This is a genomic window from Methylocystis sp. Sn-Cys, assembly GCF_016745395.1.
Classification (GTDB): Bacteria; Pseudomonadota; Alphaproteobacteria; order Rhizobiales; family Beijerinckiaceae; genus Methylocystis; species Methylocystis iwaonis.
Genome location: NZ_JAERVJ010000003.1, coordinates 370630 through 428300, shown reverse-complemented (window position 1 = coordinate 428300; position 57671 = coordinate 370630). Strand labels below are relative to the sequence as shown.

General features: G+C 64.8%; 49 protein-coding genes and 1 tRNA gene (2 of these 50 only partly in view). 27 read left to right on the top strand and 23 right to left on the bottom strand.

Annotation, left to right across the window (positions count from 1 at the left end; translation table 11 throughout):
- The 3 genes from JJT62_RS09110 to JJT62_RS09100 all read left to right on the top strand — a co-directional run.
- Positions 1-735, top strand: the 3' end of a protein-coding gene (locus JJT62_RS09110) for a primosomal protein N' (protein WP_202072392.1). 1509 nt of this gene lie to the left of the window's left edge; only the last 735 of its 2244 coding nucleotides appear in the window; the start codon falls outside the window, past its left edge; it ends in the stop codon at positions 733-735.
- Positions 736-1039: 304 nt separating this feature from the next.
- Complete coding sequence (locus JJT62_RS09105; protein WP_202072391.1) at positions 1040-1345, top strand: hypothetical protein; 306 nt, start codon at positions 1040-1042, stop codon at positions 1343-1345.
- Positions 1346-1555: 210 nt separating this feature from the next.
- Positions 1556-2056 (top strand): hypothetical protein, encoded by a 501-nt coding sequence (locus tag JJT62_RS09100; RefSeq protein ID WP_202072390.1) that lies wholly within the window; start codon positions 1556-1558, stop codon positions 2054-2056.
- 171 nt (positions 2057-2227) lie between these two features.
- Here JJT62_RS09100 and hrcA read toward each other — a convergent pair whose 3' ends face one another.
- The 4 genes from hrcA to JJT62_RS09080 all read right to left on the bottom strand — a co-directional run bounded on the left by hrcA (position 2228) and on the right by JJT62_RS09080 (position 7031).
- On the bottom strand, positions 2228-3313 hold the full coding sequence (gene hrcA / locus JJT62_RS09095; protein WP_202072389.1) for a heat-inducible transcriptional repressor HrcA: 1086 nt from the start codon (positions 3311-3313) through the stop codon (positions 2228-2230).
- A gap of 291 nt (positions 3314-3604) precedes the next feature.
- A complete protein-coding gene (locus JJT62_RS09090; protein WP_202072388.1) occupies positions 3605-4393 on the bottom strand; it encodes an outer membrane protein in 789 nt (262 codons plus the stop codon).
- A 161-nt stretch (positions 4394-4554) separates the two neighbouring features.
- Complete coding sequence (locus tag JJT62_RS09085; RefSeq protein ID WP_202072387.1) at positions 4555-5796, bottom strand: glycosyltransferase; 1242 nt, start codon at positions 5794-5796, stop codon at positions 4555-4557.
- Positions 5793-7031, bottom strand: a complete 1239-nt coding sequence (locus tag JJT62_RS09080; protein WP_210340606.1) for a glycosyltransferase — start codon at positions 7029-7031, stop codon at positions 5793-5795. Before JJT62_RS09080 ends, JJT62_RS09085 begins: the two co-directional genes overlap by 4 nt.
- 48 nt (positions 7032-7079) lie before the next feature.
- Here JJT62_RS09080 and JJT62_RS09075 point away from each other — a divergent pair, with 48 nt between their 5' ends.
- Complete coding sequence (locus JJT62_RS09075; RefSeq protein WP_202072386.1) at positions 7080-7973, top strand: hypothetical protein; 894 nt, start codon at positions 7080-7082, stop codon at positions 7971-7973.
- Between the two features lie 142 nt (positions 7974-8115).
- Complete coding sequence (locus tag JJT62_RS09070; RefSeq protein WP_202072385.1) at positions 8116-9279, top strand: LptF/LptG family permease; 1164 nt, start codon at positions 8116-8118, stop codon at positions 9277-9279.
- On the opposite strand, the gene JJT62_RS09065 is transcribed toward JJT62_RS09070, so the two are convergent.
- Complete coding sequence (locus tag JJT62_RS09065) at positions 9258-10019, bottom strand: ABC transporter ATP-binding protein (RefSeq protein ID WP_202072384.1); 762 nt, start codon at positions 10017-10019, stop codon at positions 9258-9260. The genes JJT62_RS09070 and JJT62_RS09065 overlap by 22 nt on opposite strands.
- Complete coding sequence (locus JJT62_RS09060; protein ID WP_202072383.1) at positions 10009-10833, bottom strand: ABC transporter permease; 825 nt, start codon at positions 10831-10833, stop codon at positions 10009-10011. The genes JJT62_RS09065 and JJT62_RS09060 overlap by 11 nt, the downstream gene beginning before the upstream one ends.
- A gap of 137 nt (positions 10834-10970) precedes the next feature.
- On the opposite strand from JJT62_RS09060, the gene JJT62_RS09055 reads away from it, so the two are divergent.
- The gene (locus JJT62_RS09055; RefSeq protein ID WP_202072382.1) at positions 10971-12452 is read left to right on the top strand and encodes an FAD-dependent oxidoreductase; all 1482 of its coding nucleotides are present in this window, start codon (positions 10971-10973) and stop codon (positions 12450-12452) included.
- A 215-nt stretch (positions 12453-12667) separates the two neighbouring features.
- On the opposite strand, the gene glmS is transcribed toward JJT62_RS09055, so the two are convergent.
- The 4 genes from glmS to glmU form a co-directional block, all read right to left on the bottom strand.
- The gene (glmS, locus tag JJT62_RS09050; protein WP_202072381.1) at positions 12668-14497 is read right to left on the bottom strand and encodes a glutamine--fructose-6-phosphate transaminase (isomerizing); all 1830 of its coding nucleotides are present in this window, start codon (positions 14495-14497) and stop codon (positions 12668-12670) included.
- Between the two features lie 87 nt (positions 14498-14584).
- Positions 14585-14986, bottom strand: coding sequence for a type II toxin-antitoxin system VapC family toxin (locus JJT62_RS09045; RefSeq protein ID WP_202072380.1), 402 nt, complete (start codon positions 14984-14986; stop codon positions 14585-14587).
- The gene (locus JJT62_RS09040; protein WP_202072379.1) at positions 14983-15252 is read right to left on the bottom strand and encodes a hypothetical protein; all 270 of its coding nucleotides are present in this window, start codon (positions 15250-15252) and stop codon (positions 14983-14985) included. Before JJT62_RS09040 ends, JJT62_RS09045 begins: the two co-directional genes overlap by 4 nt.
- A gap of 36 nt (positions 15253-15288) precedes the next feature.
- Positions 15289-16656 (bottom strand): bifunctional UDP-N-acetylglucosamine diphosphorylase/glucosamine-1-phosphate N-acetyltransferase GlmU, encoded by a 1368-nt coding sequence (glmU, locus tag JJT62_RS09035; RefSeq protein WP_202072378.1) that lies wholly within the window; start codon positions 16654-16656, stop codon positions 15289-15291.
- Positions 16657-16883: 227 nt separating this feature from the next.
- Between glmU and JJT62_RS09030 the strand changes: the two genes are divergently transcribed.
- The 6 genes from JJT62_RS09030 (at position 16884) to fae (ending at position 23265) form a co-directional block, all read left to right on the top strand.
- Positions 16884-18422 (top strand): glucan biosynthesis protein, encoded by a 1539-nt coding sequence (locus tag JJT62_RS09030; RefSeq protein ID WP_202072377.1) that lies wholly within the window; start codon positions 16884-16886, stop codon positions 18420-18422.
- Positions 18410-20611 carry a glucans biosynthesis glucosyltransferase MdoH gene (gene mdoH, locus JJT62_RS09025; protein ID WP_202072376.1) on the top strand — a complete coding sequence of 734 codons (2202 nt, stop codon included), beginning with the start codon at positions 18410-18412 and terminating at the stop codon, positions 20609-20611. The genes JJT62_RS09030 and mdoH overlap by 13 nt, the downstream gene beginning before the upstream one ends.
- Before the next feature lie 92 nt (positions 20612-20703).
- Positions 20704-21042: a DUF952 domain-containing protein gene (locus JJT62_RS09020; RefSeq protein ID WP_370568507.1), complete on the top strand. Its 339-nt coding sequence runs from the start codon at positions 20704-20706 to the stop codon at positions 21040-21042.
- The gene (locus JJT62_RS09015; protein ID WP_202072374.1) at positions 21039-22121 is read left to right on the top strand and encodes a quinone-dependent dihydroorotate dehydrogenase; all 1083 of its coding nucleotides are present in this window, start codon (positions 21039-21041) and stop codon (positions 22119-22121) included. Before JJT62_RS09020 ends, JJT62_RS09015 begins: the two co-directional genes overlap by 4 nt.
- A gap of 115 nt (positions 22122-22236) precedes the next feature.
- A complete protein-coding gene (locus JJT62_RS09010) occupies positions 22237-22632 on the top strand; it encodes a hypothetical protein (RefSeq protein WP_202072373.1) in 396 nt (131 codons plus the stop codon).
- A 90-nt stretch (positions 22633-22722) separates the two neighbouring features.
- Complete coding sequence (gene fae, locus JJT62_RS09005; RefSeq protein ID WP_202072372.1) at positions 22723-23265, top strand: formaldehyde-activating enzyme; 543 nt, start codon at positions 22723-22725, stop codon at positions 23263-23265.
- A gap of 273 nt (positions 23266-23538) precedes the next feature.
- Here the strand turns inward: fae and dinB are convergent, their stop codons facing one another.
- Positions 23539-24660, bottom strand: coding sequence for a DNA polymerase IV (gene dinB, locus JJT62_RS09000; RefSeq protein WP_202072371.1), 1122 nt, complete (start codon positions 24658-24660; stop codon positions 23539-23541).
- 78 nt (positions 24661-24738) lie between these two features.
- Here dinB and JJT62_RS08995 point away from each other — a divergent pair, with 78 nt between their 5' ends.
- Positions 24739-25830 (top strand): AI-2E family transporter, encoded by a 1092-nt coding sequence (locus tag JJT62_RS08995; RefSeq protein WP_202072370.1) that lies wholly within the window; start codon positions 24739-24741, stop codon positions 25828-25830.
- Between the two features lie 68 nt (positions 25831-25898).
- Here the strand turns inward: JJT62_RS08995 and JJT62_RS08990 are convergent, their stop codons facing one another.
- Entirely contained in the window at positions 25899-26831 is a 933-nt protein-coding gene (locus JJT62_RS08990; protein WP_202072369.1) for an IS110 family transposase, read from the bottom strand.
- Between the two features lie 351 nt (positions 26832-27182).
- Here JJT62_RS08990 and JJT62_RS08985 point away from each other — a divergent pair, with 351 nt between their 5' ends.
- The 5 genes from JJT62_RS08985 to JJT62_RS08965 all read left to right on the top strand — a co-directional run bounded on the left by JJT62_RS08985 (position 27183) and on the right by JJT62_RS08965 (position 32990).
- The gene (locus tag JJT62_RS08985; protein WP_246744790.1) at positions 27183-28934 is read left to right on the top strand and encodes a c-type cytochrome; all 1752 of its coding nucleotides are present in this window, start codon (positions 27183-27185) and stop codon (positions 28932-28934) included.
- A gap of 521 nt (positions 28935-29455) precedes the next feature.
- The gene (locus JJT62_RS08980; protein WP_202072367.1) at positions 29456-30346 is read left to right on the top strand and encodes a helix-turn-helix transcriptional regulator; all 891 of its coding nucleotides are present in this window, start codon (positions 29456-29458) and stop codon (positions 30344-30346) included.
- Positions 30347-30433: 87 nt separating this feature from the next.
- Complete coding sequence (locus tag JJT62_RS08975) at positions 30434-31243, top strand: hypothetical protein (protein ID WP_202072366.1); 810 nt, start codon at positions 30434-30436, stop codon at positions 31241-31243.
- Between the two features lie 108 nt (positions 31244-31351).
- Positions 31352-32137 (top strand): cyclase family protein, encoded by a 786-nt coding sequence (locus tag JJT62_RS08970; RefSeq protein WP_202072365.1) that lies wholly within the window; start codon positions 31352-31354, stop codon positions 32135-32137.
- A gap of 58 nt (positions 32138-32195) precedes the next feature.
- Positions 32196-32990 (top strand): TOBE domain-containing protein, encoded by a 795-nt coding sequence (locus JJT62_RS08965; RefSeq protein ID WP_202072364.1) that lies wholly within the window; start codon positions 32196-32198, stop codon positions 32988-32990.
- Between the two features lie 359 nt (positions 32991-33349).
- Here the strand turns inward: JJT62_RS08965 and JJT62_RS19125 are convergent, their stop codons facing one another.
- Positions 33350-34105, bottom strand: a complete 756-nt coding sequence (locus tag JJT62_RS19125) for a helix-turn-helix domain-containing protein (RefSeq protein WP_246744789.1) — start codon at positions 34103-34105, stop codon at positions 33350-33352.
- A 744-nt stretch (positions 34106-34849) separates the two neighbouring features.
- Here JJT62_RS19125 and amoC point away from each other — a divergent pair.
- The 5 genes from amoC (at position 34850) to JJT62_RS08935 (ending at position 39148) form a co-directional block, all read left to right on the top strand.
- Positions 34850-35620 carry a bacterial ammonia monooxygenase, subunit AmoC gene (gene amoC / locus JJT62_RS08955; protein ID WP_202072363.1) on the top strand — a complete coding sequence of 257 codons (771 nt, stop codon included), beginning with the start codon at positions 34850-34852 and terminating at the stop codon, positions 35618-35620.
- A 214-nt stretch (positions 35621-35834) separates the two neighbouring features.
- Positions 35835-36605 carry a bacterial ammonia monooxygenase, subunit AmoA gene (gene amoA / locus JJT62_RS08950; RefSeq protein WP_202072362.1) on the top strand — a complete coding sequence of 257 codons (771 nt, stop codon included), beginning with the start codon at positions 35835-35837 and terminating at the stop codon, positions 36603-36605.
- Positions 36606-36674: 69 nt separating this feature from the next.
- On the top strand, positions 36675-37961 hold the full coding sequence (gene amoB / locus JJT62_RS08945; protein WP_202072361.1) for a bacterial ammonia monooxygenase, subunit AmoB: 1287 nt from the start codon (positions 36675-36677) through the stop codon (positions 37959-37961).
- 241 nt (positions 37962-38202) lie between these two features.
- Complete coding sequence (locus tag JJT62_RS08940; RefSeq protein WP_202072360.1) at positions 38203-38898, top strand: hypothetical protein; 696 nt, start codon at positions 38203-38205, stop codon at positions 38896-38898.
- A gap of 176 nt (positions 38899-39074) precedes the next feature.
- Positions 39075-39148, top strand: a tRNA-Gln gene (locus JJT62_RS08935).
- A gap of 116 nt (positions 39149-39264) precedes the next feature.
- On the opposite strand, the gene arsA is transcribed toward JJT62_RS08935, so the two are convergent.
- The 6 genes from arsA to JJT62_RS08905 all read right to left on the bottom strand — a co-directional run bounded on the left by arsA (position 39265) and on the right by JJT62_RS08905 (position 43111).
- On the bottom strand, positions 39265-41025 hold the full coding sequence (gene arsA / locus JJT62_RS08930; protein ID WP_202072359.1) for an arsenical pump-driving ATPase: 1761 nt from the start codon (positions 41023-41025) through the stop codon (positions 39265-39267).
- A 9-nt stretch (positions 41026-41034) separates the two neighbouring features.
- Positions 41035-41394 carry an arsenite efflux transporter metallochaperone ArsD gene (gene arsD, locus JJT62_RS08925; RefSeq protein ID WP_202072358.1) on the bottom strand — a complete coding sequence of 120 codons (360 nt, stop codon included), beginning with the start codon at positions 41392-41394 and terminating at the stop codon, positions 41035-41037.
- Positions 41395-41404: 10 nt separating this feature from the next.
- Positions 41405-41827: an arsenate reductase (glutaredoxin) gene (arsC, locus tag JJT62_RS08920; protein WP_202072357.1), complete on the bottom strand. Its 423-nt coding sequence runs from the start codon at positions 41825-41827 to the stop codon at positions 41405-41407.
- Between the two features lie 2 nt (positions 41828-41829).
- Entirely contained in the window at positions 41830-42336 is a 507-nt protein-coding gene (locus tag JJT62_RS08915) for an ArsI/CadI family heavy metal resistance metalloenzyme (RefSeq protein ID WP_202072356.1), read from the bottom strand.
- Between the two features lie 13 nt (positions 42337-42349).
- Positions 42350-42664 carry a helix-turn-helix transcriptional regulator gene (locus JJT62_RS08910; RefSeq protein WP_202072355.1) on the bottom strand — a complete coding sequence of 105 codons (315 nt, stop codon included), beginning with the start codon at positions 42662-42664 and terminating at the stop codon, positions 42350-42352.
- 105 nt (positions 42665-42769) lie between these two features.
- Positions 42770-43111, bottom strand: coding sequence for a hypothetical protein (locus JJT62_RS08905; protein WP_202072354.1), 342 nt, complete (start codon positions 43109-43111; stop codon positions 42770-42772).
- A 121-nt stretch (positions 43112-43232) separates the two neighbouring features.
- Here JJT62_RS08905 and JJT62_RS08900 point away from each other — a divergent pair, with 121 nt between their 5' ends.
- Positions 43233-43829 carry a hypothetical protein gene (locus JJT62_RS08900; protein WP_246744788.1) on the top strand — a complete coding sequence of 199 codons (597 nt, stop codon included), beginning with the start codon at positions 43233-43235 and terminating at the stop codon, positions 43827-43829.
- Positions 43830-43905: 76 nt separating this feature from the next.
- Here JJT62_RS08900 and JJT62_RS08895 read toward each other — a convergent pair whose 3' ends face one another.
- Positions 43906-44307 carry an Hpt domain-containing protein gene (locus tag JJT62_RS08895; RefSeq protein WP_246744787.1) on the bottom strand — a complete coding sequence of 134 codons (402 nt, stop codon included), beginning with the start codon at positions 44305-44307 and terminating at the stop codon, positions 43906-43908.
- Positions 44308-44587: 280 nt separating this feature from the next.
- On the opposite strand from JJT62_RS08895, the gene JJT62_RS08890 reads away from it, so the two are divergent.
- The gene (locus tag JJT62_RS08890) at positions 44588-51583 is read left to right on the top strand and encodes an apolipoprotein acyltransferase (protein WP_202072352.1); all 6996 of its coding nucleotides are present in this window, start codon (positions 44588-44590) and stop codon (positions 51581-51583) included.
- Between the two features lie 263 nt (positions 51584-51846).
- Here the strand turns inward: JJT62_RS08890 and JJT62_RS08885 are convergent, their stop codons facing one another.
- A complete protein-coding gene (locus JJT62_RS08885; RefSeq protein ID WP_202072351.1) occupies positions 51847-53367 on the bottom strand; it encodes an FAD-dependent oxidoreductase in 1521 nt (506 codons plus the stop codon).
- Between the two features lie 341 nt (positions 53368-53708).
- On the opposite strand from JJT62_RS08885, the gene JJT62_RS08880 reads away from it, so the two are divergent.
- Positions 53709-55202, top strand: coding sequence for an outer membrane beta-barrel protein (locus JJT62_RS08880; protein ID WP_202072350.1), 1494 nt, complete (start codon positions 53709-53711; stop codon positions 55200-55202).
- A 414-nt stretch (positions 55203-55616) separates the two neighbouring features.
- Here the strand turns inward: JJT62_RS08880 and JJT62_RS08875 are convergent, their stop codons facing one another.
- Both JJT62_RS08875 and JJT62_RS08870 read right to left on the bottom strand, forming a co-directional pair.
- Positions 55617-56600: a hypothetical protein gene (locus JJT62_RS08875; protein WP_202072349.1), complete on the bottom strand. Its 984-nt coding sequence runs from the start codon at positions 56598-56600 to the stop codon at positions 55617-55619.
- A gap of 20 nt (positions 56601-56620) precedes the next feature.
- Positions 56621-57295, bottom strand: a complete 675-nt coding sequence (locus JJT62_RS08870) for an aldolase (RefSeq protein ID WP_202072348.1) — start codon at positions 57293-57295, stop codon at positions 56621-56623.
- A 108-nt stretch (positions 57296-57403) separates the two neighbouring features.
- Here JJT62_RS08870 and JJT62_RS08865 point away from each other — a divergent pair, with 108 nt between their 5' ends.
- Positions 57404-57671: the 5' end (the start) of a DUF2336 domain-containing protein gene (locus JJT62_RS08865; RefSeq protein WP_202072347.1), read on the top strand. Its footprint extends 989 nt past the window's final position; 268 of the gene's 1257 nt are visible here — the first part of the coding sequence; it begins with the start codon at positions 57404-57406; its stop codon lies off the right edge, out of view.

The following is a 57671-nucleotide window of genomic DNA, read 5'->3' as shown; positions in this document are numbered from 1 at the left end:
CTCTTTCCCGACGCGCGCATTCTCGTGCTCTCGTCCGACTTTCCCGGCGGCGCCGAGAGGCTGCGACGCGAGCTCGACGAAATCGCCAAAGGCGCCTTCGACATCGTCATTGGCACGCAGCTCGTCGCCAAAGGCCACAACTTTCCGCATCTGACATTGGTCGGAGTCGTCGACGCCGACTTGGGGCTCGGCAGCGGCGATCCGCGCGCGGCCGAACGCACTTTTCAATTGCTCAACCAAGTCACCGGCCGCGCCGGACGCGGCGATAAGCCGGGACGCGCGCTCATTCAAACATTCCAGCCCGAGCATCCGGTCATCGCCGCGCTGCTCTCTGGCGACGCGGAAAAATTCTACGCGCAGGAAATCGCGTTGCGTGAACGCGCCGGACTGCCGCCCTTCGGGCGCCTTGCGGCGCTTATCGTTTCGGGCAAGGACGCGGCCACGGCGGAAGCGCATGCGCGCGCCTTGGCGCGCGCCGCGCATGAATTGCCGACGTCTCCGCGCTATCGCGTCGCCGCGCTCGGCGGATTGCCCGAGGCCGAAGAGATCATGATGCTCGGTCCGGCCGAGGCGCCGATCGCGCTCATTCGCGGCCGCTTTCGCTACCGTCTGCTCGTGAAGGCGCCGCGTAGCGCCGACGTGCAGTGCTTCCTGCGCGATCTCATTGCGGCGGCGCCGAAGGAACGTGGCGGCGTGCGTGTGCAGATCGACGTCGATCCGCAGAGTTTTCTCTGAAGATTGCCGAGTAGGAATCGCCCCCTCCCTGTCCCTCCCCCGCCATAGGGCGTCTGCAAGACGCCCGTCTCTCGACGGGCTTTGGCAGGAGAGGGGACGCTCGCGATCAGCGTTGTCGATGCAGGCTACGCTCTACTCCCTCTCCCGCCATAGGGCGTCGAAAGACGCCCGTCTTTCGACGGGCTTTGGCGGGGGAGGGTTGGGGAGGGGGCCAGCCGTTGAAACTACGTACCCCGGCGACAGATAGCACTGACCACAAAGCGCTTATGCGCGCTTTGCTCTTTCCTGCATGGAAGGATGAGAGATGAAAATCAGGTCAGTCTTCTTCGCTACGCTCGTGGCGGGCGGCGTCGTCGCCGTTGCGCCGCTCGCTTCCGCCATGACTCTGGCGCCGCTAAAGGCCCCGGGCGTCACTCCGCAAAACGTGCACTCCGTCATGATCTGCGAACATGGCCGCTGCTTCTGGACTCGCAATCACTGGGGTTACGGAGGCGACCACTGGGGCTACGGCGGCGGATGGCGCGGCGATCACTGGGGTTACGGCGGCGGATGGCGCCGTGATCACTGGCGCAATCGCGACTACGACTGGGATCGCGACGATTGGCGCTGAGCGCGGAAATGCGCGTGACACATGGCTCGCGGCGCAACCGCGAGCCTTTTTATTTTGGATCGCGCGCCTTCGGGCGCGCAACTGTGAAGCGAGCCGGAAGGCTCGCGGTCCTCCCAGCGCGCGTTGAAAGCGCGGAGGCGCGCGACAGATAGCAGGCGCCTCTTCGCATGAGGAGGAAATGGCCTGCCTTCAGCAGGAAAGGACGAATCTATGAAGACGCTTCTCTTGCTCGCTTCCATGGCCGCCGGCGCAGTCGCGCTTGCGGCGCCAGCCTCCAAGGCCATGCCGCTCGCGCCCGCCGGTCAGGATGGCGGCGTTGTGCAAGCGCATGGCGTTCGCATCTGCGACGACGACGGCGATTGCTGGTGGTCCTACCGGCGCCACAGCGGCGGATACTGGGATGACGATCACGACCATGGCTGGCGGCACGGCTATCGCCATCACGATGGAGATTATGATTACCGCCGTTACCGTCGCGATTACGATCGGGACGAACGTGACGAGCGCAGCGAATATCGCGATCGTGACCGGTATGGCCGCTGGGATGACGAGCGCGGCGGGATCGACCGCGATAAACACCATGAGCGTCAAGGCATGGAGAAGAATCGCGAACGGGAGCAAAGCGCTCGTGACGAAGGCAAAGAGCAAGGCAGGGAATATCGCTCCGAGCAAGGGATGAAGGAGCATGGCGGACAGTCGAAGAAGGACTGATGCCATTCCGTCTGAACAGCTCGCATCGGCGCGTGTCATTCCCGGCGCCGGTTTTACTCAGAGCCCGTCAGTGCGAGCGAAGCGAAGCAATCCAGGGCGGCGATGCGGCCCTGGATTGCTTCGTCGGCTCCGCCTCCTCGCAATGACGGCGGTGACACCGAAATGCGCGTGTTACGCGCCGCCGACGACGCGCGCGACGATCTTCGCGGTGTAATCGACCATCGGCACGATGCGCGCGTAATTCAGGCGCGTCGGGCCGATGACGCCGAGCGCGCCGATGATGCGCCGCTCGCTGTCGCGCAAAGGCGCGGCGATCATCGACGAGCCGGAGAGCGAAAACAGCTTGTTCTCGGAGCCGATGAAAATCCGCACGCCCTCGCCTTGCTCGGCGCGCTCCAGAAGATCGATCACGCCGGTCTTTGTTTCGAGATCGGCAAATAGCAGGCGCACGCGCTCGAGATCGGCGGCGGCGGTCAAATCTTCGAGAAGATGCGCCTGGCCGCGCACGATGAGCTGGCGATTGTCGCTCGGCGCGCCGCCCCAGCTCGCAAGCCCCTGCTGAACGAGCCGCGCGGTCAATTCGTCGAGTTCCATCTGCGCGGCGCGGCGCGAGGCTTCTATCCCGTCGCGCGCCTCCGCCAGCGTGCGGCCGATAATGCGCGCGTTGAGATAATTCGCCGCTTCGATCAAAGCCGAAGCTGGCAGATCGCGCGAAACGGGAATGACGCGATTCTCGACGGTACCGTCGTCGGCGACGAGAATGGCGAGCGCGCGCTCCGGCTCCAGCCGCACGAAATCGATCTGCTTGAGGCGCACATTCTCCTTGCTCGCGACGACGACTCCGGCGACGCGCGCCAGGCCCGACAGCAGACCCGTCGCCTCCGCCAGCACGCCTTCGAGATCGTGATCCTTGGATGCGGCCTCGACCTCCGCCGCGATGCGGGCGCGCTCGGCTTCTTCGAGATCGCCGATCTGCAAGAGCGAATCGACGAAAAAGCGCAGACCGAGCTCGGTCGGCATGCGTCCGGCGCTGGTATGCGGCGCATAGATGAGACCAAGCTCCTCGAGGTCCTGCATCACATTGCGAACCGAGGCCGGCGACAAGGTCATGGGTAGAAGGCGCGAGATCTGCCGTGAGCCGACAGGTTCACCCGTGGCCAGATAGCTGTCGACGAGCTGCCGAAAGATTTCCCGCGAACGGTCGGTGAGCAACGACAGGCCCGATGCGGAGGGAACAATCGGCGATGGTCGGATCATGGGCATAAGAATAACGCATCGGCGCGCGGCGTCGAGAATCAAAAAAGCCCGGCCGCCTGGGCCGGGCTCTGGCTGCTGACAAAGTAGTGGTAACGCCCCTCGCGCTTCGAGACGCCTGCCGCGCAGGCTCCTCAGCATGAGGAGCTTCTGCTACTGCGCCAAACACTTAGGCCTCATCCTGAGGAGCGAGCGACGCTCGCGTCTCGAAGGACGAGGCCGCCTCGGAGGTTTGTCAACAAACTGAGCCCGGCCGCCTGGGCCGGGCTTCTCCTCGAAGCGGTCGTGGAGGGATTAAATCCCCAGATCGGGCATGCCGATCAGAGCGCCCAGGTTCTTGACGCGGTAATTGACGCCGATGCGCGCGATATGCGTGTCGAAGCCATTGCCGGTGAAGGTGCGGTAGGCGTTGGGGTAGCCCAGGCCCGAGCCATGCGTGCCCTGCAGGCTCGAATAGAGATATTCGGCCTTGACGCTGATCTTGTCGAACAGCGCGTATTCGAAGCCCGCGCCCACCGTCCAGCCGGCCTGCCAGCTCGAGGCCGAGGTTGGGAAGAGATAGCCCGCGACGCTGTCCACGCCGCTGACGTGCAACTGGCCATAGGCGAGGCCGCCCGTAACATAGGGCATGAACCGGCCAAAGGCGTAACCGATACGCAGACGTTCGGCGCCGTACCAGCGCAGGCGGCTGTAGAGTTGATTGCCCCAATTCCAGCCGCCGGTGACGTTGCTGCTCACATCGGCGTAGTTGAACTCGGACTCGTAGCCGAGCACGATACGGTTCGGCAATTGCCAATCGGCGCCGCTCTGCACGCCGACAAGATAGCCTCTCGTGCCGAGGTTGGTCGCCACATTGTTCCAGTTGACGACCGGAGTCGGGCCAAAAGCGGTGACGTTGGACAGATAGCCGGTCGAGCCGGCGCCATAGCCGCCGCTGATGCCGAGATGATATCCGGTCCAGTCAAAGCCAATTGCCGGCGGGGGCGGCGGCGGAGCCTTATAGCTCGGAAGATCCGCGGCGGTCGCAACGCCGAAAGACAGGATCGACGCGGCAGCGCCAAAAACCGCAGCCTTAAAATTCATATGTAGTCTCCAAGAGCAAGGCCGCCCGGTCTCCGGCGCAGCAACATGTCGCAAAAGTAACACCGCATAACTGATGAAGAAATTACGCGCGCGCCCTGTTCGGCGAATTTACCGGCCGCGTTGCCGTGGAGTCACACTTTCATACAATCATCTGATTTTTATCAGGAAACATTAAGAGGACGCCCCAGGAGCGGAGCGGCCAGCGCGCCAAGGTTGCGCTGATAGGCGGCAAGCGAGAAGCGGGTCTCGTAATAAATGCGGGCCGCGCTCACGCTGCGCTGCGAATCGTCCTGCGGCGTCATGGCGGCGGCCGAGCGCAGCGCGGCGGCGAAATCCTCCGCGGTTTCGGCGAGCGTCACGCCGGGGAGCGAGAGAGCGTCGCGATCCATGCCGCGCAGGGCTTGCGGCGTCGCAATGAGCGGCAGACCGCTCGACATGGCCTCGACCGTCTTGATCGACAGCCCGGTTCCGCTGATCGTCGGCAACAGGACAAGCCTGGCGCCGGCGTAGACGGCGCCGGGGTCGTCGACCCGGCCCAGAAACCAGTCCTTATAAGCCGCATATTGCTCGGGCGCGCGGGCGCGCACCCCGGCGTCGACGCTGCCGGCGATCCTGACCGTCACGCCCGGCGCTTTTGGCGCGACCTCGCGCAGAAACCAGATCAGGCTCTCGACATTGGCCGTGTTGTTGCTGGAAACGATGACGATGTCGGACCCGCCAGGGCCCGTCGGCGCGGCGGGCGTCGGCGGGTAAAGCAGCGCGTGGCGCTTCTCGGGCAGGAGCGCGCGGAAGTCCTCCGCCTCCTGCGCATTGAGATGCAGCAGAAGATCGGCGCCGCGCATCGCCGAAAGCTCCTGCGCCAACATCGCCTCATAGGTCGCGCGCGGCGAAAGCCAGTGCATGCGCTCATTGATGAGCGCGAACTGCCGCGCCTGCAGATCATGCGTATCGAGTAAGATCGGCGCGCGCCCCCGCGCCAGCCGCCGCGCCACCGGCATCAGGAAAAAGTGGTTGCAGTGGATGAGGTCGTAGTCCTGCGCCTCGACCAGCGGCGACAGCGCGGCGCGCTCCGCCATCCCCAATCGAATCGCCGCCTGATCGCCGTGGATATAGGGCCACAGCGTCTGCGTCAGGAACCGCGGGCCGAGCATGGCGTGGAACGGCGCGCCGCCGTAATAGCGCGGGCCAGACTCAAGCTCGGGCGTGGCCTCGGTAAAGCCCTTCCAGATCCGGGCGCGGCCAGGGACGAAACCGGGGTCGGAGCTGATGGCGATCGGCAGCACCTCGGCCCCGAGCGCCCGGTAAGCCTCGATCTGTCCGAGCACGACGCGATAGGTGCCACAGGAATGCCAGGCCGGATGGATGAGCGCCACGCGCCGGCCGGCGAGAGAGAGTTCGCTCATAGGGGAAGGCTTTCCAGCTCGGCCGCCAGCGCCCGCGCGTAGGCCTGCGGGCTGAAGACCTCCTCGTAGAACTTACGCGTGTCGCTTGCGGCCGCGGGCGTTTCGCCGGCGTCGGCGCGCGCCTGCGCCTCGCGCCAAAGCCGGGCGAATTGCTCGGCGTCCTCGGCCAGAGAGACATTCGAGAGGGCTGACGGATCGACCTTCATGCCGCGAAAAGCAAGCGGCGTCGCGATGAGAGGCGCGCCGCAGGAGAGCGCCTCCACAGCCTTGATGGAGAGGCCATGCCCCTCGACCGTCGGCAGCAGGACGCAGCCCGCCTTGGCGTAGACTGCGCCGATATTCTCGACCCGCCCCCGGAACAACGCGCGATGCGCCTCATAGAGCGCGGGATCGCGCTGCTTCACGCCCGCGTCGATATTGCCGTAGATCCCAACGCGGGCGCCGTGGGCGCGTGGGACGACTTCCTGCAAAAGCCAGCGCAGGCTCTTGTAATTGGCGTAATTGTCGCTCGCGACGATGATGATCTCGCCGCCCGCCGCGCGCGGCACTTCGAGTACGGCCGGGTAAATCAGCGCATGACGCGCCTGCGGCAAAAGCGCGCGAAAGTCGCGATCTTCCTCCTCATTGAGATGCGCGCAGAGATCGGCGCGGCGCATCCAATCGAGTTCGACCGCCAGCATCTCATCGTAGCCAACGTAAGGCGGAATGAAAAAGCCGCCCTGATTGCGCAGCACATATTGCCGCGCCTGAATGTCCTGCGTCTCCAGAATCACCGGAACCCGCCTGCCCCGTTTCAATCGTTCGACGAAGGACAGCGTGAAATAGTGGTTGGCGTGAAAGAGATCGATCGCTTCGAGATCGTCCGGGACCGGGACGCGCTTGGCGATCTCGATCAGCCATGACGCCTGATCGCCATGGATGAGGCGCCACCAGCCATCGAGGAGCATCCGCGAAGCCAGAGCGGCGTTCGGCGCGCCGCAGAAATAGCGGCGATCAGCGCCGATGTCGCGGGTAGCGGCGAGATAGGACGGCCAGCGCCCGCCATCCGGCGCCGGCGGGGTCAGCGCGTCCATCATCGCGATGGATAGCACGCGCGCCCCAAGCGCCTGATAGGCGGCGATCTGACTGACGTTGACCTGATAGCTGCCGCAACTGTGCCAGGCGGCGTGGACGACGGCGACGGTCTTCCCGGCGAGCGGCCGCGCGGAAGGCGGCGTCTCCGAAATCTGCCCCAATCGACCGCCCCCTTGCTTTTGCCCGAATTTTACAAGTACACCCCCTATATGAGCCTTCGACCTTCGAATCCACCCCTGCGCGCCCCGGAGTCAGAGACCGGCGCCGCCGCGCCCGCCAAGCGCTATGGCATCGCCATCGTCGGCAACGACAAAATCATCGATTGGCTGCTGCCCTTCCTGGAGAGCTACCGCGACACCAATTCGTCGCTGCCGATCTATCTCATTCCTTACGACGACAATGTCGAAATGACCCGCCGCGCCGCCGATGTTTACGGCGCGACCTATGTGGACGAGGAGCCGGTCGAGATCGACAAGCTCTCCCATGAGCTCTATCCGGGTTTTTTCAACAACAACCGCCGGCGCCTGCGCAAGCTCCAGGCGCTCGCTTTGCCGCTCGACGAAGTCGCTTATGTGGATGTGGACGTCATTCTGTTTCGCGACTTCACGCCCATTTTCGGCAGGCTCGAAGCCGGCAAAAGGGAATTCATCGTCGCCTCGCCGAGCTTCGAATATGTCTACAACGACAGGCGCAGCAATTACGCCTTCCTGAACGACGCGCTGCTTTTCAACGACGGCTTCTGGGTCACGTCGAACAAATATCTCAAGCTCTCCGACTTCATCGAAACGATGAAGGAAGACGCCGAGATTTTCCACGATGTGCGCAAGCGCGGCCAGCTTTTCGCGCAGCCGCTGGTGAACTTCGTCACCCATCGCCGAGGGATCAAGATCGAGCTGCTGCCCAATGTGGTGGAGAAAGCCTCGCATGAGAGCTTCTACAAGGCGCCGGGCGTAACCTTCGTGGACGGCAAGCCGGTGGATTACGAAGGCAAGGAGATCTATTTCGCCCACTGGGCCGGCGCGGTCGCGCTGCCCGCGCGCGGCGTCTTCGATCCAGCCTGGACTCAATATTCCAAGGCCGCCTGGGCGCGGTTCAAGAAGTAGCGCTGCAGGACGACGCGCCGTGATCTTTTACCCGTCATTGCGAGCGAAGCGAAGCAATCCAGGGGCCGCGATGTGGCTCTGGATTGCCTCGTCGCTTACGCTCCTCGCAATGACGGGCACAACGCCAAAGCGGCAATAACCCATGCCCCGCCTCCTCTTTTTCTATCTCTTCAAGCGCGTGGGCTTCAGCGTCCTGATCGTTCAGCTCGCCTTGTCGGTTCCGGTCGTTCTTTCCTATCTGCTCTACCAATTGCCGCCGGCGGCCGTGCGCGGCGGGCTCGTTATCCCGGCGCTGGTCGGCGTCACGCCGACAGTCGCTTATATGACCTTGCCGATGGCGATCGGCGTCGGCGCCGCGCTCGAATTCTCGCGCATGGCCAGCGAAGGCATGATCGCCGTGCTCTATGCGCTGCGACTTTCCGTCTGGTCGATCTGCCGTCCGACGCTGTCGCTCGCGGCGGGCGTCGTTGTGCTCGGCTACATTCTGGCCAACATCATCGCCCCCCACTATTCGAGCAACATGCAGGACGTGTTGAACGTCGTCCGCAATTCGCTCAACCACCGCATGCTCGACGCGGCGCATTTCTACACTTTCTCGAATGGCGTGAAGACGCTCTACATCGAGCGCTGGATCACGCCCGACATCGCCGCCAATCTGTTCATCCGGCAGATTTCCATCGAGAAGATGGAAGAAGAAACGATCACCGCCGCGCGTGCGGAATTCCGCCGCAACGACTCGGGCGTCATCGTCGCGCTCTCCAATGGCAGCATCCAGACCCGCTCGGTCACGAGCAATGAGGTGCGGATCGCCAATTTCGACGAATACGCCATGGCGCTTCCCATGCAGGGCAGCAGCTCCCTGCCCGATCGCGGCTGGAAAGGCGTTTACGAGTTGTCGGCGGGAGAATTCCTCGCCAGCATGAAGCTCGCAAAGCAGGATCATCGCCAGTTCGGCGAGTGGATGGCGGAGGCGGCGAAACGCTTCGGCGCGCCGGCGCTCGCGCTCGCGCACGCGCTACTCGCCATGGCGCTGACCCTGACCTTCGGCAATATCACAGGTCGGCGCGGCGCGGCCGGCAGCCTGCCGATCATCGCCATTCCGGCAGCGCATATCGGTTTTCTGGTGGGGCTGGAATCGCTGCTGCGCATCAGCGCCTGGTTCGCGATTCCCTTGGTCGCCGCAATGGGCGTCGAGATCGGCGTCTCGGCCTGGCTCATCGGCCGGCTGAATTATAGCCCGCGCGCCAAGCGCTTCGACGCTCCCGCGCCGACGGCGACGGCCGGCTACGCCGCGCCGGCCGCCTGAGCTTCCTCGGCCAGCATCGCGGCGCGATAATCGGCGATGATGCGCTTGGGGTCGCCGATCTCCTTGACCACGCCCTGCTCCAGCCAAAGGATGCGGTCGCAGAGGTTCTCGAGGAAATCGAGATCATGAGAGACCATCAGGATCGTGCCGGTCCGGCTGAAGTCAGCGATATATTTCTCGCATTTGCGCTGAAAGATTTCGTCGCCGACCGAAAGCGCCTCGTCGACGATGAGCACATCGGCCTTGGCATGGGCGCAGATCGCGAAGGCGACGCGCGCGATCATGCCCATGGAATAGGTCCGCATCGGCTGCTCGAAGAACGGGCCGATGTCGGCGAAAGCGGCAATATCCTCGATGCAGTCGTCGACTTCCCGGCGCGACAGGCCGAGGATCGCCGCGCCGATGCGCGCGTTCTCACGTCCCGTCAGCAGCCCGTCGAACCCCGAGCCCAAAGCGAGGATCGGCGCGATGCGCCCCTTTACCTCGAATTCCCCTTTGGTCGGCATGGTGATGCCGCAGATGATCTGCAGCAGCGTCGTCTTGCCCGCGCCATTGCGCCCGAGAATGCCGACGCGCTCGCCCTTCTCGACCGTGAAGGTCATGTCGTGCAGGACCCACTTCTCCTTGTAGAAGGTCTTCCACAGGCCAAAGAGGATCTGCTTCAATTGGTCGTTCTGATGCGCATAGAGCTGGAAGGCTTTCCCGATGCCCTTGCAGCGAATGGCCGGCTCAGATGACATCGACAATCACCGATTTGTAGCGCATGAAGAACTGGTAGCCCCCGATGAACACGGCGTAGGAGACGGCGACGACGAGCAGATAGCCGAAGACGTTCGGCACATAGCCGTCGAGCGCCACTGCGCGCAGCATCTCGATATAGTCGCCGACGATATTGAGGCGCAGCCACATCGCCGTCGACGTCGACATCTGCGCAATCTGGTCGAGCCGATAGAAAATCGGCGTCGCGAACATCAGCACCGGAACGATCGACGCCATGATATGCGAAACGTCGCGCGTGAAGGCGCCGAGCGCCATCAGGAACCAGACGACGCCCAGAATGAACAGGAAGAAGGGGACGACGAGCAGCGGCGTCAGCACGATGGTGAGCGGCACGCTCCCCGCCGTCAGCAGGCGGAAGGCGATATAAACGCCGAAGGCGACGCCGGCATAGGTGAAGGCGCGGATGGTCGCGGTCCAGGCGATGGTCTCGCTCGGGAAGATCGACCGCTTGACGAAATTCACATGCTCATGGAGCAGGATCGGCGCGCGATAGGCGAGCTCGCTGAAGAGGTTGAAGACGATTAGCCCGATGAAGATGCCGCTGGCGTAATCCGTCACGCTCATGCCGGCGGAAAGCTGCGGCACGGTGATCGAGAAGAGCGTCGTATAGGTGAGCAGCATCACCAGCGGCGAGAGCGCCGCCCAGGCCGGCCCCAGGAAAGAGCCGCGAAAGCGCGAGATGAATTCCCGCCGCACGACGGCGCGAATAAGCTCCCGGTGACGCCAGGCCCGCTCGAAGGGGGCGATATAGGCGGGCGGGATCGAGGCGAGCAACAGTCTCAGCATCCTTTGCGAAAGCGAGCGCCATGAGGCGCGCCGGTCGCCTGCATAGACCAGTTCCGGCCGCGCCCTGTCAATGGCGAGGGTTAACCGGCGGGCCGCGCGGGCCTATGCTCGCCTGGGAGGCGCCGATGCTGACTCGCCGGCAGACCATTAGACTTTTGGGCGCCGCCGCGCTTGCGCCGGCGCGCGCGGGCGCCGAGCCGGGCTACCGGATTGGCGCATGGACGGGCGACAGTTTCGCGCCCATGCACGCCATCCGCGACGGTCGTTGGGACCGGCCGGCGCCCGCGCCCGAGCGGCGGGTCGAGGTCGCCATCGTCGGCGGCGGCCTCGCGGGCCTCGCCGCCGCGACCCTGCTGCGCGACCGCGACATTTTGCTGCTGGAGCGCGAGACGGAGCCCGGCGGCGCCGCCAAATCCGGGCGCTGGCGCGACATCGATTATGCGCTGGGCTCGGCTTATTTCGTCGATGTCGCCGAACCCTTCGGCCCCTTCTACGACGCGCTGGGACTGACGCCGCGCCCCGTCCCGCAGCCTGAGAATCGCGTCATCGCCAACGGCTCCGCCGACGCTCTCGCCGGGCCGCTGCGTGGCCCCTTCGAGAGACTGCGCGGCTTGGTGGAAAAGCTCGTGGCGAGCCCCGATCTCCCCAAAACGCCGATCGAGGCGGCGCCGTCCGCGGCGCTGGCGCTCGACCGGCTGACGCTGCGCCAGTTTCTCCTTCGGGAGCAGATCGACCCCGCCCTCCTCCCCTATCTCGACGCCTTCAGCCGCTCGGCAATGGGCGCGCCGGCCGCCGAAGTCTCGGCCTATGTGGGATTGAACTTCCTCACCGAGCTTGCCGGCCGGATTTACGCCTTTCCGGGCGGCAACGCTGCGCTTGCAAAGGCGATGGCGGCGCGGGTTTCGAGCGTCGGAGCGGGCCGTATCGCAACCGGCGCGGCGGTCTTCGCGGTCGAGCCGTCGAGCGACGGGGGCGAGGCCCGCGTTGCCTGGTTCGACGCCGAAAACCCCGGAGAGCCCCGCTGCGTGGCCGCCAAATGGGTGGTGCTCGCCGCGCCCTTTTTCTTCGCGGCGCGCGTCCTGCGGGGGATCGACCCCGCGGCCAAAGCGGCGATGACGCGCCAGCGGCAAGGGAGCTTTCTCGTCGCCAATTGCTGCTTCGAGGGCGCCATGGCGCCCGGCGCCTTCGATAGCTGGACGCCGGAGGCCGAGCGCGTCACCGACGCCGTCGACGCCGGCGCCGCGCTTGGCGCGAGACGGCCGAAGGACCACGGGGTTTTGACTGTCTATGCCCCCTTCAAAGACCCGCGCCTGGGGCGCGCGCAATTGCTGGCGGGCGACGGGGCGGCGCTGGCCGCGCCCATCGTGGCGGAGCTGCGGCGCTTCCTGCCCGAGGCCTTTTCAGGGACGCGCCTCGCCGAAGTGCGGCTGACGCGCTGGGGGCATCACCATCTCATCCCGGCGCCTGGGATCGTCGAAACCGTGCGCGCGCTGCCGAAGCGCTATGGCAATGTCCTCCTGGCCCATTCCGACGGCCAGGGCATGCCGGCCGTCGAGAGCGCGATCACCGAGGCGCATCGGGCGGCGGCCATCATCAAGGGCAAGTGAATGGGGGCAAAGCGTTGATAAAGTGGCGGTGACGCCCTTCGTGCTTCGAGACGCCTGCTACGCAGGCTCCTCAGCATGAAGGGCTTCTGCATCTACGCCAAACACTTCTGCATCAAACACTTAGGCCTCATCCTGAGGAGCGAGAGAAGCTCGCGTCTCGAAGGACGAGGCCGCCTCGGAGGTTTATCAACAAACTGAGGGGCGCAAGGCGGCCCCTACTCCACCGTGACGCTCTTCGCGAGATTCCTCGGCTGGTCGACGTCTTTGCCCATGAAAGTCGCCACATGATAGGCGAGAAGCTGCGCCGGCACGGCGTAGACGATCGCCGCGAAGGGCCCCGAGACCGTCTCCGGCATCTCGATATAGCCCGCCAGCTCCGCCGACGCCTCCTGCCGGGCGCGCGGCGAGCCGATCAGGATCAGATGCCCGCCGCGCGCGGCGACTTCCTGCAGGTTCGACACCGTCTTTTCGAGGCTCGCATCCGGCGGCGCGAGCACGATCACCGGCATGGCGTAGTCGATCAAGGCGATCGGCCCATGCTTCAGCTCGCCCGCCGCGTAGCCCTCGGCATGGATGTAGGAAAGCTCTTTCAGCTTGAGCGCCCCTTCCATCGCCAGCGGAAAGGACGGGCCGCGCCCGAGATAGAGCACGCTGGACGCCCGCGCCACGTCGCGCGCCACCGGCTCGACCGCCGCCTCGCGAGACAGCGCCTCGGCCATCTGTCCCGGCGCGGCGATGAGCTCCGAGACCAGCTCCCGTTCGCGTTCCTTCGTCAAAACGCCCCGCGCGCGCCCGAGCGCCAAGGCGAGGCAGGCGAAAACGGCAAGCTGGCAGGTGAACGCCTTGGTCGAGGCGACGCCGATTTCCGGCCCGGCCAAGGTCTTCGCCACCGTGTCGCTCTCGCGGGCGATGGTCGAGGTCTCGACATTGACGATCGAGAGAATGTGCTGGCCATGCGCCTTGGCGTAGCGCAGCGCCGCGAGCGTGTCGGCGGTTTCGCCCGATTGCGAGACGACGATCATGAGGCCGTTGTCGGCCAGAGGCGGGTCGCGGTAGCGGAACTCCGAGGCGATGTCGATCTCGACCGGCAGCCGGGCGAAACGCTCCAGCCAATAGCGCGCCACGAGCCCGGCGTAATAAGCGGTGCCGCAGGCGGAAATCGTCACCCGCGTCAGCTTGCTGGGATCGAAGTTCAGCTCGAAGGGCAGGCGCGTGACGCCCTCGGCAAGGTCGAGGTAATGCGACAGGGTGCGGCCGACGACCTCCGGCTGCTCGTGAATTTCCTTGGCCATGTAATGGCGGTAATTGCCCTTGTCGACCAGGAACGAGCCCTGCTGCAACGGCAGGCGGCGCCGCTCGACAGGCGCGTCTTGCGCGTCGAAGAATTGCGCGCCCTCGCGGCGCAACACGACCCAATCGCCTTCGTCGAGATAGGCGATCGATGTGGCGAAGGGCGCAAGCGCCAGCGCGTCAGAGCCGAGATAAGCGCCCTCCTCGCTCCAGCCGACGGCGAGCGGCGAGCCACGCCGCGCGCCGATGAGCAAGTCCGGTTCGTTGTTGAAGAGGAAAGCGAGCGCGAAGGCACCCTTGAGCCGCTTCAGTGCAGCGGCGACCGCCGCCTGCGGCGCCGCGCCGGCCTGCATCTCGTCGGCGACAAGATGGGCGACGACCTCCGAGTCGGTCTGCGAGGTGAAGGCGTGGCCCTTGGCGATCAGTTCCTCGCGCAGCTCGCGGAAGTTCTCGATGATGCCGTTGTGAACCACGGCGACGCGGGCGTTGGCATGGGGATGGGCGTTGTCCTCATTGGGCTTGCCATGCGTCGCCCAGCGCGTGTGGCCGATGCCCACGCTCCCGCGCATGGGGCTCGCGGCGAGCTTTTCTTCGAGATTCTTCAGCTTGCCGGAGGCGCGAAGGCGCGTCAGGCGGCCCTCTTCGAGGGTGGCGATCCCGGCCGAATCATAACCGCGATATTCCAGCCGCTTCAGCGCCTCGACGAGCTGTCCGGCAACCGGGCCTTTTCCGAGAATTCCGACGATTCCACACATGGGGCTGCCTCCGAAAAAGGATCATAGCAAAAGCGCTGCAGGACGCTTCGGTCTGATTCAAGGTTAAGGGAACCGCTAAACGGATCGTTAGACCCCCTTAAGGCGTAAGCGGATGTCTGTAGCGGCGAAATCGCCGCCTTTGCAGAGGAGCGGGAGCCCCATGAACGCGGCGAGGGCATAGGAGGCGCAGTCCGCAAGATTAAGCCGCGCGCGCGGATCGATGCCCTTCCCAAAGCGATCGAAGGCTTGCATGGCGATACGAGCCTGCGCTTCGTCGAAAGCCTCGATCGTGATCTCGCAGACAGCGATCAATTCCAATAATTCCGCAACGCCCTCCCTCCCGTGCCGCGCGCGCATGACGCAAGCAGCCTCGTGCAGACTGACCGCGGACATCACGCTCGCTTCGCTGAGCAGGACCGCCTCGAATGCCTCGCTTTCGGGCTCATCGAGAAGTACGGCGATGAGCGCGGAGGTGTCGACGACGATCACGGCTCGTCGAGCTCGTCCATAATCTCCTGGGGCGACCGAGGATCGAGGATCGGCAAGGCTTTAACCTGGGCAACAATCCGGGCGATGGACGCTTTCCGCGCAGCCGTGGTTTCGGCCAGCCGGCTCGGCTCGAAAGCTTCACGCAAAACCCCGGCAGAGCGGGCGCTCGCCTCGAGCGCCTGCTTGATCACATCTTGAACAGGAAGATGCCTTGCCTCGGCCAACCGGCGGGCGAGCGCTTCTGAGTCTTTAGAGAGGGCGATCATATCGTCGAATTTAGCACAGCCTCGCGCAAACCATAGTCACGACTTCTTGGCCGCAGCCTTCCTCTCCGCCTGCATCGCCCGGAAAGACGCCGCCCAGCCGGCTTTCTCCATCTGCCGACCCCGCGCGACCACCAGCGCGTCGCCGCGCACATCCTTGGTGACGACCGAGCCCGAGCCCACATAGGCCCCCGCCCCGATCTTCACCGGCGCGACCAGCGCGGAATTTGAGCCGATGAAGGCGTTTTCGCCGATCTCCGTGCGATATTTGAAGAAGCCGTCGTAATTGCAGGTGATCGTGCCCGCGCCGATATTGGCGTTCGCGCCGATGTCGGCGTCGCCGATATAGGTCAGGTGATTGACCTTTGCGCCCTTGGCGACATTGGCGTTCTTGATCTCGACGAAATTGCCGACCTTCGCCGCTTCCGCAAGCGCCGCGCCCGGCCGCAGCCGAGCGAAAGGCCCGATCGTCGCGCCCTGCCCGACGCTTGCGCCTTCGAGATGCGAAAAGGCGTGGATCACCGCTTTGTCGGCGATCGAGACGCCGGGGCCGATGACGACATTGGGCTCGATCGTCACGTCGCGGCCCAAAACCGTGTCGGCGGACAGGAAAACCGTCTCTGGCGCGATCATGGTGACGCCCGCGGCCATGGCGGCGCGCCTCAGGCGGTTCTGCGCGACGGCCTCGGCCTGGGCGAGCTGGATGCGGTCGTTGACGCCGAGCACTTCCGTCTCGTCGGCGACGACAACCCGCGCCTCGCGCCCGGACGCGCGGGCGATCTCGACGATATCCGTGAGATAATATTCGCCCTTGGCGTTGCTATTGCCGATCTGGCCGAGCCAATCCGCGGCCGCCGCCCCGTCGATCGCCATCAGCCCGGCGTTGCACAGCCGGATGGCGCGCTCCGCCGCGGTCGCGTCCTTCTCTTCGCGGATGGCGACGAGGCGCCCCGCCTCGTCCTGCAGCAGACGCCCGTAACCAAAGGGGTCGGCCGCCGAGAAACCCAGGGCCGCGACGCCGGCGCCGCCCGCCAGCGCCTCCCGCAGCGCGCGGATCGTCGCGCCGGTGACGAGCGGCGTGTCCGCAAAAAGAACAAGGAGATCGTCGCAACCGGCGGCGATCGCCGAGCGCGCCGCGAGGACGGCGTGCGCCGTGCCCAGCCGCTCCGCCTGGACGAAGGTCTGGGCGTGTGGGGCGCGCTTCAGCGCTTCGGCCGTAACGTCCTCCCGGCCCGGCCCGACCACGACGGCGACCGTTTCGACGCCTGCCTCGGTGACAGCGGCGAGCACATGGGCCAGCATCGAGCGGCCGGCGACCTGATGCAAAACCTTCGGCGTATCCGACTTCATACGCGTCCCCTCGCCGGCGGCGAGGACGATCGCGAGCGCTTTGCGGGAGCTCGACATGAGGCGCCTTTGGTTGCGTGCAGCGCGGCGAGGCCGCGTAATTTCGGCCCGTTTGTTGCAGATTCGAAGCGCCGAGGGCAAGGGTGCAAGCGGGGGAGAGGCAAATGAGGGGCAGCTCGCGAGAGGCGCGCTTGCGCCGCAAGAATTCCTTTTTGTTCCCAGAAATTCTTCTATAGAGGAGCGACGCGCCATCCCGACCGACGTCCGACCTCGCTCCCGGTTGCTCAATGTTTGAACGTAGAGATGTTCTCAAAGCGGCTTTCGGCGCCCTTGCGTCGGGCATTTCGCCTTCTATCCTCCATGCCGAGCCGACGCCCCCGGCCACCCCGGCGCCGCCGGCGACTTTCTCGCGAGATGTGATCGTCGAGCTCGCGCGCACGCTGGCCTCCCGCCCCTACGCCGCGCCGCCCGCCGATTTGCGCGAGCCTTTCGCAAGCCTCACCTATGAGCAATTCGTCGGCATCAAGACCAAGCCAGGGTCGGCCTTATGGGCTGGAGACAACAAAGGCTTCTCGATCGAGCCGCTGCATCGCGGCAATATTTTTACCGCGGCGGTCGACCTCTTCGTCATCGACAATGGCGCGGCGGTCAAAATCGGCTACGACCAGAGCCGCTTCGACTATGGCGGCCTGAAAGTCCCTGAAAAACTGCCGGACATCGGCTATTCCGGCTTTCGCGTGCTGCGCGCGCCGCCGGGTGGCCAGGAAGCCGAGCTGGCGATCTTCCAGGGCGCCAGCTTCTATCGCGCGGTCGCCGCCGGCCAGAATCTCGGGGTGACGGCGCGCGGCCTCTCCATCCGCACAGCCGACCCGCGCGGCGAGGAATTCCCGGCCTTCCGCAGCTTCTGGATCGAGAAGCCCGTTCTCGGGGCCAATGCGCTCGTTATCCATGCGCTCCTCGATTCGCCGAGCGTCGCCGGCGTTTATCACTTCACCTTGCGCCCGGGCGAAGCGACGATCATCGACACCGAGCTGACGCTCTTCCCGCGCACCAATGTCGATCATTATGGGGTCGCGGGCTTTGCCGCCGCCTCGCTCTACGCGCCGCTCAATCCCCGCCGCCGCAACGACGATCTGCGGCCGATGGTGACCGCGATCAACGGCCTGCAGATGCTGACTGGCTCCGGCGAGTGGCTCTGGCGGCCAGTCGCCAACCGCGAGGAGCTGCAATTTTCGTCCTTCGTCGACGTCAATCCCAAGGGCTTCGGCGCTCTGCTGCGCGATCGGGACATCTCCAGCTATCAGGATGACGACCAGCATTGGGAGCGCCGCCCGTCCCTGTGGATCGAGCCGCTCGGCGACTGGGGCGACGGCGCCATGCAGCTCGTCGAAATCCCGTCCGAGTCCGAAAACAACGAAAACATCGTCGCTTACTGGCGCCCGAAGTCGCCCCTGGTCGGCGGCGCGCAGGCTAATTTCGCCTATCGCCAGTTCTGGTGCTGGGAGCCGCCGAGCCGTCCGCCGCTGGCGGTCGCCGTTCAGTCCCGCTCGGGTAAAGTCCCAAGCGCCAAGCTGCGCCGTTTTGTTGTCGTTTTTTCTGGCGAGGTTCTGGGCGACCCGCAAAAAACGGCGCGTCTTTCGGCCGCTTTGACCACTTCGCCCGGATCAGCGACGAACGTGCGCACGTTTCTCAATCCGCAGGCGAAAACCTGCCGTGTCGTGTTCGACGTCGATCCCGCCGGCGAAAACTATTGTGAAATTCGTCTCGTCCTGCGCGCGGACGAGCAGCCGATCAGCGAAACGTGGCTCTACAGATGGACACCCTGACGCTTACGCCCGTCGATTCCGCCCAGCCGGCGCCGGCGTTCAAAGACCCGGCCGCCGCGCCGCCGACGCCGATCGAAAACCGGCTCTCGATGCCGGCGCAAAATCTCTTCAAATTCGAGCAGCGGCAGCGGCGTAAGCTTCAGACGCCGTCGTTGTGGCGCTCGCCCTGGCTCGCGCGCTTGGTGACCTTCGGCGGCGGTCTCGCGCTCACCGTCTATGGCGGCTGGCAGATGTACAAGGTCATCGACGTCGGCGGCGTCACGACCTTGAAATGGGCGCTGCTCGCGCTCTTCATCCTCAACTTCTCCTGGATCGCGCTGAGCTTCGCGAGCTGCGTCGTCGGCTTCGTCGCGCTGCTCTCGCGCCGCCCGTCGGCTGGCCTGCCCGAGACGCTGCGCGAGAAGACCGCCGTCGTCATGCCGATCTACAATGAGGCGCCGAGCCGCGTCTTTGCGGCGCTGCAGACGATTTATGAGGATGTGCAGGCGACGGGACTGGCCGAGCATTTCGACTGGTTCTTCCTCTCCGACACGACCAATCCGGACATCTGGATCGCCGAGGAGCGCGCCTTCATCGCCATCCGCCGCCGGCTCGGGCCCGGCGCCCGCATCTTCTACCGCCGGCGCGAGAAGAACACCGGCCGCAAGGCCGGCAATATCGAGGATTTCGTCTCGCGCTGGGGCGGGGCCTACGCGCATATGGTCGTGCTCGACGCCGACAGCCTGATGACCGGCCCGACGATCGTGAAGCTCGCCGCCGCCATGGAGGCGGACCCGGACTCAGGGATTATCCAGACGCTGCCGCTCATCATCAACCGCAACACGCTGTTCGCCCGCGTGCAGCAATTCGCGGCGCGCATCTATGGTCCGGTGATCGCGACGGGCCTCGCCTGCTGGATGGGCCGCGACGGCAATTACTGGGGCCACAACGCGATCATCCGCACGGAGGCTTTCGCGAGCCATTGCGGCCTGCCCGACCTGCGCGGCCGCCCGCCGTGGGGCGGGCACATCATGAGCCATGATTTCGTCGAGGCGGCGCTGATCCGCCGCGCTGGCTACGCCGTCTATATGCTGCCGAGGCTCGGCGGCTCCTATGAGGAAAGCCCGCCCTCGCTGATCGATCTCTCAATCCGCGACCGGCGCTGGTGCCAGGGCAATCTGCAGCACTCCCGCGTGCTGTTCGGACGGGGCATGAGCTGGGCCTCGCGCCAGCACTTCCTCACCGGCATTTTCGGCTATCTCACCTCGCCGCTGTGGCTTCTGCAGCTTCTCGTCGGCATCGTGATCGTCTTCCAGGCGAGCTACTTCAAGCCGGAATATTTCACCAGCGAATTCGCGCTCTTCCCGACCTTCCCGCGCTTCGACGCGGAGCGCTCGCTCGAGCTCTTCGCGCTCACCATGGGCATCCTGCTTGCGCCGAAATTCTTCGGCCTGCTCGTCGCGATCTATGAGCCGGAGACGCGCAGGGGCTCGGGCGGCGTGATCATGCTGCTGATCTCGACCCTGTTCGAAATCGTGCTGTCGGCGCTGCTGGCGCCGATCATGATGCTGATCCAGACGGGCCATGTCGTGCATATCGTCTTCGGCTTCGACACGGGTTGGGACCCGCAGCGTCGCGACGACGGCTCCGTGCCGCTGATCGACATCGTGCGCCGCCACCGCTCGCATATGGCGATGGGCGCGCTCTCCCTCGTCGCGGGCCTCCTGATCTCGCCCTCGCTCGTCGCCTGGATGTCGCCGACCATCGCCGGCCTCATCCTCGCCATCCCGATCTCCTGGCTCACGAGCCAGCGCTGGCTCGGCCTCGTCTTCCGCCGCGCCGGCGTGCTGGTGACGCCGGAGGAAACGACGACGCCGCCGATCGCCAAGCGCGGCAAGGCGCTTTCCAAGGCGCTGGCGCGCGGCGAGGAGGACGAGGTGAACGCCATCGTCGCGATCCACTCGGACCCGGAGCTGCGCGCGCTGCACGAAGCCTGGCTCCCGACCCGCAAGCCACGCCAGCGCGGCGCCATCACCGCCGATCGCGCCGTCGCCGAAGCCAAGATCGCCGATGCCGAAACGATCGAGGACGCCGTGGCGTGGCTCAATCGCGGCGAGCGTGTCGTGGCGCTCTCCGATCGCGCGCTAATCGGCATGATCGCGAGATTGCCGCGCAGAGCCGATTTGCAGGAGGCTCAGGCGGCGGAGTAGACCCCTCCCTCTCGCGATCGAGTTTGCAGATGAAGACCACGACCGACTCCTCCTCCCGCGAGGCGGGGAGGGTTGGGGAGGGGGCGCTAGCCTTGATAATTTACAAAATCATCTCCGCCCCCGAATGGCGCGCGGCGGAAGCCGAAGGCCTCTTCCATGGCGCGGCCATCGACCTCGCAGACGGCTACATCCATTTCTCCGCGGCCGAACAGGTCGAAGGGACCGCCGCGAAACATTTCGCCGGGAAATCCGACCTGCTGCTCGTTTCCGTCGACGCCGACAGGCTGGGCGAGGCCTTGAAATGGGAAGTCTCCCGCGGCGGCGCGCTGTTTCCGCATCTCTATGCGCCGCTGTCGCTCGACGCTGTGACGCGCGTGGCGCCGCTGCCGCTGGGCGCCGATGGGCGCCACGACTTCGGGGAGCTGCTGTGATCGACGTCTTCGGCCTCGCCCTCCCCTTCCTGCGCCTGCTCGACGCCGAAGACGCACATCGCGCCACCATTGCGGCGCTGAAGCTGCTGCCAGCCCGCCGACCGCCGAAGAACGACCCGCGCCTCGCCGTTTCCGCCTTCGGCCTCGATTTTCCTAACCCGGTTGGACTTGCCGCCGGCTTCGACAAAAACGCCGAGGTCGCCGACGCCATGCTCGGCTTCGGCTTCGGCTTCGTGGAGGTCGGCACGCTCACGCCGCGCGCGCAGCCGGGCAATGCGCGGCCGCGCGCCTTTCGGCTGATGGAAGACCGGGGCGTCATCAACCGCTACGGTTTCAACAACGAAGGCCACGCGCCGGCGCTGGCGCGCCTCTCCGCCCGTCATTGCGAGGAGCGCCGCGACGACAGGATTGTCGGGGTGAATATCGGCGCCAATAAAGACGCCGCTGATCGCGTCGCGGATTACGTCGAAGGCGCCAAGACCTTCGCGGATGTCGCCAGCTACTTCACCATCAACATCAGCTCGCCCAACACGCCGGGCCTGCGCGATTTGCAGGAGCCGGAAGCGCTTTCCGATCTTCTCGCACGCGTGATCGAGGCGCGTGACGCCGCGCCGGTGCGGCGGCCGCTACTCTTGAAAATCGCGCCGGACCTCTCTCTCGCTCAGCTCGACGGCGTCGTGCGCGTGGCGCGTGCGCGGCGCATCGATGGGATGATTGTCTCCAACACGACGATCTCCCGCCCCGTCACGCTTCGCTCGCCGCTCGCGACGGAAACCGGCGGCCTCTCCGGCGCGCCTTTGTTCGATCTTTCGACTGCGATGCTCGCGCACACCTATCTGCGGGTCGAAGGACAATTCCCGCTGATCGGCGTCGGCGGCGTCGACAGCGCCGACGCAGCGTGGAAGAAAATCGAAGCCGGCGCGACCCTCGTGCAGCTCTATTCGGCGCTGGCCTATGAAGGCCCCGGCCTCGTCGAGCGCATCAAAAGGGGCCTCGCCCTGCGGCTCGAACAGGAAAATATTTCCCTCGCCGCGCTGGTCGGACGCAAGGCCGCGGCCTTTGCGGCGCGCCCCGACTAGCGGTTGAAACCTGGGCAGAAAGCGCGGGTCCGGCACTTTCGCGCCAACGCGAAAAATGCCTACTTAGGCGAAGCCGTGTCCAATCGGCGCAAACCTAAGCGAAGGCTTCCTGAAAATGCGGTCAATTCTGCGGACGCTCGGTCTTCTCGCCTGCCTCTCCGCGCCGCTCGGCGCGGCTGCGCAAGATTACGGCGATTACGGCGGCGGTCGTCCGCTGACGGGAACCTGGCTCCAAACCTATTCCACCGCCGGCCAATGCCCGACCTGCTCGATCGCCATCCGCCGGGACGGCGACGGCTATCTGGTCTCGAGCAGCAATGGCTGGTCGGCAAGAGTGATCGGCGGGCCGCACGGCGCGGTTGGCGGCGGCTCCTGGAACACGCAAGGCGCATGGGGCGGCCCGCTTCAGGTGCGTCTCAGAGCGCGCGGGGACGAGCTGGAATTGTCGATGACGGCCGAGTGGTCGGGAGCCTCGTTGACCTCGACCTACATCGCCGCCGACGCGCGTTGACACGGCGCGGCCCATAGACTGGCGCGCCACTTTCGCAGGCCGTGCGCCAATGCTATTCCCGCGCCACACCGTAACCAAAGGACATTCATTATGAGCGACGAAATCTGGCTTGCGACCGGCGAAGCGACGGTTCTCGCGGCGGACGGGCAATACACCGACGCCATGCCGGAAGTCTTGATCGGCAGCGTCAAGGGTCCGGTGGGCCAGGCTTTCGCCTCGATGACCGGCCAGGTCGCCGGCCATCCGCGCATGTTCGTCATCCGCGATCTGAACCAGCAGGTTCGCCCGGCGACCATGATGACCACCAAGATGACGGTGAAGTCGGAAGATTACGTCGAGCTGCTCGGCGGCGTGTTGCAGGCGGCGACCGCCGACGCCATCGTCGATTGCGTGGCGGAAGGAATTATCCCGAAGGATAAAACCAACGAACTGTGCATCATCATCATGGTCTGGCTCGACCCGCGCTGCGCCAAGGACGAGAACCTCGACAAGAGAGACCTCTACCGCACCAATTACGAGGCGACGAAGCTCGCGATCTCCCGCGCGCTGAAGGGCGAGCCGACGATCGACGAGCTGATCGCCAATCGCAAGACGATCTCGCATTACGCGCTCGAAGGCGTCTTCGAGGAGTAACACCGTCTCCGTTTGACCAGCTCGCGTAGACGAGTTCCAGCGTCATGGCCGCGCTTGTCGCGGCCATCCACGCCGCGCCGACGCGGAAAGCTGAGAACATGAGCGCAACGACGCCGCTTCTTCTTCCCCCGTGTCGCAATGTCCCGGCGCGGATGCCCGCGACAAGCGCGGGCATGACGCGGCTGCGTAGGGTTTGTTGACCTGGATTCTGGGATTGATCGCTCGCTTGCGCGAGCGTCGGGAGACACCGTGGATCGCCAACCGGCGCTGCGTTCAAATTTCCAGTTTCAATTGCCCATCACCCTTCACCTCCTCAGCGCTCAGCGACGACAGGCTCACGCCGAGCAGCCTGATTCCCTTTTCGACGGGAAAGACCGGCCCCAGCAGCGAAAAGGCCAGCGCTTCGAACTCCCGAAGAGACGCGATCGGGCTCGCATGGGTGCGCGCGCGGGTGATTTGGCGGAAGTCTGCGTATTTCACTTTGAGCGTGAGCGTGCGTCCGCGGACCGGGCCATTTTCGATCGCGCGCCAGACCTTCGCAACTATCGGCGCGAGCGCCGCGCAAGCGGCCTCATAGGTGAAAATATCTTCCGCAAATGTATTCTCCGCGCCGATCGACTTGCGGATGCGATTGGCGCGCACCGGCCGCTCGTCCACGCCCCGCGCGATCCAATAGTAATAGGCGCCGGCCTTGCCGAAATGCCTTTGCAGAAAGTCGAGCGTCTGCGCCTTGAGATCGCCGCCCGTCTCGATCCCTAAGCGATTCATTCTCTCTTTCGTCGCCGGCCCCACGCCGTGAAAGCGGCCGACCTCGAGCGTCTCGACGAATCCCGGTCCCATCTTCGGCGTGATGACGAATAGCCCGTCGGGCTTGCGATAGTCGGAGGCGATCTTTGCAAGGAATTTATTGTAGGAGACGCCCGCCGAGGCCGTCAGGCGTGTCGTCGCTTTGATCTTGTCGCGGATTTCCTCTGCAATCTGCGTCGCGGAAGTGATCCCTTTCAAATTATCGGTCACGTCGAGATAGGCTTCGTCGAGCGAGAGCGGCTCGATGATCGGCGTATACTCAGAGAAGATCGCGCGGATTTGCAGCGAGACCTGCCGATAGACGTCGAAATGCGGCTTCACGAAAATCAGCTCGGGGCATTTGCGCCGCGCGGTAACGGAAGCCATCGCCGAACGCACGCCGAATTTGCGCGCCTCATAGCTTGCCGCCGCCACCACGCCGCGTTCCCTTGCGCCGCCGACCGCCACCGGCCTGCCGCGCAGCTCCGGATTGTCGCGCTGCTCGACGGAGGCGAAGAAGGCGTCCATGTCGATATGGATGATCTTGCGCGGCCGGGCGGCGTCGCCCGTCTCCTCGATCTTCCCGCTATCCGCCTCGCGCCTGGTCATGGCGGAAATTATACCGGCTGCCGGTCTATTGGCGCACAAAGAAACTCGGCGATAATCTCGCCCACGGAGAATTGCCGCATGGATCAGCCCGCGAGACCGCAAGACAGCGTCGCCCCTCTCGAAGCCTTGTCCTGGCGCCAAGGCGTTGCGTCCCTTGCCGCGAGCGCGATCCTGCTGGGGCTGGGCGTTTATATCCTCTCGGGCTATCTCCACGCTTTGCTTTGGGCCCTGGTTCTCGCCGTCGCCGTCTGGCCGCTTTATGGCCGCTTCAAACGCCGTTTCGGCCCCTCCGCCTCGAAAGAGCTTGCGCCCGCCTTATTCGCATTGCTCGTCGGGCTCGTGATATTGGCGCCGATCGCCGCGCTCGCGGTCGACGCGGCCGCCGAGTTCCGCCAGCTCCTCGACTACGCCCGCGCCGCCGAGGAAACCGGCCTGCCGGTTCCCGACGCGCTCGCGCGCCTGCCGGGCGTCGGGGCCTGGGCGTCGCAATGGTGGGCGGCGCATCTCTCGCATGCGGGCTGGGCGAAGGAGCTTGCCCAGCAGCTCAATACGTCCTCCGCGCGGGAGATCGGCGCCTCGCTCTCCGCCAATATCGCCCACCGCTCCATTCTGTTTGCGATTTCGCTGCTGACTTTGTTTTTCCTGTTCCGCAGCGGCGAGAGCCTTGTTTCCCAATGCCGCATCGCCTCGACGAAACTCTTCGGCGCGCGCGGCGAGTTGCTGGCGGCGCAGATGATCGCCTCCGTGCATGGCACGCTGATCGGGCTCGTGCTCGTCGCCTTGGGCGAAGGCGTCCTCATGGGCGCGGCCTATATGCTCACCCATACGCCGCATCCGATTCTACTGGGCGTGTTGACGGCTTTCGCGGCGATGATCCCCTTCGCGGCGGCCTTCGCCATCGGCCTCGCGGCGCTGCTCGCGGCGGCGACCGCCGGCATGGCGCCGGCGCTGATCATCGTCGCCTGGGGAGTGGTCGTCGTCTTCGCCGCCGACCATTTCGTCCGGCCCAATCTCATCGGCAGCGCCATCAAGCTGCCCTTCATCTGGGTCCTGCTCGGCATCCTCGGCGGCGCGGAAAGTTTTCAACTGCTCGGGCTTTTCATCGGCCCCGCCGTCATGGCGGCGCTGATGGCGCTTTGGCGCGAGCTTTCCGGCCCTGAGGGCCTCTAAAGCGTTTCATGCGGGGCCCGGTTGTCATTCCCGACGCTCGCGCAGCGAGCGATCGGGCAACTGTGTTTTTATGCTGCCGCGTAGGAGCCGTTCTCCCGCGTGATGGCGTTGAGGATGACGAGGATCTTTCTGGCCACGGCGATAAGGACGACCTTCGGCGGCTTTCCGGTCTTCTGCAAGGCGCGCGCGAAATCGCCAAGTCGTGATTTCGACCGCGAGGCGGAGAGAGCCGCCATGTAGAGGGCCCTCCGGACGCGCCTGCGTCCGCCGCGGATCGCGCGTTTTCCGCGCCGTGCGCCGCTGTCGTCGTTGAAGGGGGCGAGGCCGGCGAGAGCGGCGATCGTCTTGGGCGAGCGCCGGCCGAGCTCGGGCATGAGAGCAAGCAGGGTCACGGTGGTGACTGGCCCGACGCCTGGCACACTGCGCAAGCGCCGCTCGCTTTCGCGCAAGGCCGCGTCGGCGTCGATCATCGCGCGGATGCCGGCCTCCACGGCGGCGATCTCCTCATCGAGCCAGGCGATATGCCGCTCGATGTCGGCGACGGCCGCCGGATCAGGGCACTCGCTGCGGCGCACCTTTTCCTGCTGGCGCATGTCGACGAGCTGATCGCGCCGCTTGTGCCGGAAGGCAAGCTGTTCGCGGGTGCGGTCGGCGGCCTCGCGCTGTTCAGGCGCGAGCCTGCTGCCAAGCTCGGCGAGCATGCGGGCGTCGACGGCGTCGGTTTTTGCGCGCCGCCCGATGGCTCTGGCGAAGTCGCGGGCGCGTTCCGGATTGACGCGGGCGTGCGCGACGCCGGCTTCCTCGAGGCCGCGCCGCAAGGCGGCGTCGTAGTGGCCGGTCGCCTCGAAGACGACGAAGCAGCCCCTTTCCTGCAAGGAGCGCGACAGCTCGGCGATGTGGGGGCCGACATTGGCCACTCGGCGATGGCCTTCGATGGCGTCATAGATATCGAGATGGGTTTTTGAAACGTCGATTCCGACGCAAACAGGGGATAAAGTCATTTGGCCTGTCCCTGTGATGCGAGGTCTGTTGGCGCAGCCTCGTGCAACTGTTCAGGTGGATACAAACGCGGGCGGGGACCAAGCCCGATCTCGGTGACATCACCAGGAATCTAACGGTCTCCCGCCCGTATCCACTTTCGCACAGTTCGGACACACAGGAATCCAGAGCAAAGGCGGCTATTTTGGCTCTGGATTCCCGATCGGGCCTTCGGCCCGTCGGGAATGACAAGCGCTAGAGAGTGACGGGCGGGCGGGCGCCTGTCGCCCACCCAGCTAGCCGCACGCCAGTGTCGCTCTAAATGAGGTAGCGCCGCGCGCAAATTTTTCAGCATGAAAACCGATGAGGCGTCGATGCGTCGAAGATTGCTCGGTACAATCTCCCTGGCCGTTTTGGCGTCTTTCCCGGCGCTTGGCGCGCGCGCCGCGCAAAGCGAGAGCAAGCCTGCCTGCCCCGGCGGCGACCCCGGCATAACGCTGCCCTCGGGTTTCTGCGCCACGATCTTCGCCGATAAGATCGGCCACGCCCGCCATATCGCCGTCGCCGACAACGGCGTCGTTTACGTCAACACATGGAGCGGGCGCTATTACGGGAAGCGAGGAAAGACCCACGAAGGCGGCTTCCTCGTCGCGCTTCAGGATAAGAACGGCGACGGCGCAGCGGATGTTGTCGAGCGCTTCGGCGAGACGCCGGAGAGCGGCGGCTCGGGCGGCACCGGCGTCGGGTTCTATGACGGCGCCGTTTATGCGGAAGAACGCGACAGGATCGTCCGTTACGCGCTGTCGCCCGGCGAGATCGCGCCGAAAGCCAAGCCCGAAATAGTGATCTCCGGCCTGCCGGTTACCGGCGACCATCCGATGCATCCTTTCGTCATCGACGCGGGCGGCAATCTCTATCTCAGTTCAGCCTCGGCGACCGATTCCTGCCAGGCCGAAAACCGCATGCCGGAGTCGCCGGGCCTTTCCCCCTGCAAGGAGCTCGAGACGCGCGGCGGCGTCTGGCGCTATGACGCCAAGAAGCGCGACCAGAAATTCTCGCCCACTGAGCGCTTCGCGACGGGCATCCGCAACGCCGAGGGCCTGACTGTTGCAGGGGATCGCATCCACGCCACCCAGCACGGGCGCGATCAGCTCGCGGAAAACTGGCCGAAGCTCTACACGCCACAGCAAGGCGCCGATCTTCCCGCCGAAGAGCTTCTCGAGCTGCGTGAGGGCGCCGATTACGGCTGGCCCGAATGCTATTATGACGGCTTTCAAAAGAAGCTCGTGCTTGCGCCCGAATATGGCGGCGACGGCGGCAAGAAGGTCGGCGTCTGCGCGGAGAAGCAGGGGCCCATCGCCGCTTTTCCGGCGCATTGGGCGCCGAACGCGTTGCTCGCCTATCGCGGCGGACAATTCCCGACCGCCTATCGCGGCGGCTTCTTCATCGCTTTTCATGGCTCGTGGGATCGCGCCCCCTTCCCCCAGAGCGGCTATAATGTCGTTTTCCAGCCCGCCAAGGATGGCAAGCCCGCGGGCGATTTCATCGCCTTCGCCGATGGATTCGCGGGCGGGGCCAAGGAGCCCGGCGGCGCGGCGCATCGGCCCTCGGGTCTCGCGCAGGGGCCGGACGGCGCCCTTTACGTCTCCGACGACACCAATGGCCGCATCTGGCGCATCACCTACCATGGCGACATCGCGCAGGGCCTCGAAGCCGCGCCCGCGTCCGCGCAGACGACGGCGCGCGCAAAGGAAGCCGGCCCGCCGGAGGGCGTCAATCCGGAAGCCGGGGCCTTGGAGGGGAAAAGCCTGCCGGTCCCGCCGGGTGCAACGGACGCGCAAGTCGCTTTGGGAGAGCGCATTTTCAACGGCCATGCGGCGGGCGGGACCTGCGCCGGCTGCCATGGCGCGAATGGCAAGGGCGCGCCGCTGGCGCCCGACCTGACGAGCGGCAAATGGCTCTGGTCCGATGGGAGTTTGAAGTCGATCCGGGAGGTGATCGCCCAGGGCGTCGCCAAGCCGAAGGAATATCGCAGCCCCATGCCTCCCAAAGGCGGCGCGCAACTAAGCGACTCGGATTTGGCGGCTGTGGCTGCCTATGTCTGGGCGATCGGGCAGAAGAAATAAGATGAGCCAAGCGAGCAGCTCGCAGGGCTCCGAATCCAGGTTAACAAACCCTTAGCAGCCGCGTCATGCCCGCGCTTGTCGCGGGCATCCACGCCAGGACATTGTGACATGCGAGGAGAAGAAGCGGCGTTATTCCGGCTCATGCTCTCAGCTTTCCGCGTCGGCGCGGCGTGGATGGCCGCGACAAGCGCGGCCATGACGCGGAGAACACGTCTGGGCGGGTAATACCCGCTGAAAAGTCCGGGTTGGGCATCCCGCGAATTTCGTTCCTGCCCTTAATGGGCCGTCCCAGCAAATGGGACTTGCGCGTGCGCCTTAAGTTCGGCGCGTAACTTTACCCCTGCATGCCCTGCCTGCATGCCCTGCAATCATGCGTCTTTATTTCGGAACGTCGCGGCGCAGCCCCTGCCGCCCGCGCCTCCAAACATGCTGTATTTTTATGCACTCGGAATGGCGCCAGGGCGTTTCCCGCCTGTCTAATCTATGCAAAATTTCCGCGAATCGCGGAAAGGAATTTGCGGATGTCCGATTACTTCACGACCCGCGAGCTCGCGGCGCTGCTGCGCGTGAAGGAGCGCAAGGTCTACGATCTCGTCTCGGAAAAGGCCCTGCCGGTTCGGCGCGTGACGGGAAAGCTGCTCTTCCCGAAAAAGGAGATCGAGGCCTGGATCGCCAGCAGCGGCGAGGAGAGCGCGCCGGCGGAGCGAGAGTCGGCCGCCGCACATTTCCCGCTCGTCATGGCCGGCGGACACGACCCGCTCCTCGAATGGGCGCTGCGCGAATCGCGGTCGGGCATTGCGGCGCTGCTCGATGGCGCGCTCGACGGTCTCGCCCGGTTGAAGTCGAAAGACTGCGTCGCGGCGGGGTTGCATATTCCCTCAGCGCGCCTCGACGATTGGAACGTCGCAGCCGTGCAGGAGGCGATGGGCCGCGAACCCGTCGTCCTGTTGGAGTGGGCCAAGCGCAGTCGGGGCCTCATGTATCGCCCCTCCCCCGGCCAGTCGATCACATCGCTCGCGGATATTGGCGATCGTCGTTTCCAGTCGCGCCAGCCGGAGGCCGGCAGCGAGCTGGTGCTCTCGCAACTGCTGGCGAAGGAGAAGATGCGAAAAACCGACCTGAATGCGATCGAGGCGATCGAACGGTCGGAGACCGACCTCGCCATGGCGATCGCCTCGGGCCGCGCCGACGTCGGGCTCGGGATTGAAGCCGCGGCGAATCAATTCAAGCTCGCTTTTGCGCCGCTGGTGGTCGAGCGTTTCGATATCCTCGTGTGGCGCAAGGCCTATTTCGACCCGCCGTTCCAGAAGCTGATCCGATTTTGCGCCAGCGACGCCTTCCGCGACCGGGCCGCCGCTCTCGGCGGCTATGATTGCGCAAACCTCGGAACCGTCCACTTCAACGGCCCCTGAGAATCCCTCGAGCGGTCGAGCGATGCGTCGGCCCAATCTTGCCAATTGGGGCCACACGGGGCTTAATCAGGCGGGGGAGCGGGTCCAATGTCCAGTGAATTAACCGTCTTGGTGTGCGGCATCGGCGAAGACGCCTCGGCCGTGGCGCGTGGGCTTTTTGGCGAAGGCTATGCGGTCGCTTTGCACAAATGCGCGAGCCCGCTCACCCTGCGACGCCGCATGAGCTTCGCCGACGCCTGGTACGACGGCTACGCCGTCCTCGACGGCGTCGAGGCCCGGCGCGCCGACGTGGCGTCGGAATTTATGCTCGGACTGCAGAGCCGCGCCTTCATCCCCTTGCTGCGCGGGCAGCTCGCCGATGTAATCGAGCGCTGGCCTTGGCACGTCATCATCGCGGCGCGGGAAGACAAGGAAGACGACGTCGGCTCCTTCCTCAATCTCGCGGAGTTCACGATCGGCCTCGGATCGAGCTTCTCGCCGGGCGTCGATTGCGACGTGGCCATCGCCACTCACGGGCCCGACCCAGGCGCGATTCTGCGCGCCGGAGACGGCTGGCCAAAGGAATGGCCGGAAACGCAACATAGCGTCGTCTCGGCTCCCGTCTCGGGGCAGTTTCGCGCCGACATGCCGATCGGCGCGCTGGCGACGCAGGGCGCGCCCATCGGATATATCGGGGAAACGCCGATTCCCGCGCCGCTCGGCGGACGCATCGTCGGCATTGCCCGCAGGGAGCAAGCGGTGGCCGAAGGCGCGCCCATCGCGGAGATCGCGGAGAATGTGACGGCGCGGGTCGCCGGCGTCAGCCGCCGAAGTCAACTCGTTGCGCGCGCCGCTTCCTTCGCGATCGAACTGGAGAATGAGGGAATCAAGCCCTTCTCCTTCGAGGACTGGGGCTAGCGCCACTAGAGCCCCGCATGGACCGCGAGCCTTCAGGCTCGCAATCGTTTGGCGAGCCTGAAGGCTCGCGGTCCACGACGCCTGAGAGAATTTGCATAGAGAATTTCCATGACCCGTCTCAGACCAAAGCGCATCGTCGATCTGTCCAAGGAAATCGTCGATAACCCGAACGACCCCTTCTTCATGCGCGTGAAGATCAAACACCACGGCCATCGCAAGGCGCGTTGGCTGGTGCGGGCGCTCGGGCTTCCCTTCCGGCTTTTCCCCAAGGATTTCGCCGGCTGGGCCGATGACACGATCACGCGCATGGGCGTCCATTCCACGACCCATATCGACGCGCCCTGGCATTACGGCCCGGAGCTTTCCGACGGCCGCCGCCCCGCGACGGTGGATGAAATGCCCTTGGACATGTGCTTCGGCCCCGGCGTCGTCTTCGACATGCGCCACAAGGCCGACGGCGAGGAGATCACTGTCGCCGATATGGAGCAAAGCCTGCGCGACAGCGGCGCGGCGCTCGGCGACGGCGTCATCGCCCTGATCCACACTGGCCGCGACCGCCTGCAGGGAACGAAAGACTATTGGAAACGCGGAACCGGCATGAGCGCGCCGGCGACCGAATGGCTGATCGATAAAGGCGTCCTGGTGATGGGGATCGATCAGTGGGGCTGGGATCTGCCGTTCCATCATCAAATCCGCGTCTCCAAAGAGAAAAACGACGAGAACCTCTTCTGGCAGGGCCATCTCGTCGGCCGTCGCAAGCCCTATTGGCAGATGGAGCAATTGCGCGGCCTCGACCAATTGCCGAGCCATGGCTTCGACGTGGCGATCTTTCCGCTGCGTTTGAAGGGCGCCTCCGCCGCGCCGGCGCGCGTCGCCGCCTTTCTTTATGAGTGAGGCGTCGACCGAGGATATGATAGACGTGACGTGAAACTTGTCAGCGGGCGCGAGACGGATGACGACAGCCAAAAAGATAGACGCGCTTCTTGCGCTCCGCAGCGAAGGCAAATTTCTCATCGGGCGGGACCGAATCAAGGTGCTCGAGGCCGTTGCGCAGCATGGAAGCATTTCCAAGGCGGCCAAGGCTGCCGGCTTCAGCTACAAAGCGGCGTGGGACGCCGTCGCCGCCATCAATAATCTGCTGCCGAGCCCCGCCTTCGTTACGAAGGCCGGCGGCAAGAGCGGCGGCGGCGCCGAAGTGACGCCCGAGGGCCGCAAGCTGATCGAGACCTTTCACAGGCTCGAGGACAGATTGTCGAGCATCTCCTCGATGATTGCGGAAGTGGGCCTCGACGGGCAGGAGGATTTTCTGCTGTGGGGCGTCGCGGTGCGCATCTCGGCCCGCAATGTTTTCCAGGCGGAGGTCGTCTCGATCAAGAAGTGGCCCGTCGACGTCGAGGTCACTTTGCGGATCTCCGGCGAGCACACCCTCCTCGCCATCATCACCAATGAAGCGACTGAGGAGCTCGATTTGAAACCCGGCCGTAAGGTCGCCGCTCTGGTCAAATCCTCCTTTATCGAATTGAGCGCGCCGCAGGAAACGCCCAAGGAAGCCCGTAACCGCTTTGCCGGCGTGATCACGCGCCGCATCGACGCCGAGCGCAATTGCGAGCTGCTGATCGACATCGGCTCTGGAAAGACGATGACCGCTGTCCTGCCGAGACAGGACGTCGAAGCGATGGGACTTTCGGAAGGGGGCAATGTCGTCGCTCAATTCGCGCCGCAGAATGTGATTCTCGCGGCGGATTGAGAGACCCCCTCCCCAACCCTCCCCCGCTGACGCGGGAGAGGGGGCAGAGCGTGGCCTTCATCTAGGACGCGGATCAATCCCGAGCCACATCACGGCCCTGGATTGCTGCGCGTCGCTCTCAATGTCGCGCTGGTTTTGCTCTACGGCTCGCGTCGCGAGCGTCTGGAATGATCCCGTTTCCGGTTGAATTGCTCGGATTGAGGCTTGTCATTCCCGACGGGCCGAAGGCCCGATCGGGAATCCATGCCACAAAAGCGCTGATTTGGCTCTGGATTCCCGATCGCTCGCTGCGCGAGCGTCGGGAATGACACCGAACCAATCAAGCGGATCTCGTATGACTTGATGGTCGCAAGGGCTGGCTAATTGCCGCCGCCGGCCTGCTGATTTTCGAGTTCGCGAAGGCGCGCCCGAATCGTTCGCCAATTGGGGACAGGCAGCGCCTCTTCTTTGCACTGGCGCGCAATCTCTTGAACGAGCGTGCTAAATCGCGGCCGCTCCGGCTCGGCGACAAAGGCCGCCAAAGCCGTTTCTATGATGCGCTCGCGCTTGGGATCGAGCCCCTTTGTGCCCTTCGGGCGCCCCACGGAGCGCGCGGACGACGGAGCGATGGCGCCGCAGGTGCGAAACGACTTCATCATGCGATAGGCCGTCGCGCGGGAGACGCCCAAATCTTTCTTCAGCTCGTCGACGATCGTCCGCGTCGGCGCACGATTCACATGGGCCAGAAGGCAGCGCAGCGCGTCTTCCCGCCTGCGCTGCAACGTGAGATTTTGCCTGTCTTCTCTACTATCCATGGCGTCGTCTACATTTTGTTTATTCTTGTGATTTTCTGACATTTCAACGGCGGCCGTGTGCCTGACGGAGCGATTTAGGGCTTTTCCGATATCGGCTCCAGGAGTGGCAACCGGAAGCCAGGCCATCATTTCTCTCATAAATACAAAGCTAAGGGAATGTTTGATTTTCCGCCCCTGACGGGCCGCGCGCCAGAACCGGGGGGCCAGCGTCTCACCCGCGCCCCCTGCAACAACGGGAACGGATGTCGAATATTCAAGGGGTTCTTGCCAAAAATAGAAATGTTCAAAAGTTGAACCGACGATTTTTGTGCAGTGAGACAATTTTATACATGCTCTGCTTCAAAGTGTCGCACGCCGGACTCATCCACAGGCGCGATTTTTACATTCAGTGGACTCTCGCTGAAATGCCGGACCATTTACCGCCATTGCGTCGCACAAACAAAAATGTCCCGACTCGATTTCTCGAGCCGGGACAAAATTGCTGGGAGAAAGGGTTGGTTTGCGCGCTCAGAGATTGAGCATGCGGTTCACCGTCGGGATGAAGACGGCGAACAGGAAGATGATGAATCCGATCCAGAACGCGACCCAGCCGAGTTCATTGGCGGAGTGAAATGTTTTCATTGCTTGGCGCCTCCCTAGTTTCTAAGGCCGTTGTTCAGCCAAGCGCACATAATCGTCGGACGAAGCTTCAAATCAACAGACTTTGGTGCGGCAGAAAGTCGCGATTCACAAGTATCAGCATAATATACATCAGTATCATATTTAAATACACGCGCAAGAATCTCAGTTTAAAATACATGTATTTGATACAATTCAGTGCAATGCGCTCAATTGACGCAGTTTTGGCATCAACTGGGCAATTGACGTTGCTCATCCCGTCCATGATAGCTTTCGACCCTGTCAGGAATGCTTTCTCCATAGCCTAAAGTGCTTAGAAAGCATTGAAAGTATGCCTGATAGACATGAAAGGACACGCAACTTCGCGGGAATCTTTCGCCCAGAAACGGCGCGAAAGCTTCGCGTGGGTGCGCGAACCCAGTTCAAACTGAAAACTGGAGGAGAGGAATGTCACTAACAGAAAAAGCAGGGGTAGCGGCCAAGGCGCAGACGGACTCGATCGTCAATTACCGTCCGGCCTATCTCGCCATGGCGGCGCTGGGCACCTTTTACGTCGGCATCCGAATCTATGAGCAGTATTTCGGCTGGAAAGCCGGCCTCGATTCTTTCGCGCCGGAGTTTCAGACCTACTGGCTCAACATCATGTGGACCGAGCTGCCGCTCGAGTTCATCGCCTTCTGTGCGGTCGGCGGCTATCTTTGGAAGACCCGCGACCGCAACATCAACGCTGTCGCGCCGCGCGAAGAAATGCGTCGCCTCATCACGCTGATCGGCTGGCTGCTCGTCTACGCCTTCACGGTTTACTGGGGCGCGAGCTACTTCACCGAGCAGGACGGCACCTGGCATCAGACCGTCATTCGCGACACGGACTTCACGCCGTCGCACATCCTGGAGTTCTACCTCAGCTACCCGATCTACATCATCGCGGGCTGGGGCGCCTTCATGTACGGCCGCACGCGCATTCCGCAGTTCGCGAACCGCATCTCGCTGGCCTTCCTGCTGTTCTTCGCCGGTCCGTTCATGATCTTCCCGAACGTCGGCCTGAATGAATGGGGCCACACCTTCTGGTTCATGGAAGAGCTGTTCACGGCGCCGCTGCATTGGGGCTTCGTGTTCTTCGGCTGGTTCGGCCTCGCCATGTTCGGCACCGTGCTGCAGATCCTCGGTCGCGTGATCGAGCTCAGCAAGGAGTACGAAAAGGACGTGCTCGCGATCTGATCGCGAGTGTCGCTCTCGGTGGCGCGCGCATCGCTCCCAGGGCGCGCGCGAGACCGAAGAAGAAGCGGCCGCTTTCGACAATTTCTCCCTCTGATGTCGCGAGCGGCCGCTTCCGGCCGACGCCAAGAGCGCTGCGGCCCGATCGCAGAAAAGCGCTCGGCAAAAACAAAACCCGGCGGCATCGCCGGGAGGAACAATCAAGGAGAGACAAGATATGTCTATTTCGAATGAAACGGCTCCGGCGGCAGGCCGGGCCTGGGCGTCGAAGGAGGAATTCCTCGGCTGCGTCAAGCTGACCGACTGGATCCTGCTTCTCGTCCTTTTCCTGGTGCTGCTCGGCTCGTTCCACATCCACTACATGCTGCTGGCCGGCGACTGGGATTTCTGGATCGACTTCAAGGATCGCCGTATGTGGCCGACCGTGGCGCCGATTGTCGCCATGTGCTTCGCCGCCGCCGCGCAGTCCTTCTTCTGGCAGAAGTTCCGCCTGCCCTTCGGCGCGACGGTCGCCTGCTTTGCGCTGCTCGTCGGCGAATGGATCAACCGCTACGACAACTTCTGGGGTTGGACCTTCTTCCCGATCAATCTCGTCTTCCCGTCCGCGCTGATCCCGATGGGCTTCTGGCTCGACGTGATCCTGCTGCTCTCGGGGAGCTGGATCGTCACGGCGGTGCTCGGCGCGATGGGCTGGGGTCTGTTGTTCTATCCGAGCAACTGGCCGGTTCTGGCGCAGTTCCACCAGGCCACCGAGGTCGACGGCGTTCTGCTGACGCTCGCGGATCTCATCGGCTTCAACTACGTCCGCACGGGCACGCCGGAATACATCCGCATGATCGAGCGCGGCACGCTGCGCACCTTCGGTAAGGACGTCGTGCCGGTCGCGGCCTTCTTCTCGGGCTTCGTCTCCATGCTCGTCTACTTCCTCTGGTGGAAGGTCGGCGGCTGGTTCTCCACGACGAAGTATCTCGAGAACGACGACATCTAATCGAAACACCGAACAACGGCCGGGGCGCAGAGCCCCGGCGCAGAAGACGACAAAGGGAGTCGAATACAGATGAAACAATCTTTCTTCCAGAAACTGGCAAGAACGGCGTCGGGCCGCGCAGGCCGTCTGCTCGCCGTCGGCGCGGCTGCGATCGTCGCCGCCACGACCTTCGCCGCGACGCCGGCCGCGGCGCATGGCGAACGCTCGCAGCAGGCCTTCCTGCGCATGCGCACGCTCAACTGGTATGACGTGAAGTGGTCGAAGACGACGTTGAACGTCAATGAAGAGATGGAGCTCACCGGCAAGGTCCACGTCTTCTCCGGCTGGCCGCAGGCCGTCGCGAAGCCGCAGGAAGCCTTCCTCAACGTCGGCGAACCCGGCCCGGTGTTGATCCGCAAGAGCGCCTTCGTCGGCGAAGTGCCGGTGCCGCGCACCTTCTCGCTGGATGTCGGTCAGGACTATGACTACAAAATCGTCCTGAAGGCGCGCCGTCCCGGCCGCTTCCACGTCCACGTCCAGGTCAATGTGAAGGACGGCGGTCCGATCGTCGGCCCCGGCCAGTGGATCGAGATCAAGGGCGACATGAAGGACTTCACCAATCCGGTGACGCTCCTCGACGGCTCGACGATCGACCTCGAATCCTACGGCATCAACTGGACGTACGCTTACCACTTCCTGTGGATGGGCGCTGCGGCTGTGTGGATCCTCTACTGGTTCATGCAGAAGGGCATCATCGTCCGCGGTTGGCAGGTTGCGGCCGGTAAGAAGAACGAGATCATCACGACGGCGGACAAGCGCTTCGGCGGTCTGTGGCTCGCCGGCTCGATGCTCGCGCTGCTCTTCTTCTATGCGCAAGCCAACAGCCAGTTCCCGCGCACGCTGCCGATGCAGGCTGGTCTGCTCACGGGCATCTCGCCGCTCTACCTCGGACAGGACACCGTTACGGCGCATTATTCGGGCGGCTCCTACAAGGTGCCGGGCCGCGAGCTGACCGTGAACCTCCGCATCACCAACAATGGCAAGGAGCCGCTGCGGATCGGCGAGTTCACCACGGCGGGTCTGCGCTTCCTCAACCCCGACGTGTTCACCAGCCGTCCCGACTTCCCCGACTATCTGTTGGCGGATCGCGGCCTGTCGCTCGACGACTCGACGCCGATCCAGCCCGGCGAGACCAAGAATGTGGTCGTCACCGTGCAGGACGCCCGCTTCGACGTCGAGCGTCTGTCGGATCTGGCCTACGACACGGACAGCCAGTTCGGCGGCCTCCTCTTCCTCTTCAGCCCGTCGGGCGAGCGTAAGCAGGTGGAGATCGGCGGTCCGGTGATCCCGAAATTCCAGCTTGGCGCTGCGCTCTAAGCTGAACAGCTCTTCACGCGGCTACTCTTCCTCTTCTCCGCGTGTTGGTGCGACTTGCCCGCCGGGTCTTCCTGGCGGGCATTTTTATTTTCATGGCCTGCGGCGGCGCTTCGAACGTCGCCCGCGGTAAGGGTCTCGCCCGAGAGACGCGTTTCTGTTAAGCTTCTGTTCGTTTCCGACTGCCGTATCTGTTCCGAGTCCGACTTCTTTGATTCAGCAATCGCGAGAAAGGACTTTTGCCATGCGCGAAAATGGTCCTGCCGCCTTTTTCAGGGCGGCCTCTCGACGCTTCCGCGATGCGATCGAAGCCCGTCGCGGCCAGGCGGGTCTCATCGGCGTCCTCTGCGCGCAAGCGTTCGAGAGTTTCGACAAGACGGTCCCGGCCCTGCCGCACGCTGCGGGGCTTGCCTGTGAAAGGGAGTGTTCAGGCTGCAGCCGGCTGCGCGCCGTCGCCACGGCCCCGGAGATATTGCTGTTGGCGCATTTCCTTTACGGCGTGGAGCGTGGCGGCGCGGCCAAGAGCGATGACGAGGCGCAACGCCCAGACCATCCCTCGCATTGCCCCCTCGTCGAAAACCGCCTCTGCCGCGCCCATAAGCTGCGCCCGCTGGCCTGTCGCGGCCTCGCCTGTCTCGGCGCGCGCGACTGCGACAAGCTCGCCTGCGCCGCCGACGACGGCGAAGACAATGAAGCGTCGCTCTCGAAGCCCCATCTCGTCGTGCGAAGCCTGGTGCAGAACGCGATGATGAATGCGCTTCGTTACGAAGGGATGTCCTGGGGTCTGTATGAGATCGCCGCAGGCTTGCGAATCGTTCGCGACGCCCCGATGGCCGCGCGCGAATGGCTGGCCGGGGGCGATCCGCTCGCGCCAGCCTCGGCGCCGGAGTTCGACCGCCAGCGCGCCGCCGCAATTTTCGACACGATCGACCGCCTCTAGCGCCCCTCCCCCCGCTGCGAACGGCGACGGGATGTGATGGCTTGCGAGAGATACGCGCGCGCGTCGTCCGATCTGCGCCGCTCGAATAGACAAGTTCGCTGGACCACGCGACAAGCTGTTGACAGCGCGCGCCGCTCTCTCTAGATCACGTCCGGTCACGGCGACACGCCGACCGTTGGGGGATAGTTCAACGGTAGAACAGCGGACTCTGACTCCGTTAATCTTGGTTCGAATCCAGGTCCCCCAGCCACTGATTTCCTTGCGCTTTCTTCCTTGCCAATAAGACCGTCGGGAATTCTTATTCTCTGTTCGAACTTTCAAATGGCGCCCTCGCCAAGCTCCGGGCCGCGGCGCTGGTGATGGGCGTCAAGGATCGTGGTCGGCCAGTTTCAGAAGGCGTTCGACGCCGACGGGTTCTTCCTCGAGCAGCGGCACGGCGGCGTAGCGGCGGGCATGGACCGTCGCCACCTTCTCCACTTCGGCCAGCTCATTTTGAGCGCGCTTGCGTAAGAGGGGCGCGCGCGGGCGCGCCGCCGCCACGCTGTTATTGATGACCCATGCCCACGGCTCGATCCCCGCGCGCCGCAGATCAGCTTGCAGGTTAGCGGCTTCGAGGACGGGCGTTGTCTCCGCCAAAGTGACAAGAAGGACCTTCGTCCGCTTCGGGTCCTGAAGCTGCATCATCGGGGTCGTGTAATGCGCGCCTTTGGCGTCGAGCATGCGTGCGACCTCGCGGTGATAAGCTCCCGTTGCATCCAGCAGCAGCAGCGTATGGCCGGTCGGCGCGGTGTCCATGACCACGAATTTCTCGCCCGCCTCGCGAATGACGCGCGAGAAGGCCTGAAAGACCGCGATTTCTTCAGTGCAGGGCGAGCGCAAATCCTCCTCGAGCAACGCGCGCCCTTGGGCGTCGAGATGCGCCCCTTTCGTCCGCAACACTTCCTGCCGATAGCGCTCCGTTTCGCCGTGTGGATCGATACGGCTGACTGTCAGATGCGCCATGGAGCCGCGCAGCGTCTCGGTGAGATGTGCGGCAGGATCGGAGGTTGTGAGGTGAACCGGCAGCCCGCGCCGCGCCAGCTCGACGGCGACCGCCGCCGCCAGTGCGGTCTTGCCGACGCCGCCCTTCCCCATCAGCATGACCAGCCCATGGCCTTCGGCGGCAATGTCATCGATGAGATCGGAAAGGCTTGGCGCACGGAGCTCGACCGGCTCCCCCACCGCCGCGTCCGGCTGAGGCGCGGTTTCAACAAGGAGCTGGCGCAGGGCAGCGAGGCCGACGAGGTTGAACGGCTTCAACGGCACATCATCGCGGGACAAGGCGCGCAGTTCGTCCGGCATCGCGGCCAAGGCCGCTTGCTCACGTCTATAAATCGCCTTGGCGAGCGGATCGAGCGCCGCTTCCGCGTCGGGCAACAGCCCATTGATGATCAGGAATTGCTGGGTGAGGCCGATGGCCGCCAGCTCGCCATGCGTGCGCGCCGCTTCGCGTAGCGCTGAATTCTGGGCGCGGGCAACGAGGATAAGACGGCTGCGTCGCCCGTCCGCGAGCGCCTGCACGGCGGCATTGTATTGCGCGCGCTGTTTTTCGAGTCCTGCCAGCGGCCCGAGGCACGAGGCGTCGCCTTTTCCCGCCTCAAGGAAGCCGGACCAGGCGACGGGCAGTTGCAGCAGGCGGATGGTGTGGCCGGTTGGCGCGGTATCGAAAACAACGTGATCATAAGCCGAGGCGATCTCGGAATCAGTCAGCAGCGCCGTGAATTCGTCGAAGGCGGCGATTTCCGTCGTGCAGGCTCCCGAAAGCTGTTCCTCAATGCCTTTGACCACGGTCTCCGGCAGTTTGCCGCGTACCGGGCCGACGATGCGGTCGCGATAGGCTTGCGCCGCCGCCTCCGGGTCGATCTCAAGGGCAAACAGCCGGGGAACGTCGCTGATCGGGGTGATTTTGTTTCCGATAGAAACCCCGAAAACCTGGCCGACATTCGAGGCCGGATCGGTGCTGACCAACAGCACCCGGCGTCCCGCTTCGGCGAGCCGGATCGCCGTGGCGCAGGCCAGCGAGGTTTTGCCGACCCCACCCTTGCCGGTGAAGAAGAGGAAACGCGGCGCGCTGTCGAGGAATTTCATTGCGTCATCTCAGCAGCAGGAGGTCTTGCCACCACAGCACGAGCCCTGTGCGGTTTCGGCGGCTTCCTTGACGCCCGCCCAGCGCGCCAGCTCGGCGCGACTGGGATAGCGTCCGGCAAGCGCAATATCGCCGTTGACGAGTATCAGCGGCAGCGCCTCCTGCCCCGAGCGCTCAAGAAAGCCTTTCACCGTGGCGTTGTCGGCAAAAGCCATGGGTTGCTGGGCGAGATTGAAGCGCTCGATTTGCGCGCCGTTCTTTTTCGCCCAATCGACATCCGCTGCGAAAGTGATAAGCGCCTGATCGGCTTCGACGCCGCAAACGCCGGTGCTGCAACAAAGGGCGGGATCGAAAACGTGAATGGTTGTCATGGAAGTCCTTTCAGGATTGAGGTTGAACAGTCTTGCCGATGACGACTTCGCCATCTTCCTTGGTGAATTCGCCAATGTCCGGATTGGGCAAAATATCGAGCACCGCCTCGGAGGGGCGGCAGAGGCGCGCGCCCTTCGGCGTCACGACGATCGGCCGATTGATGAGGATCGGGTGTTCGAGCATGAAGCCGATCAGCTCGTCTTCCGTCCATTTGGGATCGGCAAGGCCGAGCGCCTCATAAGGCGTTCCCTTCTGCCGCAGCAGCTCGCGCGCGGAAATGCCCATGGCTTTGAGCAACTCGACGAGCTGCGCGCGCGTCGGCGGGTCTTTCAGATATTCGATGACGATTGGCTCCTCGCCGCTTTGGCGGATCATCGCCAGCGTGTTGCGCGACGTGCCGCAGGCGGGGTTATGATAGATCGTGACCGACACCTTCACGCCTCCGCATCGTGGCGCGCCGCGCCAGAGCAACAAGCGGCTTCAACGACAGGCGCAGGTTTCGAGCCGCAGCAGGGCGAAGGCGCCGCCTTCCCGCCGCTGGTGCGAAATCCCGCGAGCCTCGTATCATCGCCAAAGACTGTGCTTTCGCCGGTGGTCAGAAACGACTCCCACAAAAGCCCTTGCGGGTCCGAGGTCCACGCTTTTTCGGACTCGGCATAGCAGCAGGTTGTCGTGTTCTCTTCCAGCACAGGCCGCTCGGCCCGTTGCAGGCGGCCATAGACTTCCTTCAACTCTTCAGGCGTCTCGACCTGAATCCCGAGATGATCGACGCCCACCTTTCCGCCGCGCGCCGAAATCGCAAAGTTTACGCGCGGATCATCAATCATCCATTTGGCGTAGTCAGGTTTCGCGACTGTCGGCTCGGAGCCGAAAAGCGCGCTGTAAAAGCGGATGGACGCCGCAAGGTCGTCAACGGAGACATGCACGTGCAAGCGTTTCATGGCGTTCCTTTAGTTAGCAGGTTGAAGAGCAGCATCCATCGGCGTCGCCTTGGCAGCAATTCTCGGTCATATAGGCGAGCAAGGCGTTCATGACCGGATAGGCCGCCGAGTAGATCAGCGACCGGCTTTCGCGACGGAAGGTCACGAGGTTCGCGTGTTTGAGCTGGTTGAGGTGAAAAGACAGCGTTGCCGGCGGAAGCCCCAGCCGTTCGCCGATTTGCCCCGCGGGAAGCCCTTTGGGTCCGGCCTGGACCAGCAGTCTAAAAATATCGAGACGCGTCTCATGGCCGAGCGCGACAAAGGCGGTTATGGCCTCTTTCTTTTCCATATTTCGAATATAGTGGAAATATTGCCCCTGGCAAGGCCCCGGCTAGTCGCGATCAGGCATGAGTGTCGCATCTCTCACGCGATCCTCGCGCACGCGCGGCAGTCTTCATGATGAACTCGTCCTCTCGCGCTGCGCTCTCTCCTCCATCAGCGACGAGACGGTGTCCAGCAAGCGGATCGCTGCGGGCAGGCGCGCATGGGCGTCGCGTTGGCGCTCATCCGCGGGCGCCAGGGCGCGCCACCAATCGATGAAACGGCCGATCAAAGCCCGCCCCGGTATTCTCGTGAACGGAACGCCCGGAAACGCCTCCAGGCCGAACGACGCCTCGACGTCCCGCAGGCAGGCCTCGATGTAACGGGCGTCTTCGCCGCTCAGGGCGAAGGGACGCTCGGGCGCGCGGCGCACCATGCGGACCTCGCTGAGCTCGGGAATGTAGTGTTTCTTCAATGTCGCTACGCTCCGTCCGCACGTTTTGAGCGCCCATCAATTCTCGTGCCGCCGGCCTGAGGACGCAGCTTGGCGCGATGCTTGCTTTTCGACCGGGCGAAAAATCAACGCCGGGACAGCAATGAGCGCCGCCGAACAGATTTCGACAACGGACGAACGGGGCCCGATCCCGGCGGCGCTGAAGCGTTTCATTTGGGACATTCAGTCCATGGTCGAGCTTGCCGACAGCGAGCGTGAGATTCTCCTCATCGGCCGTGATCTGATGGCGCGCCTCATCTGCGAAGCGGACGCCTTGCCCGCGGCCTTTTCCGCAGCGCCCCCAGGCGCGGCGCGCCAATTTCAGCTCTACAGCGACGCCATGGAGCGCTTTTGCGTCGTGAGCACGGTCCTGGCGGGCGGCGCGGCCCTCTCGATCGCGCAACCCGCCGCCTGGGAGATCATGGGCGTGCTCACGGGGGCGATCGACCGCGGCGGCCGGCTGCTGCGGGCGGGCTCGGCGGAAACGCTCGGATCGAAAGGCGGCGACGTCTCACGTCTGTCCAACGCCCTCGACGATCAGCTCTCGATCGCGATCCACGTCTATGGCGGCGAGATCGGCAGGCTCAGTCGCCGCCAGCTCGCGCCGGACGGAACGTCCTCGCCGCCGCTCGGCTACGCCAATGGCGAAAACGCCCCGCCTTACGACATTTTTTCGATCCAGACGAATATCCGGGACTGAACGCGGCTTCGATGACACTTTGGCGCGTGGAAGCATCACGCGGCGATTTCGGTTTCGAATACTGTCTGGCCAAGTATTAGCGTTCGGCGTTATCGAGCAAAGCCCCAATCTCCCGATGCGCGCGTTCGATCTCGGCCACGAGCCTTTCGCATAGCGCCGCGCTTCTAACATCGCCGCGACGCAGCGCCTCTTCATAGGCCTGCGCCGCCTCCCCCAGCGCAAAAGCGCCGACGGCGCGCGCGGAGCCCTTCAAAGTATGGGCCAGATCGGCCCGCGCGCGCATGTCGCCCGGCTGGCGCGGCGCGCGCAGGCGGGCCGCGAATTGCGCGTTTTGGCTATCGAAAAGCTTAAGCAGTTCGGTTTCGAGCGCTTGATCTCCGAGCGTCTGGCGGGAAAGATGGCCGAGATCGAGCGCCGGCGCCGCGTCATCGCCCTCTTGGCGATTGCCCACATGGTTAATGGCCGCAGACTTGGGCATTCGCATGGGCTCCGCTTTTGCTCGCTTATGCTTTCCAGCCGCTGAAAAGCCGCACTTTTAAGGCGAATCCGTCGAGACCGAAGATCGCTTCCCAAGGGTCCGGCAAAGAAGATTGGCCAGCAGTTCTGAAACCGGCGTTAACGAAGTTTCGGATTACGCCTGCAGGCCGTGTTTCAATTGCTGGTGATGGGCTGTAATGTTTGGTTAATTCTTTTTGGCGCCCGAGCGATCGGGCGTGGCAGGGGGCGGCCGCCTCGGTGGCTGCTCGGAGAGACGGACGATGTCGAAATCGGGCAAGATTCAGGATGCGGCCGCCGCCGCTCTTTCCGCGATCGAGGAGGCGCTCGACCTGGGCGCGCCCCCGGCCGCGGAAAGCGCTGCGCCCAAGACGGCGGCGCCCAAGATTGAAACGCCCAGGATCGAAACGGCCAAGATCGACGCGAGGACGGAATCGGCCACGAGCGATTACCGGCCCGCGACCGCCAGCGCCGCCGACATCGCCCTGGCCATGTCGGCGCGCAAGCCCGAGCGCAGCGAGCCGCCCAAGCCCTCGCCCGTTGCGCCCGCCATCGCGCCGGCCAATGACGACCGCCGCACAGTGGGCGAGTTACGTGCTGCGCTGCAGATTCAGCCGAACCGCGGCATTCTGGCGATGACCTTCATGTCGATCGCGCTGTGGGCGGTTTGCTGGACTCTTTATGTCTATTTCCATCGCGGCGAGATACTCGACGCCGACGGCTCGTTCTTCGCGCCCAAGCCGCTTCTCACCATCGCCGCGCTTCTCGGGCCGACGATCTTCCTCTTCATCACCGGGCTCATGGCGCGCCGCGCCCATGAAATGCGGCTGATCGCCAATTCCATGACGGAAGTCGCGATCCGCCTGATCGAGCCCGAGACCATCGCCACCGAACAAGTCGTGTCGCTCTCGCAAGCGATCCGTCGCGAGGCGGCGTCCATGGGCGACGGCATCGAGCGCGCTCTGGCGCGCGCCGGCGAACTCGAAGTGATCGTGCGCACCGAGGTCACCAATCTCGAACGCTCCTACACCGAAAACGAGCGCCGCCTCCGCCAGCTCATCGACGAATTGACGCGCGAGCGCGAAGCCATCGTCGTCAACGCCGACAACGCCCGCACCGCCCTTTTCGGCGCGCGCGATGCGCTTTCGCAGGAACTCGCCGCGACATCGGCGCATCTCGCCGAGGCAGTGAGCGACGCCGGCGCGCGCGTTACCTCCTCGCTCGGTTCGAAGGGCGAGGAAATCAAACTCGCGCTCGAGAATGCGGGCGACAATTTCGAAGCGACTCTCGCCTCCCATGGCGATAGGGTCGTCGGCGTCCTGACCCAAACCGGCGACGTCGTCGCTCTCAAGATCGCAGGCGCTAGCGACGAGGTGACCCGGCGCTTCACCGAAGGCGTGGAAGACGTCGGCGTCAGGCTGCAAACGACGGGCGACGCGCTGGCGATCGATTTCGGCGCGCGCAGCGCGGCGCTTCTGGAGCGTTTCGAGGAGCTGGGCGTGCATTTCGCCGAGTCGATCGGCGATCAGGGCGACCGGCTGGCGATTCGTCTCGCCGAGAGCGGTTCGGCCATAGAGGAAACGATCCGCGTTCAGGGCGGCGCGCTCGACAAATCGCTGGCGGAGACCACTGAGCGTCTCACCTCCAACGTCTCGCAACAGGTCGACGAAGCGAGATCCACTTTCGAAGGCGCCGAAACCCGTCTGGTCGCCCTGCTGGAGGAAACCAACGCCAGGGCCCACGAGACCTTCGAGGAGCGTGGCAAGGCGCTCTACGACTCGCTGACCCAGAGCCTCAGCGATACCGCGGCCACGCTCACGGAACAGGCCGAAACGCTGCAGCAGCGCTTCATCGGCGTCGCGGGCGACGCGGTTTCCGCGCTCGGCGCCCACAGCGACCGTGTGAACGAGACGCTCGCCGAGCGGCTCGAAAATTTCGAGCGCATGGTGCTCGACCGCGGCGAGAAGATGATCGATCGCGTCTCCGAACGCGGCGGCCAGCTCGAAACGACGCTCGCCGAGCGGCTGGCGGCTTTCGAAGACGCCGTTGTGAAAAACAGCGCCGACGCCGCAATGCGCGTCGCCGAGCATGGCGACCGCGTCAGCGCGGCCTTGAACGAAGGCCTCACGGTTTTCGAGGAGACCTTCACGCGCCAGGGCGACGAAATGACCGCCCGCATCGCCGAGCGCACGGAGCAAAACGCCGCTGCGCTTTCCGAGCGGCTCGCGGCGTTCGAAGAGGTCTTCGCCACGCGCGGCGACGAGCTTGCGTCCCATATCGCCGAACATGGCGACCGCGCTGCGAGCGCGCTGACGGCGCAGCTCGACGAATTCCAGGGCGCCATTGCCCGGGGCGCGGAAGACATGGCGGCCCGCGTCGCCGAACGCGCCGAATATGCGACCACGACTTTGTCGGATCGCCTTGCGGCCTTCGAGGCCGCCGTCGCCGAGCGCAGCGACGAGGCCGCCACGCGCCTCTCCGAGAATGGCGCGCGCGCCGCGGCGACGATCGCCGAGCAGCTCGCAAACTTCGAGACCGCGGTCGAGCTGCATGGCGAGGAGCTGACCTCGCGCGTTTCGCAACATGGCGAGCGCTCGACGGCGGCGCTGGCCGAAAGGCTTGCCGCTTTCCAGGAAGCGGTGGCGGCTCAGACCGAGACGGTCGCCGCCCGCGTCACGGAGCATGGCGATCGCGCGCTCGGCAATCTGTCGGTCGGACTCGCCGCTTTCGAGGACGCCGTGCTCCAGCGTAGCGAAGCGATCGCCGCGCGTCTTGCGGAACAGGGCGGCCGCGCCTCCTCCGAGGTCGCCGAGCAGATCGCCGCCTTCGAGGCCGCCGTCGCCCATCATGGCGCGGATGTCGCCGCCCGCGTCGCCGAACATGGCGAGCGCGCCACGACAATTCTCGTCGATCGCCTCGCCGCTTTCGAGGAAAGCGTCGCGCGCCGCACGCAGGATATTTCCGCTCTCGTCGCGCTGCATGGCGACAGCGCCAATGAAGAGCTTACCCGCCAGATCGCCGCTTTCCAGGAAACGGTCGAGCGCAGTCGCGAAGAGGCCACGGCGCTCGCCGCCGCGCATGGCGAGAAGGCGTCGTCGGAGCTCAACCGCCAGATCGCCGCGCTGGAGGAGACGGTCGCCCGCAGCAGCGAGCAACTGGCCTCTCTCGTATCCTCGCATGGCGACCTTGCAACGAGCGAGCTCGGACGGCAGATCGCCGCCTTCGAAGAGACCTTCGTCCGTCGGAGCGAAGAAGCTGCGGCGCGCGTCTCGGAACATGGCGACCGCGCGCTGAACAATCTGTCGGTCGGCCTGGCGTCTCTGGAGGACGCGATACTGCGCCAGAGCGAGAATGTGACCGCCAGCGTCGCGCAGCATGGCGGCCAGGCCGCCGCCGCCATCACCGAAGGCCTCGCCGCCTTCGCGGAAGCCGTGACCCGCTTGAGCGGCGAGGCCGCCGCGCGCGTCGCTTCGAAGAGCGAGGAGGTCAGCTCGGCCTTCGCACAGGGGCTCGCCGCCTTCGACGACACATTCTTGCGCCAGGACGAGATCGCCCGCCGCGTGCTCGATCAAACCGCGGCGACCGGCGATAATCTCGCCGCGCAGTTGCAGGCCTTCGAGACCGCCGTGCAGCAGGCAAACGCCGAAACCGCCAAACGCCTCGAAGAGGAAAGCGCCCGTATTTCCGGCACGCTCACGTCAGGGGTCGGCGCTTTTGAAGACACTGTGAAGCGCCATAGCGACAGCGTCTCCACGCTGGTGGCCGAACATGCCAAGCGCGTCGACGAATTGCTCATGGAGCGGATGAGCGCTTTGGAAAACGCCGGCGAGTTCCTGGCGCGAAGCATGGACGAAACGCGGGAGCGCGCCGTCGAGGCGTTCGAGGCCCATGGCGCGGCCTTGCGCGATAATTTGCAGCGTAGCGTCCAGGAAGCGGCGACGGTTCTCGCTGAAAATACCGACGCCATACAGGAACGCTTCACGACGACCGCGAGCGACGCGGTTCTTGCGATCGCCGTGCAGGGCGAGCGCCTCAACGAAACGCTCGCCGAACGCCTCGTGGCCTTCGAAAACTCCGTCCTCTCGCAGGGCCAGGAAGTCGTCGGCGCGCTTGCCTCGCATAGCGAACAAATCGCCGCGACGCTCGGCGAGCAGCTCGGTCAGTTCGAGAGCGCTTTGCTGCGCGACGGCGGCGTCCTCGCCGATCGCGTCGCCGATCATGCCGCAAAGTTGAGCCAGGACGTCGCGGCGCGGCTGACGACCATCGAGGAAGTCATCGGCGCGCGCGGCGGCGAGTTGGTCGAACATCTCGCGGCGCGCGCTGAAGACGCCGACGCGCGCATCGGCGCGCAGACCGAACGCTTCGTCGCGAGTGTGGACGATCGCCTCAACGCCATCGACCAGACGATCGCCACGCAGGGCGGCGCGCTGGTCGATCGCCTCACGGCGCAGACCGATGCGTTCACCTCCCGGATCGGCGATAATTCGCGCCATTTCGCGGCGGAGATCGACGCGCGGCTGAGCGCCCTCGACGACGCCGTCTCCTTGCGCGGCGCCGCGCTCGTCGAGCAGATCGCCGCGCGGTCCAACGAGATGACGGCCCGCATCGGCGAGACCTCGCAGCAGCTCGCGCAGCAGATCGACGCCAAGCTCGGCGAGCTCGACCAGACGGTCAACGCCCAGGGCGGCGCTTTTGCCGACCGGATCGCCGAGCAGATCGACCAGTTCTCGGCGCGCATCGGCGACAACTCCCGCCACTTCGCGACGGAGATCGACACGCGCCTGGAGACGATCGACGACGCCATTTCGGTGCGCGGCGGCAAGCTGCTCAGCGAATTGGACTCGACCACGGTCACGGCCTTCTCGCGGCTCAGCGAGCAGGTCGGCAAGCTCGCCGACGAGGTCACCTCCAAGCTCGACGCCATCGACAATGCGCTCGGCGAGAAAGGCGAGCAGCTCGTCGAGAAGCTCGGCGCGCGCGCCGAGAACATCGCCGCGACGATGTCGAGCAAGATCGAAGCCTTCGAGACCGTCAGCGACGCGCGCACCCGCGAGGCCGCGCAGCGCATCGAGGAACTCGTCAAGCATATGGACGCGGGCCTGGGCGTCGGCGGCCAAAAGCTGCAGGAATCCCTCGCCAATCATGCGCTCGAGATCGCCCGCGTGATGGGCGAAGGCGGCCGCGAGGTCGTCAGGACGCTCGACGAGAAGATCAAGGACGTCGATTCGACGCTCGTCGCCCGCTCCAGCGAGATGGCGCAGACGCTGTCCGCCAAGGCGTCCGAGATCAACGAGACGCTCGACGGCCGCGCCAAGGATCTGGCCAACACGCTCGACGGCCGCATCGAACTCTTCGAGAAGAATGTCGTCGCGCGTCTCGGCGCCGTCTCGTCCGAAATAGACGATCGCGGCCGCGAAGTCATCGAGTCGGTCACGTCGCGTCTGCAGGACATCAACCACACGCTGGCCGAAGCGCGCCGCGAGCTCGACACGACGATGCATGCGCGCACCGGCGACCTCGGCCAGGCGCTCGCAGAGCGGGTCGGCGAAATCAGCGGCGCCCTCGATGAGCGGCTCACGCAGATTCAGACCGCGCTCGACACGCGCATGGCGCAGATCGAGACCACCTTCGGCGAACGTGGCGGCGCGGTGACGCAGGAGCTGGCGAGCGTCGGCGAATTGGTCGCCAAGACGATCGAGACGCGCGGCGCCGCCATCGTGCGCCACCTCGGCGACAAGCGCGAGGAGCTGACCCAGGCGATCGACCAATCGACGTCCTCGCTGACGGCGGCGCTCGACGCCGGCGCGGAGAGCTCGATCGGCGCCCTCGTCGCAATGAACGAGAAGATCCGCGCCGAGCTGCCGACCTTGCTCGACAAGCTCGGCCAGACCAACACGTCGCTGCACGCCATCATCGACAAGACGGGCGGCAATCTCGTCGCTCTCGAGCGCGAACTCGGCGCCCGGGTCGGCGAATTCCAGCAAGCCGTCGAAGCCGTATCCGACCAGGTTCGGCGGATGGGCGACGTGGCGGGGGGGACCGTCAACAATGCAAGCGATCTCGTCGACGCTTTGGGCGAACGCGAGCAGGCGCTGGCGCAGAGCACTGAGCGGCTCGCGCGGACCCAGCAGGCGCTCGACACCGCCTTCGACGCGCGTCAGCGGTCGCTGGAGAGCGTCATGTCCCTCGTCGAGCAGAAGCGAAGCGAGGTCGAGAATGTGATGGCGACCTTCGCGCAGAAGATGGAGCAGACCTTCGAGGCGATCGAAAACCGCTCGCAGGAGATCGGCGGCGCTTTGTCCGCCGCGACCAATGAGACGGCCAATCTCGTCGAGACGCGCTTCGCCAATCTGCGCTCCACCGCGGAAAACCAGCGCACGGAGACCGAACAGGCGCTACGCGCCGCCTTCGGCAACGCCAATGAGGAGATCAACCGCCTGTTCTCCGAAGCGAATGCGCGCTTCCAGTCGACGGCCAACGACATCCGCAACTTGTCGCGCGAAATTCATCGCGAGCTGGAGGAGACGCGCGAGGAAGTGCGGCGCGGCGCCACCGAGCTGCCGCGCGAGACCGCCGAGCAGGCCGCCGCGCTCCGCCGCGTCGTCGGCGATCAGGTGAAGGCGCTGAACGAATTGACGGACATCGTCGCGCGTTCGGGCCGCGTCTATGACGTCGCCGAGCAGGCGCCCCCCGCCGGTCGACGGACATTCGAGCCGGCGCAACAGGCCGAAGCGCCGAAGCCGCGGCTCGCGGCGGCGCCCGCCCCCGCCCCGGCTCCCCGCACCGCCCAACCGGCGCGCGACGGGCAAGGCGGCTGGTTGACGGACCTCCTCGCCCGCGCATCGCGCGAGGAAGCGCCGCAAAAGCCCGCCGCCCCCGCCCAGACGGCTTCTCTACGGCCGACGCGCCAGCAGAACGGCGGCGCGCTCGACAGCCTCACGCTCGACATCGCGCGCATGGTCGACAGCGCAGCGGTCGCGGAGCTGTGGCGGCGCTATCAGCGCGGCGAGAAGGGCGGCCTGTTCGGGCGGCGGCTCTACACCGCGCAGGGCCATCAGACCTTCGAGGAAATCCGTCGCCGCTACAGCGTCGATCCGGAGTTCCGCGCGACGGTGGATCATTATGTCCGCCACTTCGAGGAGCTTCTGGTGGAGACGAGCCGCGGCGACCGCGAAGGCGCCAAGGCGCTCGATCTGCTGACCGGCGACGCCGGCAAGGTCTACACCATGCTGGGCCACGCCGCCGGGCGCTTCGATTAAAACGGCGCGGCGCGGGGAACAGCCCGCGCCAGCGTTTCCAAGCGGCCGGCTCGGTTGTCGACAAACGCCCGAGGCGGCCTCTTCCTTCGAGACGCGAGCTTCGCTCGCTCCTCAGGATGAGGCCTAAGTGTTCGGCGCAGATGCAGAAGCCCCTCATGCTGAGGAGGCTGCGCAGCGGCCGTCTCGAAGCACGAGGGGCGTCATCGCCACTTTGCCCCCAGCGGCCATTCGCTCCAACGAATGGCCGCTTTTTATTGCCCGCCCTAACCGAGTGCTTGTTCGAAAGCGGCCTCGGCGCGCAGGCTCTCGAGATCGCGCCCCAGCGTCGCCACCGCGAGCTTGCGGCCGCCCTGCCAATAGGCGACGGCGCAATCGCCGGAGGCCGGATCGCCCGATACCTCGCAGCGATCCCACTGCGGCGCATGGCCGACGTAGGAGATCGTCTGATCGTAATGCTGGCTCCAAAAGAAGGGCGCTGCGTCCAAACGCTCGTTGAAGCCCAGAATATTGCGGGCCGCGGTCTGCCCCTGGCGCTCGGCCACGACCCAATGCTCGACTCGGATGCGCTCGCCCGTGATCCGATCCGGCCAGCGCGCAATATCGCCCGCCGCATAGACGCCCGGCGCGCTCGTCGCGAGATACTCGTCGACCAGCACGCCTTTATCGACGGCGAGCCCGGCCCGCTCGGCGAGTGACAGGTTCGGCCGCACGCCGATGCCGATAACGACGAAGTCCGCGGCGACAGCGGCGCCGCTCTTCAGCGTCAGAACGCCGTCGCCGATCTCCGTCACCGTGTCCTCGAGGTGGAAGACGACGCCATGCGACTCGTGCAGGCGCTGGATATGCGCGCCAAGCTCGGGGCCGAGGATGCGCGCCATAGGAACCGCCTCCGGCGCGATCACATCGACCGCAAGGCCGCGCGTGCGCAGTGAGGCGGCGACCTCTAAGCCGATGAAGCTCGCGCCAACGACCGCCGCGCGGGATGCGCCGCCGCAAGCGGCGGCGATTCGGTCGGCGTCGGCGAGTTGGCGCAGGTAAAAGACATTGGGCCGGTCGGCGCCCGGAATCGGGAGGCGTACGGGGTCCGCGCCCGTCGCCAGCAGCAAGGCGTCGAAACCGACGCTGGAGCCGTCATCGAGGGTAAGTAGCTTCTGCGAAACATCGAGCGCCGTCGCCTGCCGTCCCAGATGCAGCACGACGCCATTGTCGTGATACCAGGCGGGTTCGCGCAGCGGCAGCCATTCGGGCGGTGCCGACCCGGCGAGATAGTCCTTGGAGAGATTGGGCCGATCATAGGGCGCAAGTAAATCGGCGCCGATCATCTCCAGCGCGCCGTCATAGCCCTCCGCGCGCAGCCTATGGGCCGCCGCAAAGCCCGCCGCGCCAGCCCCTACGATGACGATTTTCTTGGGCGCGCGCGTTGGAGCGGGTTTCGTCATCGGGGCGGCTAATCGCTCGCGGGCGAAGACTTTGCCGTCGACCTCTTCCACCCGCCAGCGCGGCAGCGAATCGAAAGCCGGCGCGCGAATCGCTTCGCCGGTGCGCAGGCTGAAACAGGCATGGTGCCAGGGGCATCTGACCGTTTCACCGACGATGAGCCCTTCGGCGAGCGGCCCATGATAATGCGTGCATTCGGCGCCGACGACGAAGACCTCCGCCCCCTTGCGGACCATGATCGCGGCCGCGCCGTCGATAGAGCCGCGTAACGGGACGCCCTCATCGAGCGCGCTCAGCGCCACGCCCTTGGCGAAATCCGGCTGCTCTGGCTGTCCGCTTTCAGACATTTTGTGCCTCCCTTTTGCGCGGACCTGAACGTGGCCGCCCATGAGAGAAAGTGGGACGGCGAAGCAGGCCGGCAAGCGAGCCTTTGTGATCACCTCGCCGAATCAATCATTAAGGAGCGCGTCTCGGCGTCGTCGAGGCCTTTGCCGCGGCGACGCCGGTTAACAAAAGGCAAATTTCTCAAGATTGCAGTCCTGTCAAAATGTGACATCACAGCAACATATCCGGACAATCCGTCAGCTTTGCCTATTCATTAGGCAAATGCAATTCGGATAAGCTTGAACGAAGTCTTCGCGGGAGCTGATATTCATGCAGGTTTTTTATCCAGACCGGAGTTCCTGGCATGAAATGGTATAGTCTTCCCGTTGTGACTGCGGCGTCGCTCGCGGCCGGCATGGCCCTCGCGGCCGACCTGCCGAACAAGAAAGCGGCCGTAGTTCCCGCGCCGCCTCCGGCATGGCTCGATACGCTCACCATCGACGGTTATGTCGAGGGCGGCATCGCCATCAACTTCAACCAGCCTTACAACAAGCTGAACTGGGGCCATCTCTACACCGATCGCGCCAATTGGCCGACGTTCAACGGCGCTGTTCTGACCGTGCAGCGCCCGATCGACCCCAAAGCGACGTCCTATGACTTCGGCTTTAAAGTCCAAGCCCAGATCGGCGAGGACATGCGCTACAACCATACTATCGGCACGACCGATTACTGGATCCACGACCGCACGCAGTTCGGCTTCCTGGAGGCCAACGTCCAGGCGCACCTTCCCTGGACGAGCTACATTTCGCAGGGCGGCGTCGACGTAAAGGCCGGCATATTCCCGACGTATAACGGCGCCGAGGTGATGTATGCGAAGGACAACCTCTTCTACTCGCACTCGTACATCTTCAACTTCGGGCCCTTCCTTCACACCGGCTTGATGACCACGACGCATGTGCGCGAGTGGCTCGACGTTTATGCGGGCGTCACCACGGGCGTGAACACCTTCATCGGCTGGCCGGGCGACAACAACAACTCGCCGTCCTTCCATGGCGGTTTCGGCCTCAACCTGCTCGACGGCAATCTGACCATCCTCGGCATTGTTCACCACGGCCCGGAAAACCCCGTGCAGCGTGGCAATCCCGCCATCGCCTTCGCGCCCCTCCCCGGCATGACGCCGCTCACCTGGCCGAACACGCCGATCGCCTGCGTCTGCGATCCGAATACGGCGAACCGCACCTACACCAACCTCACGACGACGTGGAAGGTGACGGAGAACCTCACGCTCATCACGGATATGGCGTATAATCGTGAAAGCGGCTGGAACCCGATTTCCACGGTCACCGGCATCCCGCAGAATCTCTACGGCAGCTTCGACACCCTCGCGGCCGGCGTGAATCCGGCGTGGCCGGGCCTCGCTGCGCTCCCGCAGAAGCCGCAGGGCGCCGAGTCCTACGCGATCGCGCAATATGCGTCCTACAAGGTCAATGACCTCCTCAAGATCAACGGCCGCATCGAATATTACCGCGACAACAAGAACTTCTTCGTCGCGGGCTTCCCCGGCTACTTCGACGCCGCGAACTTCCTCCACGGCTACCCCTGCTACTCCTGCCAGTTCGGGCCCGCCAATGTCGGCACCAGCTATCTGGCGCTCACCCTCGGCGCGACGATCACCCCGGAGCTGCCGAAGCTGCCGATCATCACCGGCTTGATCCTGCGTCCGGAATTCCGTTGGGACACCTCGGTCAACGGCACGCAGCCCTTCTTCCGCGGCCAGAACACCGGCAACGGGATCGCTCGCAGCTCCTCGCAGGGCATGTTCAACATGGACGTGATCATCCCCTTCTCGCTGCTCTGAGCGAGAGGCGCCTCTCCGGCGCTCGCGAAGCGAGCGGCGGGGACACCAAAAAATCAGCCGGCGACCTTCGGTCGCCGGCTTTGTTTTTTGACAAATCTCCGCGGCGGCCTCGTCCTTCGAGACGCGAGCTATGGTCGCTCCTCAAAAGTGATTCCCGTTTCCGTTTGAACAGCTCGGATCGCCATTTGTCATTCCCGGCGGACTGAAAGCCCAACCGGGAATCCAGAGCCACAAGAGCGTTGGTTTTGCCCAGAGCCCGTCATTGCGAGCAAAGCGAAGCAATCCAGGGCGGCGATGCGGCCCTGGATTGCTTCGTCGGCTCCGCCTCCTCGCAATGACGGCGGTGGTTTCCTGCGTGTCCAAACGGCGCGAGCGTCGGGAATGGCGCCGAACCAATCGAGCGCATCTCGTTCGCTATTGCGGCCGCTCATCCTGCGGCGCCGCCTCTTCCTTCATGACGACCTCGACGTCGGCGTCCTTGGTCGACTGAACGCGGAAGGTGTTCTGATAGGTTTTACCGTCGTGCCGCGCGATGGCGACATATTCGCCTTCCGCCAGGACGAGCGAGGGAAAAGCGCCGATCAATTCGCGAATGACGTCGCCGCCCGGCGTCAGCACGGAAAAGCTGGTGTTGGCCAGCGCCTCGCCTCCCGGCGCCTTCACGAGCTTGAGGGTGATGGCGGCGGCGTGATGCTTGAGCGTCGCCTCGATCAGCTTGCCGGCGGGGACCTTCAGATCGGCAGTGACGACGGAGTTTGTCGTATTATTGCCGCCCTGCGCGCCCTGGCTCGTATCGAGCAGGGTCGAGACGATATGATAGGCCCCCTCGGGCAGGCAGATCACCTCGTCGCTTTTTGCGTTGGCGACCACCAGCTTGGCTTCTGCGTTTCCGCGCTCGGGCACATAAATCGAGATCGCCAGGCGCTGCGATGGAATCTTCGTCTCGCCGAGCATATCGACGAGCTTCAAGCCGCCGGCGTTGAGCGGCAGCCGCTCGGCGACGTTGTGGCCCTCCACGACGACGCGCCGCGTCGCGCCCGCCAGGCCATAGGCCGCATGCACGACATAGGCGCCGTCCGGCAATGGCAGGGTCGGCGTCGCTTCGTCGGATTGCGCGACGAGCTTATGGGAGCCATCCGGCTGGGCGGCCTCCTCGAAGACGCGCCACACCATGCCGGAGCGGACCGTCTGCGAATCATTGGCGCCGAGCGTCGCGCTCAAGCGCAGCGTCGCTAAGCCTTCCGTATTCGCGGGCGCCGTCGGCGCCGGAGATTGCGACGGGGCCGATGGCGCGGGCGGGAGCTGCCCGCGCCGGGCAAGCGCCGGATCGGTCGCGGCCGGCAGGGCAAGCGCCACGGCGAGAATAGGGCCAATCCTGCGGAAGTCTTTTCTGCTCATCGCCCGTTCTATTGCGCCGATCATGGCCTTTTGTCGATTGCGCCGCCAAAGATCGCCTCGATCGCGACGATCTCGGCCTCGGAAAAGGCGATGACGCCCGCAAACCCCTCACGCCGGAGCGCCGCGAGCGCGCCCTCGCCTGACGCTGGCGCCACATCGAGGGCCGAAACGCCCGCCGCCGCAGCGCCGAGAACAAGAAGCGCCCGCGCCGCCACCCGGGCCTGCGCGCCGCCCGGCAGCGCGCTCTCGTCCATCGCCAGCGCGGCAAGACGGCGCGAGGCGCCCTTGTAGCGGCCAAGCTGAAAGACGGCGGCCGGCGTCTGCGCAGCCAGCGCAACAATCGCCAGCGCGCCGGCCGGCAAGCCGGCCTCTGCCTCCCTGACAGAAAGCTTGACGGAAAGCCCCTGAACGTCGCCGCGCCCCTCGCAGCCTTCGAGGAAAACGCCGTCGAGGCCCGCGCAGACGATTGCTTCGAGGTCGCCGTCGATCTCAGCGCCTGTCACAGGCGCGACTTGCGCAAAGAGTCTCGGCCGCCCGGCCCGCATCCGAGCCGTCTCGACAAAGGCCCGCGCCCGCGTGCGCGCATCGTCGCGAGAAAGCGCGCCGCCGAGGCGCAGCAACAGCGCGACTGCGCCGCTATCGAGCGCGCGCATTGGAAGCGGCCCATCGGCCGGAAGAACGAGCACTGAGTGCATTTGCCAAGTTTTTTCAGACGGTGGCGCCGAGGTTTAAGCGAGAATTTACCATAAATCGCCATTGTTCGTTTACGTAAGCCGCTGCGTTAACGGAGGTCCGAGGCGTCCATGATCGTGCGTAATTTCCTGTCTTGGGCGCAGACGGCGAATGCGGCGCAGCGGGCCGAGGGCGCCGGGGCGCTGGCGCGGGCCTATCTCTACGGCGACATCGAGCCGCAGGAGCGGCGTGCGGCGGAAATCGCGCTGATGTCGCTTCTCGACGACCCCTCGCCGCTGGTGCGGCGCGCCCTTGCCGATAATGTCGCGAGCGCTGTCGACGCGCCCCACGCCATCGTTTCCGCGCTTGCAGCCGACCAGTCGGATATTGCCGCACCCA

Bases quoted from the DNA above. Each gene is read 5' to 3' on its own strand.
- JJT62_RS09105 (WP_202072391.1), top strand. From the start codon at position 1,040: ATGAAAATCAGGTCAGTCTTCTTCGCTACGCTCGTGGCGGGCGGCGTC.
- JJT62_RS09100 (WP_202072390.1), top strand. From the start codon at position 1,556: ATGAAGACGCTTCTCTTGCTCGCTTCCATGGCCGCCGGCGCAGTCGCG.
- hrcA (WP_202072389.1), bottom strand. From the start codon at position 3,313: ATGATCCGACCATCGCCGATTGTTCCCTCCGCATCGGGCCTGTCGTTG.
- JJT62_RS09090 (WP_202072388.1), bottom strand. From the start codon at position 4,393: ATGAATTTTAAGGCTGCGGTTTTTGGCGCTGCCGCGTCGATCCTGTCT.
- JJT62_RS09085 (WP_202072387.1), bottom strand. From the start codon at position 5,796: ATGAGCGAACTCTCTCTCGCCGGCCGGCGCGTGGCGCTCATCCATCCG.
- JJT62_RS09075 (WP_202072386.1), top strand. From the start codon at position 7,080: ATGAGCCTTCGACCTTCGAATCCACCCCTGCGCGCCCCGGAGTCAGAG.
- JJT62_RS09070 (WP_202072385.1), top strand. From the start codon at position 8,116: ATGCCCCGCCTCCTCTTTTTCTATCTCTTCAAGCGCGTGGGCTTCAGC.
- JJT62_RS09065 (WP_202072384.1), bottom strand. From the start codon at position 10,019: ATGTCATCTGAGCCGGCCATTCGCTGCAAGGGCATCGGGAAAGCCTTC.
- JJT62_RS09055 (WP_202072382.1), top strand. From the start codon at position 10,971: ATGCTGACTCGCCGGCAGACCATTAGACTTTTGGGCGCCGCCGCGCTT.
- glmS (WP_202072381.1), bottom strand. From the start codon at position 14,497: ATGTGTGGAATCGTCGGAATTCTCGGAAAAGGCCCGGTTGCCGGACAG.
- JJT62_RS09040 (WP_202072379.1), bottom strand. From the start codon at position 15,252: ATGATCGCCCTCTCTAAAGACTCAGAAGCGCTCGCCCGCCGGTTGGCC.
- glmU (WP_202072378.1), bottom strand. From the start codon at position 16,656: ATGTCGAGCTCCCGCAAAGCGCTCGCGATCGTCCTCGCCGCCGGCGAG.
- JJT62_RS09030 (WP_202072377.1), top strand. From the start codon at position 16,884: ATGTTTGAACGTAGAGATGTTCTCAAAGCGGCTTTCGGCGCCCTTGCG.
- mdoH (WP_202072376.1), top strand. From the start codon at position 18,410: ATGGACACCCTGACGCTTACGCCCGTCGATTCCGCCCAGCCGGCGCCG.
- JJT62_RS09010 (WP_202072373.1), top strand. From the start codon at position 22,237: ATGCGGTCAATTCTGCGGACGCTCGGTCTTCTCGCCTGCCTCTCCGCG.
- fae (WP_202072372.1), top strand. From the start codon at position 22,723: ATGAGCGACGAAATCTGGCTTGCGACCGGCGAAGCGACGGTTCTCGCG.
- dinB (WP_202072371.1), bottom strand. From the start codon at position 24,660: ATGACCAGGCGCGAGGCGGATAGCGGGAAGATCGAGGAGACGGGCGAC.
- JJT62_RS08995 (WP_202072370.1), top strand. From the start codon at position 24,739: ATGGATCAGCCCGCGAGACCGCAAGACAGCGTCGCCCCTCTCGAAGCC.
- JJT62_RS08990 (WP_202072369.1), bottom strand. From the start codon at position 26,831: ATGACTTTATCCCCTGTTTGCGTCGGAATCGACGTTTCAAAAACCCAT.
- JJT62_RS08985 (WP_246744790.1), top strand. From the start codon at position 27,183: ATGCGTCGAAGATTGCTCGGTACAATCTCCCTGGCCGTTTTGGCGTCT.
- JJT62_RS08980 (WP_202072367.1), top strand. From the start codon at position 29,456: ATGTCCGATTACTTCACGACCCGCGAGCTCGCGGCGCTGCTGCGCGTG.
- JJT62_RS08975 (WP_202072366.1), top strand. From the start codon at position 30,434: ATGTCCAGTGAATTAACCGTCTTGGTGTGCGGCATCGGCGAAGACGCC.
- JJT62_RS08970 (WP_202072365.1), top strand. From the start codon at position 31,352: ATGACCCGTCTCAGACCAAAGCGCATCGTCGATCTGTCCAAGGAAATC.
- JJT62_RS08965 (WP_202072364.1), top strand. From the start codon at position 32,196: ATGACGACAGCCAAAAAGATAGACGCGCTTCTTGCGCTCCGCAGCGAA.
- amoC (WP_202072363.1), top strand. From the start codon at position 34,850: ATGTCACTAACAGAAAAAGCAGGGGTAGCGGCCAAGGCGCAGACGGAC.
- amoA (WP_202072362.1), top strand. From the start codon at position 35,835: ATGTCTATTTCGAATGAAACGGCTCCGGCGGCAGGCCGGGCCTGGGCG.
- amoB (WP_202072361.1), top strand. From the start codon at position 36,675: ATGAAACAATCTTTCTTCCAGAAACTGGCAAGAACGGCGTCGGGCCGC.
- JJT62_RS08940 (WP_202072360.1), top strand. From the start codon at position 38,203: ATGCGCGAAAATGGTCCTGCCGCCTTTTTCAGGGCGGCCTCTCGACGC.
- arsA (WP_202072359.1), bottom strand. From the start codon at position 41,025: ATGAAATTCCTCGACAGCGCGCCGCGTTTCCTCTTCTTCACCGGCAAG.
- arsD (WP_202072358.1), bottom strand. From the start codon at position 41,394: ATGACAACCATTCACGTTTTCGATCCCGCCCTTTGTTGCAGCACCGGC.
- JJT62_RS08915 (WP_202072356.1), bottom strand. From the start codon at position 42,336: ATGAAACGCTTGCACGTGCATGTCTCCGTTGACGACCTTGCGGCGTCC.
- JJT62_RS08910 (WP_202072355.1), bottom strand. From the start codon at position 42,664: ATGGAAAAGAAAGAGGCCATAACCGCCTTTGTCGCGCTCGGCCATGAG.
- JJT62_RS08900 (WP_246744788.1), top strand. From the start codon at position 43,233: ATGAGCGCCGCCGAACAGATTTCGACAACGGACGAACGGGGCCCGATC.
- JJT62_RS08895 (WP_246744787.1), bottom strand. From the start codon at position 44,307: ATGCCCAAGTCTGCGGCCATTAACCATGTGGGCAATCGCCAAGAGGGC.
- JJT62_RS08890 (WP_202072352.1), top strand. From the start codon at position 44,588: ATGTCGAAATCGGGCAAGATTCAGGATGCGGCCGCCGCCGCTCTTTCC.
- JJT62_RS08885 (WP_202072351.1), bottom strand. From the start codon at position 53,367: ATGTCTGAAAGCGGACAGCCAGAGCAGCCGGATTTCGCCAAGGGCGTG.
- JJT62_RS08880 (WP_202072350.1), top strand. From the start codon at position 53,709: ATGAAATGGTATAGTCTTCCCGTTGTGACTGCGGCGTCGCTCGCGGCC.
- JJT62_RS08875 (WP_202072349.1), bottom strand. From the start codon at position 56,600: ATGAGCAGAAAAGACTTCCGCAGGATTGGCCCTATTCTCGCCGTGGCG.
- JJT62_RS08870 (WP_202072348.1), bottom strand. From the start codon at position 57,295: ATGCACTCAGTGCTCGTTCTTCCGGCCGATGGGCCGCTTCCAATGCGC.